54 protein-coding genes and 1 pseudogene (1 of these 55 running past the window's edge) are annotated in these 55,787 nt (G+C 63.1%); 29 read left to right on the top strand and 26 right to left on the bottom strand.

Features of this window, described 5'->3' with window-relative positions:
- From RhoFasB10_RS20120 to RhoFasB10_RS20110, 3 genes are all read right to left on the bottom strand, one after another.
- Nucleotides 1-816, bottom strand: partial view of an alpha-ketoacid dehydrogenase subunit beta gene (locus RhoFasB10_RS20120; RefSeq protein WP_068423430.1) — the 5' portion only. It extends 189 nt beyond the left edge of the window; the window shows 816 of its 1,005 coding nt (coding positions 1-816); its start codon is at nt 814-816; the stop codon falls past the left edge of the window.
- Nucleotides 813-1,916 carry a pyruvate dehydrogenase (acetyl-transferring) E1 component subunit alpha gene (gene pdhA / locus RhoFasB10_RS20115; RefSeq protein WP_114330352.1) on the bottom strand — a complete coding sequence of 368 codons (1,104 nt, stop codon included), beginning with the start codon at nt 1,914-1,916 and terminating at the stop codon, nt 813-815. The genes RhoFasB10_RS20120 and pdhA overlap by 4 nt, the downstream gene beginning before the upstream one ends.
- A gap of 219 nt (nt 1,917-2,135) precedes the next feature.
- A complete protein-coding gene (locus RhoFasB10_RS20110; protein ID WP_068423426.1) occupies nt 2,136-3,077 on the bottom strand; it encodes an alpha/beta hydrolase family protein in 942 nt (313 codons plus the stop codon).
- 240 nt (nt 3,078-3,317) lie between these two features.
- Here RhoFasB10_RS20110 and RhoFasB10_RS20105 point away from each other — a divergent pair, with 240 nt between their 5' ends.
- The gene (locus RhoFasB10_RS20105; protein ID WP_068423424.1) at nt 3,318-4,190 is read left to right on the top strand and encodes an LLM class F420-dependent oxidoreductase; all 873 of its coding nucleotides are present in this window, start codon (nt 3,318-3,320) and stop codon (nt 4,188-4,190) included.
- 73 nt (nt 4,191-4,263) lie between these two features.
- On the opposite strand, the gene RhoFasB10_RS20100 is transcribed toward RhoFasB10_RS20105, so the two are convergent.
- The 4 genes from RhoFasB10_RS20100 to RhoFasB10_RS20085 form a co-directional block, all read right to left on the bottom strand.
- Nucleotides 4,264-4,995, bottom strand: coding sequence for an SDR family oxidoreductase (locus RhoFasB10_RS20100; protein WP_068423422.1), 732 nt, complete (start codon nt 4,993-4,995; stop codon nt 4,264-4,266).
- Entirely contained in the window at nt 4,992-6,014 is a 1,023-nt protein-coding gene (locus RhoFasB10_RS20095; protein ID WP_068423420.1) for a phosphotransferase family protein, read from the bottom strand. The genes RhoFasB10_RS20100 and RhoFasB10_RS20095 overlap by 4 nt, the downstream gene beginning before the upstream one ends.
- Nucleotides 6,011-7,210, bottom strand: coding sequence for an acyl-CoA dehydrogenase family protein (locus RhoFasB10_RS20090; RefSeq protein WP_114330346.1), 1,200 nt, complete (start codon nt 7,208-7,210; stop codon nt 6,011-6,013). The genes RhoFasB10_RS20095 and RhoFasB10_RS20090 overlap by 4 nt, the downstream gene beginning before the upstream one ends.
- A gap of 130 nt (nt 7,211-7,340) precedes the next feature.
- Nucleotides 7,341-7,802 carry an NUDIX domain-containing protein gene (locus RhoFasB10_RS20085; RefSeq protein ID WP_167678210.1) on the bottom strand — a complete coding sequence of 154 codons (462 nt, stop codon included), beginning with the start codon at nt 7,800-7,802 and terminating at the stop codon, nt 7,341-7,343.
- A 93-nt stretch (nt 7,803-7,895) separates the two neighbouring features.
- Here RhoFasB10_RS20085 and RhoFasB10_RS20080 point away from each other — a divergent pair, with 93 nt between their 5' ends.
- Nucleotides 7,896-9,137 (top strand): carboxylate--amine ligase, encoded by a 1,242-nt coding sequence (locus tag RhoFasB10_RS20080; protein WP_068423415.1) that lies wholly within the window; start codon nt 7,896-7,898, stop codon nt 9,135-9,137.
- Nucleotides 9,138-9,178: 41 nt separating this feature from the next.
- Nucleotides 9,179-11,173, top strand: a complete 1,995-nt coding sequence (locus RhoFasB10_RS20075; RefSeq protein WP_068423413.1) for a hypothetical protein — start codon at nt 9,179-9,181, stop codon at nt 11,171-11,173.
- On the opposite strand, the gene RhoFasB10_RS20070 is transcribed toward RhoFasB10_RS20075, so the two are convergent.
- A complete protein-coding gene (locus RhoFasB10_RS20070; RefSeq protein WP_068423411.1) occupies nt 11,163-12,536 on the bottom strand; it encodes a serine hydrolase domain-containing protein in 1,374 nt (457 codons plus the stop codon). The genes RhoFasB10_RS20075 and RhoFasB10_RS20070 overlap by 11 nt on opposite strands.
- Nucleotides 12,537-12,697: 161 nt before the next feature.
- Between RhoFasB10_RS20070 and RhoFasB10_RS20065 the strand changes: the two genes are divergently transcribed.
- Nucleotides 12,698-13,603: a universal stress protein gene (locus RhoFasB10_RS20065; protein ID WP_167678208.1), complete on the top strand. Its 906-nt coding sequence runs from the start codon at nt 12,698-12,700 to the stop codon at nt 13,601-13,603.
- On the opposite strand, the gene RhoFasB10_RS20060 is transcribed toward RhoFasB10_RS20065, so the two are convergent.
- Nucleotides 13,600-14,604 (bottom strand): hypothetical protein, encoded by a 1,005-nt coding sequence (locus tag RhoFasB10_RS20060; protein ID WP_308115134.1) that lies wholly within the window; start codon nt 14,602-14,604, stop codon nt 13,600-13,602. The two genes, RhoFasB10_RS20065 and RhoFasB10_RS20060, sit on opposite strands and share 4 nt — an antisense overlap.
- A 188-nt stretch (nt 14,605-14,792) precedes the next feature.
- On the opposite strand from RhoFasB10_RS20060, the gene RhoFasB10_RS20055 reads away from it, so the two are divergent.
- The 3 genes from RhoFasB10_RS20055 (at nt 14,793) to RhoFasB10_RS20045 (ending at nt 17,838) form a co-directional block, all read left to right on the top strand.
- Nucleotides 14,793-15,422: a response regulator transcription factor gene (locus RhoFasB10_RS20055; protein ID WP_068423407.1), complete on the top strand. Its 630-nt coding sequence runs from the start codon at nt 14,793-14,795 to the stop codon at nt 15,420-15,422.
- A 126-nt stretch (nt 15,423-15,548) separates the two neighbouring features.
- Nucleotides 15,549-17,225 (top strand): GAF domain-containing sensor histidine kinase, encoded by a 1,677-nt coding sequence (locus RhoFasB10_RS20050; protein ID WP_277345899.1) that lies wholly within the window; start codon nt 15,549-15,551, stop codon nt 17,223-17,225.
- A gap of 121 nt (nt 17,226-17,346) precedes the next feature.
- Nucleotides 17,347-17,838 carry an SPW repeat protein gene (locus tag RhoFasB10_RS20045; protein ID WP_206031140.1) on the top strand — a complete coding sequence of 164 codons (492 nt, stop codon included), beginning with the start codon at nt 17,347-17,349 and terminating at the stop codon, nt 17,836-17,838.
- A 36-nt stretch (nt 17,839-17,874) separates the two neighbouring features.
- Here the strand turns inward: RhoFasB10_RS20045 and RhoFasB10_RS20040 are convergent, their stop codons facing one another.
- Nucleotides 17,875-18,867, bottom strand: a complete 993-nt coding sequence (locus RhoFasB10_RS20040) for an isopenicillin N synthase family oxygenase (protein WP_167678204.1) — start codon at nt 18,865-18,867, stop codon at nt 17,875-17,877.
- Between the two features lie 120 nt (nt 18,868-18,987).
- On the opposite strand from RhoFasB10_RS20040, the gene RhoFasB10_RS20035 reads away from it, so the two are divergent.
- From RhoFasB10_RS20035 to RhoFasB10_RS20020, 4 genes are all read left to right on the top strand, one after another.
- A complete protein-coding gene (locus tag RhoFasB10_RS20035; RefSeq protein WP_068423401.1) occupies nt 18,988-19,647 on the top strand; it encodes a response regulator transcription factor in 660 nt (219 codons plus the stop codon).
- Nucleotide 19,648: 1 nt separating this feature from the next.
- A complete protein-coding gene (locus tag RhoFasB10_RS20030) occupies nt 19,649-21,067 on the top strand; it encodes a HAMP domain-containing sensor histidine kinase (protein ID WP_167678202.1) in 1,419 nt (472 codons plus the stop codon).
- A gap of 127 nt (nt 21,068-21,194) precedes the next feature.
- Nucleotides 21,195-22,565 (top strand): MFS transporter, encoded by a 1,371-nt coding sequence (locus RhoFasB10_RS20025; protein WP_068423398.1) that lies wholly within the window; start codon nt 21,195-21,197, stop codon nt 22,563-22,565.
- Nucleotides 22,566-22,575: 10 nt separating this feature from the next.
- A complete protein-coding gene (locus RhoFasB10_RS20020; RefSeq protein ID WP_167678200.1) occupies nt 22,576-23,514 on the top strand; it encodes a TAXI family TRAP transporter solute-binding subunit in 939 nt (312 codons plus the stop codon).
- Between the two features lie 7 nt (nt 23,515-23,521).
- Here the strand turns inward: RhoFasB10_RS20020 and RhoFasB10_RS20015 are convergent, their stop codons facing one another.
- Nucleotides 23,522-23,986 carry an SRPBCC family protein gene (locus tag RhoFasB10_RS20015; RefSeq protein WP_167678198.1) on the bottom strand — a complete coding sequence of 155 codons (465 nt, stop codon included), beginning with the start codon at nt 23,984-23,986 and terminating at the stop codon, nt 23,522-23,524.
- A gap of 115 nt (nt 23,987-24,101) precedes the next feature.
- Here RhoFasB10_RS20015 and RhoFasB10_RS20010 point away from each other — a divergent pair, with 115 nt between their 5' ends.
- The 4 genes from RhoFasB10_RS20010 to RhoFasB10_RS19995 all read left to right on the top strand — a co-directional run bounded on the left by RhoFasB10_RS20010 (nt 24,102) and on the right by RhoFasB10_RS19995 (nt 28,233).
- Entirely contained in the window at nt 24,102-24,287 is a 186-nt protein-coding gene (locus RhoFasB10_RS20010) for a hypothetical protein (RefSeq protein ID WP_068423393.1), read from the top strand.
- 922 nt (nt 24,288-25,209) lie between these two features.
- The gene (locus RhoFasB10_RS26480; RefSeq protein WP_167678196.1) at nt 25,210-26,358 is read left to right on the top strand and encodes a tyrosine-type recombinase/integrase; all 1,149 of its coding nucleotides are present in this window, start codon (nt 25,210-25,212) and stop codon (nt 26,356-26,358) included.
- Between the two features lie 2 nt (nt 26,359-26,360).
- Entirely contained in the window at nt 26,361-26,711 is a 351-nt protein-coding gene (locus tag RhoFasB10_RS20000) for a helix-turn-helix transcriptional regulator (RefSeq protein ID WP_167678194.1), read from the top strand.
- Nucleotides 26,712-26,745: 34 nt separating this feature from the next.
- A complete protein-coding gene (locus tag RhoFasB10_RS19995; RefSeq protein WP_167678192.1) occupies nt 26,746-28,233 on the top strand; it encodes a hypothetical protein in 1,488 nt (495 codons plus the stop codon).
- A 486-nt stretch (nt 28,234-28,719) separates the two neighbouring features.
- Here RhoFasB10_RS19995 and RhoFasB10_RS19990 read toward each other — a convergent pair whose 3' ends face one another.
- Nucleotides 28,720-29,910, bottom strand: coding sequence for a CaiB/BaiF CoA-transferase family protein (locus tag RhoFasB10_RS19990; protein WP_167678239.1), 1,191 nt, complete (start codon nt 29,908-29,910; stop codon nt 28,720-28,722).
- A gap of 281 nt (nt 29,911-30,191) precedes the next feature.
- Between RhoFasB10_RS19990 and RhoFasB10_RS19985 the strand changes: the two genes are divergently transcribed.
- Nucleotides 30,192-30,512 (top strand): WhiB family transcriptional regulator, encoded by a 321-nt coding sequence (locus RhoFasB10_RS19985; RefSeq protein WP_240931324.1) that lies wholly within the window; start codon nt 30,192-30,194, stop codon nt 30,510-30,512.
- Nucleotides 30,513-30,521: 9 nt separating this feature from the next.
- Here RhoFasB10_RS19985 and RhoFasB10_RS19980 read toward each other — a convergent pair whose 3' ends face one another.
- The 6 genes from RhoFasB10_RS19980 to RhoFasB10_RS19955 form a co-directional block, all read right to left on the bottom strand.
- Nucleotides 30,522-31,259, bottom strand: coding sequence for a GntR family transcriptional regulator (locus RhoFasB10_RS19980; RefSeq protein ID WP_167678191.1), 738 nt, complete (start codon nt 31,257-31,259; stop codon nt 30,522-30,524).
- Nucleotides 31,260-31,288: 29 nt separating this feature from the next.
- The gene (locus RhoFasB10_RS19975; RefSeq protein WP_167678235.1) at nt 31,289-32,443 is read right to left on the bottom strand and encodes an acyl-CoA dehydrogenase family protein; all 1,155 of its coding nucleotides are present in this window, start codon (nt 32,441-32,443) and stop codon (nt 31,289-31,291) included.
- Nucleotides 32,444-32,552: 109 nt separating this feature from the next.
- Nucleotides 32,553-33,494 (bottom strand): TAXI family TRAP transporter solute-binding subunit, encoded by a 942-nt coding sequence (locus tag RhoFasB10_RS19970; RefSeq protein WP_167678233.1) that lies wholly within the window; start codon nt 33,492-33,494, stop codon nt 32,553-32,555.
- Nucleotides 33,494-34,861: a HAMP domain-containing sensor histidine kinase gene (locus tag RhoFasB10_RS26825; protein WP_167678189.1), complete on the bottom strand. Its 1,368-nt coding sequence runs from the start codon at nt 34,859-34,861 to the stop codon at nt 33,494-33,496. The genes RhoFasB10_RS19970 and RhoFasB10_RS26825 overlap by 1 nt, the downstream gene beginning before the upstream one ends.
- A 143-nt stretch (nt 34,862-35,004) precedes the next feature.
- Nucleotides 35,005-35,676, bottom strand: a complete 672-nt coding sequence (locus tag RhoFasB10_RS19960; protein ID WP_167678187.1) for a response regulator transcription factor — start codon at nt 35,674-35,676, stop codon at nt 35,005-35,007.
- Nucleotides 35,677-35,799: 123 nt separating this feature from the next.
- Nucleotides 35,800-37,209: an MFS transporter gene (locus tag RhoFasB10_RS19955; RefSeq protein ID WP_167678185.1), complete on the bottom strand. Its 1,410-nt coding sequence runs from the start codon at nt 37,207-37,209 to the stop codon at nt 35,800-35,802.
- Between the two features lie 160 nt (nt 37,210-37,369).
- Between RhoFasB10_RS19955 and RhoFasB10_RS19950 the strand changes: the two genes are divergently transcribed.
- Nucleotides 37,370-38,062 carry a GntR family transcriptional regulator gene (locus RhoFasB10_RS19950; protein WP_167678183.1) on the top strand — a complete coding sequence of 231 codons (693 nt, stop codon included), beginning with the start codon at nt 37,370-37,372 and terminating at the stop codon, nt 38,060-38,062.
- Between the two features lie 3 nt (nt 38,063-38,065).
- Here the strand turns inward: RhoFasB10_RS19950 and RhoFasB10_RS19945 are convergent, their stop codons facing one another.
- Genes RhoFasB10_RS19945 through RhoFasB10_RS19930 form a run of 4 tightly spaced genes read right to left on the bottom strand, consistent with a single transcriptional unit; the run spans nt 38,066 to nt 41,587 of the window.
- The gene (locus RhoFasB10_RS19945; protein WP_167678181.1) at nt 38,066-38,878 is read right to left on the bottom strand and encodes an alpha/beta fold hydrolase; all 813 of its coding nucleotides are present in this window, start codon (nt 38,876-38,878) and stop codon (nt 38,066-38,068) included.
- A gap of 3 nt (nt 38,879-38,881) precedes the next feature.
- Complete coding sequence (locus RhoFasB10_RS19940) at nt 38,882-39,694, bottom strand: CoA ester lyase (RefSeq protein WP_167678179.1); 813 nt, start codon at nt 39,692-39,694, stop codon at nt 38,882-38,884.
- Entirely contained in the window at nt 39,691-40,575 is an 885-nt protein-coding gene (locus RhoFasB10_RS19935; RefSeq protein WP_167678177.1) for a MaoC/PaaZ C-terminal domain-containing protein, read from the bottom strand. The genes RhoFasB10_RS19940 and RhoFasB10_RS19935 overlap by 4 nt, the downstream gene beginning before the upstream one ends.
- A 58-nt stretch (nt 40,576-40,633) precedes the next feature.
- Complete coding sequence (locus RhoFasB10_RS19930) at nt 40,634-41,587, bottom strand: LysR family transcriptional regulator (RefSeq protein WP_167678175.1); 954 nt, start codon at nt 41,585-41,587, stop codon at nt 40,634-40,636.
- 118 nt (nt 41,588-41,705) lie between these two features.
- Between RhoFasB10_RS19930 and RhoFasB10_RS19925 the strand changes: the two genes are divergently transcribed.
- The 4 genes from RhoFasB10_RS19925 to RhoFasB10_RS19910 all read left to right on the top strand — a co-directional run bounded on the left by RhoFasB10_RS19925 (nt 41,706) and on the right by RhoFasB10_RS19910 (nt 45,399).
- On the top strand, nt 41,706-42,239 hold the full coding sequence (locus tag RhoFasB10_RS19925; protein WP_167678173.1) for a thiamine pyrophosphate-binding protein: 534 nt from the start codon (nt 41,706-41,708) through the stop codon (nt 42,237-42,239).
- Entirely contained in the window at nt 42,236-42,832 is a 597-nt protein-coding gene (locus RhoFasB10_RS19920; RefSeq protein ID WP_167678171.1) for a thiamine pyrophosphate-dependent enzyme, read from the top strand. Before RhoFasB10_RS19925 ends, RhoFasB10_RS19920 begins: the two co-directional genes overlap by 4 nt.
- 33 nt (nt 42,833-42,865) lie before the next feature.
- Nucleotides 42,866-44,344 (top strand): aldehyde dehydrogenase, encoded by a 1,479-nt coding sequence (locus RhoFasB10_RS19915; protein WP_167678169.1) that lies wholly within the window; start codon nt 42,866-42,868, stop codon nt 44,342-44,344.
- A 233-nt stretch (nt 44,345-44,577) separates the two neighbouring features.
- Nucleotides 44,578-45,399 carry an alpha/beta hydrolase gene (locus RhoFasB10_RS19910; protein ID WP_167678167.1) on the top strand — a complete coding sequence of 274 codons (822 nt, stop codon included), beginning with the start codon at nt 44,578-44,580 and terminating at the stop codon, nt 45,397-45,399.
- A gap of 16 nt (nt 45,400-45,415) precedes the next feature.
- Here RhoFasB10_RS19910 and RhoFasB10_RS19905 read toward each other — a convergent pair whose 3' ends face one another.
- From RhoFasB10_RS19905 to RhoFasB10_RS19890, 4 genes are read right to left on the bottom strand one after another with little or no spacing between them, the layout of a single operon-like run.
- On the bottom strand, nt 45,416-46,585 hold the full coding sequence (locus RhoFasB10_RS19905) for an aminotransferase class I/II-fold pyridoxal phosphate-dependent enzyme (protein WP_167678165.1): 1,170 nt from the start codon (nt 46,583-46,585) through the stop codon (nt 45,416-45,418).
- Entirely contained in the window at nt 46,582-47,187 is a 606-nt protein-coding gene (locus tag RhoFasB10_RS19900) for an RraA family protein (RefSeq protein ID WP_167678163.1), read from the bottom strand. Before RhoFasB10_RS19900 ends, RhoFasB10_RS19905 begins: the two co-directional genes overlap by 4 nt.
- A complete protein-coding gene (locus tag RhoFasB10_RS19895) occupies nt 47,184-47,843 on the bottom strand; it encodes an RraA family protein (RefSeq protein ID WP_167678161.1) in 660 nt (219 codons plus the stop codon). The genes RhoFasB10_RS19900 and RhoFasB10_RS19895 overlap by 4 nt, the downstream gene beginning before the upstream one ends.
- The gene (locus RhoFasB10_RS19890; protein WP_167678159.1) at nt 47,840-48,499 is read right to left on the bottom strand and encodes an RraA family protein; all 660 of its coding nucleotides are present in this window, start codon (nt 48,497-48,499) and stop codon (nt 47,840-47,842) included. The genes RhoFasB10_RS19895 and RhoFasB10_RS19890 overlap by 4 nt, the downstream gene beginning before the upstream one ends.
- A 74-nt stretch (nt 48,500-48,573) precedes the next feature.
- Here RhoFasB10_RS19890 and RhoFasB10_RS19885 point away from each other — a divergent pair, with 74 nt between their 5' ends.
- From RhoFasB10_RS19885 to RhoFasB10_RS26470, 8 genes and pseudogenes are all read left to right on the top strand, one after another.
- Nucleotides 48,574-49,455 carry a LysR family transcriptional regulator gene (locus RhoFasB10_RS19885; protein ID WP_167678157.1) on the top strand — a complete coding sequence of 294 codons (882 nt, stop codon included), beginning with the start codon at nt 48,574-48,576 and terminating at the stop codon, nt 49,453-49,455.
- A gap of 137 nt (nt 49,456-49,592) precedes the next feature.
- Nucleotides 49,593-50,252 (top strand): GntR family transcriptional regulator, encoded by a 660-nt coding sequence (locus tag RhoFasB10_RS19880; protein ID WP_167678155.1) that lies wholly within the window; start codon nt 49,593-49,595, stop codon nt 50,250-50,252.
- 75 nt (nt 50,253-50,327) lie between these two features.
- Nucleotides 50,328-51,035: a DUF2848 family protein gene (locus RhoFasB10_RS19875; RefSeq protein ID WP_167678152.1), complete on the top strand. Its 708-nt coding sequence runs from the start codon at nt 50,328-50,330 to the stop codon at nt 51,033-51,035.
- A gap of 116 nt (nt 51,036-51,151) precedes the next feature.
- Nucleotides 51,152-52,516, top strand: coding sequence for an MFS transporter (locus RhoFasB10_RS19870; RefSeq protein ID WP_206031138.1), 1,365 nt, complete (start codon nt 51,152-51,154; stop codon nt 52,514-52,516).
- 4 nt (nt 52,517-52,520) lie between these two features.
- Complete coding sequence (locus RhoFasB10_RS19865; RefSeq protein ID WP_167678150.1) at nt 52,521-53,861, top strand: amidase; 1,341 nt, start codon at nt 52,521-52,523, stop codon at nt 53,859-53,861.
- A complete protein-coding gene (locus RhoFasB10_RS19860; protein ID WP_167678148.1) occupies nt 53,858-54,646 on the top strand; it encodes an aldolase/citrate lyase family protein in 789 nt (262 codons plus the stop codon). The genes RhoFasB10_RS19865 and RhoFasB10_RS19860 overlap by 4 nt, the downstream gene beginning before the upstream one ends.
- 57 nt (nt 54,647-54,703) lie before the next feature.
- Nucleotides 54,704-55,510, top strand: coding sequence for a carbon-nitrogen hydrolase family protein (locus RhoFasB10_RS19855; RefSeq protein ID WP_346764437.1), 807 nt, complete (start codon nt 54,704-54,706; stop codon nt 55,508-55,510).
- A 150-nt stretch (nt 55,511-55,660) separates the two neighbouring features.
- Nucleotides 55,661-55,787: pseudogene (locus tag RhoFasB10_RS26470) on the top strand (hydroxymethylglutaryl-CoA lyase); the annotation flags it as partial.

Raw genomic sequence — 55,787 nt, 5'->3', positions numbered from 1 at the left:
CGCTTCGTGCGTGACGACGAGTCGCCCGGTCTTGCGTACCGATGCCGCAACCGTGTCCATGTCCAGGGGTGACAGTGACCGAAGGTCGATCACTTCGAGCGAACGCCCCTCCCCTGCTGCAACTTCCGCGGCTTGCACGGCCGTCGCGACCAGAGGCCCGTAGGCGACGATCGTGGCATCGCGACCCTCACGGACAACACGAGCCTTGTGCAGCGGGTATGCCCCGTCGAGGGATGCGGTGACGTCGACCTCGCCCTTCTGCCAGTAGCGGCGCTTCGGCTCGAAGAACAGCACCGGGTCGTCCGACGCGATGGCCTGCCGCAGCATGACATTGGCGTCGGCGGCATTGCTGCAGCTGACGACGCGCAAGCCCGCGGTCTGCGCGAAGTATCCCTCGGGTGACTCCGAATGATGCTCGACGGCACCGATTCCGCCGCCGTAGGGCACCCGGATGGTCAGAGGCATCTTCACGTTGCCACCCGTCCGGTAATGCAGCTTGGCCACCTGGGACACGATCTGGTCGAACGCCGGATAGATGAAACCGTCGAACTGGATCTCGACGACCGGTCGGTAGCCACGGAACGCGAGACCGACTGCAGTGCCCATGATTCCGGACTCGGCGAGTGGTGTGTCGATGACGCGGTTGGGGCCGAAGTCCTTCTGCAGCCCGTCGGTGATCCTGAAGACACCGCCGAGCTTACCGATGTCCTCTCCGAGTAGGACGACCTTGGGGTCGTCCTCGAGGGCACGGCGCAAGGCCGCGTTGAGCGCTTTACCGAGCGGCAGCGCCGTGGGAGGAGCGAGCGTTGCGGTCATGACTGAACTCCTTCGAATCCGGCGAGGTACGCGGCGTATCGTTCGCGCTCCTCGTCGATCAGCGGGTGGGGGCCGGCATAGACGTTGTCGAACAACGCCATCGGGCCCGGCTCGACGGTCCCGAGGCATCCGCGTCGTAGTTCGGCGGCGGTGGCGTCGGCGCGCTCCTTCACCCGAGCACGGAAGGCGTCGTTCATGGCACCCTCACGCCCCAGCAGCCTCTCGATTCGATCGATCGGGTCCTTCTGCTTCCACTCCTCGTCCAAGGCTGCGGGACGATAGCGCGAAGGGTCGTCGGACGTCGTGTGCGGGCCCATCCGGTACGTCACGGCCTCGATCAACGTCGGACCGCTCCCCTCCCGCGCCCGTGACAACGCCGTTCTCGTCGCCGCGAGTACCGCGAGCACGTCGTTGCCGTCGACGCGGAGCGCGGGAATGCCGAAGCCGCGGCCTCTTTCGGCGATCGACCCGTGCGTCTGCACCGTCACCGGCTCGGAGATCGCCCACTGGTTGTTCTGGCAGAAGAACACGACAGGAGCCGCGAAACTCGCTGCGAATCCAAGGCCTTCGGAAATGTCACCCTGGCTCGTCGCGCCGTCGCCGAAGTAGGTGATGGCAGCGCCTTCGGCCCCGTCGAACTTCATTCCGAGGCCGTACCCCGTCGCGTGCAGCGCTTGCGCTCCGACGATGATCGCAGGCGTTGTCATGTTGTACTCGTACGGGTTCCAGCCGGATTGCGTCGATCCACGCCAGAATCGCAGCATCTCCGTCGGGTCGACGCCCCGGCAGTAGGCGACGCCATGCTCGCGGTAACTGGCGAACACGAAGTCGTCACGGTGCAGCGCACGAGCGGAGCCCACCTGCGCCGCCTCCTGTCCGAGGAGCGGTGCCCACAGGCCCAGCTCGCCCTGGCGCTGGAGCGCGGTTGCCTCGGCGTCGATGCGCCGCACGACGACCAGGTCTTCGTAGAGATCCTGCAGCTTGTCGACCGTGATGTCGGCGACCAGTTCGCTGTACTCCGTCGGCTCGGCGCGCTGACCGTCGGGGGTGATGACCTGGATGAGTTCGTCGTTGTCGTTTCGAGAGAATGCAGTATCCATGTCGGCCTCCGTACAGGTTGCACTGTTACCTGGAACACAATCAGTTTCGAACACGGCGCGCAATAGATGCATCGTCGACTGAGCAGCGTGCACGGTCCAGGGCGTCGATCAGTGTCGATTCTGCGCTCGATGATTCATTTCCGGAGGGCCTCTCCATCGCGACGTGGACGCAATGGAGGTCGCGCATCGCTGCACGCAGTCGTTACGACTACGGGCTCGTCACAACCCCAGTCCGGCGGACAGCGTCGGCCAACTCTTCGGCAGCTGATCGACCCAGTACGCCCACGAGTGTGTGCCGGTGTCCTCGAAGTCGAAGGTCGCCGGGATCGAAAGCTGCCCGAGCCGGCTCTGCAGGTTGCGCGTGCAGTGATTCGCGCCCACCTCGATAGCGCCCCCGACGAGCACGATGTCCCAGTCGGCGGCCGTCTCGAAACGCTCGTGGACACCGGGCGCTCCCGACCCGACGGACACGTAGATCGCTGTGCCGCGCAGATTCTCGGCCCGAGCGAGCACGTCGTGCTGAGCCCAAGCCGGGTCGAGTGGCCCACCGAACATGTTGTCGGCATTGCCTCCGAACGCGGACACGATCGCCCGCATGTGCCCCTGACCGACGATGTCGGCGGACTCGAAACACCCGCTGTAGGCAGCGACAGCGGAGTAGAGCTGGGGGTTTTGCGACGCCAGCATCATCGCCGACTGCGCGCCCATCGACAGACCGGCGATTGCGTTGCGTCCGTTGCCGTCGAACCGGGCGTCTATCACGGGAGGCAACTCCTGCGTCAGGAACGTCTCCCACCTGTTTCGTCCGAGTGTCGGGTCGTCACGCTGCCAGTCGGCGTAGAAACTGCCTGGGCCCGCGAGCGGTAGGACGACGGTGACATTCTTGTCGCGGAAGAACTCCGCGGCACCGCCTTTTCGAAGCCACATACTGTTCGACGGATCCTCCTCACCCACACCGCTCAGCATGTACAACGTGGGCCGAGGGCCTCGGTCGACGGCAGGCGTCAATACTTGGACGGCGATGTCCCGGCCCATGCTGGGCGAATACACCGACAGCGTCGACACCCTGCTCTCCTGCTGGGCCCCGGAGACACCCACCGACATGGCGGTCACCACGAGTACGGCACCGCACACGGCCACGACGCGTCGCCACCAGAGCATGAATCCCCCACCAGGAAGGGCGGTTCCGTCGACCGCGCTGACGGGAGTGTTACACAGGATGTGCACGCGGGCGCAGTCACGCTGCGACTCGCGCCGAGAAACCGACTCGTTCGTGGGATACGGCGTCGGGAACGGGCTTCTTCGACGGTTTCTCGCGCCCCGAGGATGCACGTCGTCGACGATTCAAGGTAGTACTGCCGATCCCTGAATACGCGGGCGCAGCGCCCTTACCGTGAAGGTATGGAACTTGGACTGCACATCGCCGATTTCACCTTTCCGGGTGGCCCGCCCGCACTTGCCGACGACCTGTCCCGCATCGCCACCACCGCCGAGGACGTGGGGTTCGCAAAGATCAGCGTCATGGACCATCTCTGGCAGATCGAGCCCGTGGGACCGATCGATACCGACATGCTGGAGGCGTACACCACCCTCGGATACCTCGCGGCCGTCACCACGAAGGTCGATCTGCTGGCCTGGGTCACCGCAACCGTCTACCGCGAGCCCGGCCTGCTCGCCAAAGCCGTCACGACTCTCGACGTCCTGTCGAAGGGTCGGGCCTACCTGGGCATAGGCGCGGCGTGGAACGAGGACGAGAGCGTCGGCCTCGGCCTCCACTTCCCGCCGACGGCCGAACGGTTCGAGCGACTCGAGGAGACGCTGCGGATCTGCCTGCAGATGTGGAGCGACGACGACGGCCCGTTCGAAGGCAAGCACTACACACTCGGCCGCACGATGAACGTGCCGCGGCCGCTGCGTCGTCCGCACCCACCGATCCTGATCGGTGGCGGCGGCGAGAAGAAGACACTTCGGCTCGTCGCGCAGTACGCCCAGGCGTGCAACCTGTTCGGCGGTCCCGAGGTCGCGCACAAGCTCGAGGTCCTGAAGGGGCACTGCGACGCCGTCGGCACCGACTACGACGCCATCGAGAAGACCGTCATGTTCCCCCTCGACCCGGGTGCCGACGGCGAGAAGGTCGACGAGCTGCTCGGCCAGCTGGAGGGACTCGCGAAGCTCGGCATCACCCATGTGCACGGGTGGGTGCCGCAGGTTTCGACCATCACGCCGCTCGAGATCCTCGGCAAGCGCGTCGTGCCTGCGATTGCGGAGTGGTAGAGGATTCTCCGGCAGCATCGGTGGTCCTCGGCAGCCGATGGACAGCTGCCACGGGCCATCGATGCCGGAAGTCCTAGGCCCCCAACCCAGCCCCTGCCCTCGTGACGACGATGCGCGGTACCACTGCGCGCGAGGACAGGTTCAGCACACTGGTGGCCAGTTCCACGATGTCGCCGACGCGAATCATGGACTCGGCCGGGATCTTGTCCTTGGTCCAGTCGCTCATGTCGGTGTCGACGTATCCGGGTGCGATGGCAGTTCCAGTGATGCCGTTGCCACTCTCCTCGGCGTTGAGGGTGTCGACGAGCGACAGCATGGCCGCCTTCGTCGCACCGTAGACCGCGAGCCCGGCTTCGGAGTAGACGCCCGCAAGCGACGCCAGCGCAACGACTTTCGCGCCTCGCTCCCGGTCCTCCTGCGCGACTTGCCGTAGAAGCGGCATCGACGTCTGCAGGATCTGGAAGGGGGCGCGGAAGTTGACGTCGAGTGTCTTGTCGAATCGGCGCATCGGGTAGTCGGCGATCGAACCTGCCGTTCCGACGCCCGCGTTCAACACGAGGGCGTTCATCGACCCGAAGCGCGACTTGTGCGCGTCCACGATCGTGTCGGCCGCATCGCGATCGGCGAGATCGACTGCGACGGTGGCGACATCGGGTGCGCCCGCAGCAACGAGGCTTTTCGCCGATGCTTCCAGAGTGCCCTCGTTGCGCGCAGAGATGGTCAGTCCGTACCCGAGTTCGGCGAGACGCGTCGCGATTCCGAGACCGATTCCGCGCGAACCACCCGTCACCAGTGCGGTTTTCATTGCTTACCCTCCATCGCTCGTAGGCCCGCGGCCATGAACTCGTGCGTCGCCTCGGCTGCACGCTCGGCACCCGATCCTGCATCCGACCCCGCCCGCGCGCGGTGCGAGATGCCCTCACCGATGACACCGAGCTTGAAGTTGGCGAGCGCGATGTAGAAGTTCCAGTCGGACAACGCGGCGTCGGCTTCGCGGCTGTACATCTCGGCGAGTGCATCTGCCGACGGGTACCTGTCGCTCGTCCACGCCGCGCCCGAGCCGAGCAACGCGTCGAAGAACGGCTGTCGATACACACACATCAGCGCGACGTCGGTGAGCGGATCACCCAGCGTCGACAGCTCCCAGTCGACAACGGCCGCAACCGAACCCGGATCGCCGGCCTCGAGGATGACGTTGTCGACCCGGTAATCACCGTGCACGATCGACGCGGCTCGACTTTCCGGGACTGCAGCCTGCAGTTTGTCCCGCAGCTTCTCGACGTCGGGAAGGTCCCTGGTCTTGACCTGCTCCCACTGGCGCGCCCAGGTCTTGACCTGTCGGGCCACGAAACCGTCGGGCTTGCCGAAGCTCCCGAGACCGACCGACGCGTAGTCGACGCGATGCAACGAGGCGAGGACACGGACGAGTTCGGATGTGTTGGATGCGATCTCGTCGTCGGACAGGCTTTCGAGGTCCTCCCGCGTTCGGATCACGCGGCCCGGGTCGAATTCGACGACGGTCGTCGGCGCACCGAGTGCCGTGCCTTCGGGGTCGAACGCGACGGTGACAGGAACCGGCACATCGGTCGTCTGCAGGCCACTCATGACGGACCACTCACGGGCCATGTCGTGCGCCGACGGTGTCAGACCACTCGTCGGCGGTCGACGAACGACCCACGCGGATTTCTCGTCGAACGCCTTGAACGTCAGGTTCGATCGGCCACCGCTGATCAACTCGACCTGCAGGTCACCGACGAGCTGAATTCCGTTGTCGATCAGGAACTTCGTCAGGGCCGGAACGTCCATTCCGGGAAGCTCGGTCATCGCGCAGCCTTCTTGGCGGCACCGACGACGCGCTTGGCGATGGCCCAACGATGAACCTCGGACGGGCCGTCGTACACGCGGAACGGACGCACTTCGCGCGACAGACGCGCGAGCGGAAGGTCGTCGGACACGCCGAGTCCACCGCACATCTGAATGCTGCGGTCGACGATGCGGAAGATCGCCTCTGCTGCGAACGTTTTCGCGATGGACGTCTCGTTGCCCGCATGCGAGCCCTGGTCGAGCGCGAAGCACGCCTGGACCAACAGTGCGCGCGTGGCGGCGATGTCGATCTCGTTGTCGGCCACCATCTTCTGGATCATGCCGAGGTCACCGAGCTTGGATCCGAACCCCTCGCGCTGCGCGACGTGCGCGACGGCGATGTCGTGCGCTCGACGCGACGCACCGAGCCACCGCATCACGTGCGTCATGCGCGCCGGGCCGAGACGCACCTGCGCGTAGGCGAACCCCTCGTCGACGGCGCCGAGAACGTTCTCGTCCGGCACGAAGACGTTGTCGAAGTACACCTCGCAATGGCCACCGATCATGGCCTTGTCGAGGGTGCCGATATGGCGGCCGACCTTGATGCCCTCGGTGTCCGCGGGCGCGAGGAACATCGTCGCACCGCCGCGATCACCGGGCTTGCCCGCGGTCCGGGCCATGATGATGAAGAAGCCGGCGCCGTCGGCACCGGTGATGAACCACTTGTGGCCGTCGATCTTCCAGCCGCCGTCGACCTTGACTGCAGCGGTCGTGAGCGCGGACGGGTCCGATCCCGCACCCGGGGCTGGCTCTGTCATGGCGAAGGCCGAGCGCATGTCACCCGCCGCGAGCGGTGCGAGGAACTGCTCCTTCTGTGCGGCCGAGGCGATGTGCGCGAGCATGTGGACGTTGCCCTCGTCCGGGGCGCCGATGTTCAGCGCGACGGGACCGAACAGCGAGTACCCGCCCTCCTCGAAGAGCGGTGCTCGATCGCTCATGTTCAGCCCGGCGCCGCCGTACTCGACGGGCGCGTGCGGGGCGAACACGCCGGCGTCCTTCGCTGCCTGCTGCATCTGGACGCGCAGCTCGTCGCCGCCTGCGTCGGCGATGTTTCCGAAGAACTTGTCCTCGATGGGCAGCACTTCGCCGCGCACGAAGGTTCGTGTCTTGTCGATCAATGTCTGGACTTCGGGCGAGTACGTCAGATCGATGGACACGAATGTGCTCCTCGGGCTCGTTACGCACCGAGCGATCGCTCGGTCGGACTGTGCGCTCAGGTTCGCACGGTCGAGCGCGCCTCGTCAAGGCGCTCCGCACCCGTGCGCGGATAGTTTGAGCCGGTTGCAACTATCCGCGCACGGGTGGGAAGCGCACGTCGAGCAGGACAGTCTGCGCGGCGAGCAGCTTGACTCGTGCGTCCGCGAGCGCGAACCACTCGATGCGGTCGATCTCGGGAAACGACTGCATCTTCCCCGACTTCGGTGGCCACTCCATCTCGAAGGTGTTGCTCGCCGCATCGGTGACGTCGATGTCCGCTTCGATCGCGAAGACCGTCACCACCTTTCCGCCCCGCTGCCGCACCTCGGGCAACAACACGAACTCGCCGACGGGCACCGCGAGACCGGTTTCCTCGACGAACTCCCGCTTCGCTGCGACCAGCGGTTCCTCGTCCGTGTACTCACCTTTGACGACCGACCACGCCCCGGCGTCCTTGCGTGCCCAGAACGGCCCACCGGGATGCGCTATCAGGACCTCGACGACGTCGCCACGCCGCCGGAACGGCAACAGTCCCGCGCTCGTTCTCGGCATCGACACAGCATAGGGCTCTCGGCACGACGCGCACCGCTATGTACGGTGGGTCGGACTGACCTGACTCGATTTCGCCGATGGAAAGGACCTCGTATGCCGCAGCCCACCCGCCTGGAGAAGAATCCGGAGAAGGGCTACGTCGCACTACTGGGCTGGAGTCTTGCTGCGGTCGAGGCGCTCGATGCCTTCGACCGGCGATACGTCGTCGTCGCCCCAGAATGGGCCGAGGAATACTGCACCGAACACGACATCCCGTACATTCCGTGGAACTTCGAGCGGCTCAACGACCGTTCTCTGGAGATCGCCGAGACGCTGCAGGACAAGGGAGTCGACGTCGCGATCCCGCTGTACGAGGAGACCGTCGAATGGGCCGGTGCGATCAACTCCGTGCTCCTCGGCAATCCCCGATTGTTCGGCCAGGCCATGTTGTTGCGCGACAAGTCGCTGATGAAGCGCCGCGCTCAGCTGGGCGGCATTCGCGTCGGCATCTTCGAGGAAGCGCACGACCGCGAGGACGTCATTCGATTCCTCCGACGGGTCAACCAGACACTGCTCAAACTCGACGGCGACCCCAACGACCCCATTCACTTGAAGGCATTCGACAAGGCAGGGTGCCTCGGGCACCGCGTCGTCAGGACGCCCGACGACGTCGACGCGATCCCGGACGAGGAGTTTCCGGTGCTGATGGAATCCCACCTCGACGGGTGGGAGTTCGCGGTGGAAGCGTGGATCCACGACGGAAAGATCAAGTTCCTCAACATCTCCGAGTACGTGACGCTCGGTTACTCGGTGTTCGTACCTGCGACACCGGAGCTCGAGCAGTACCGGCCGCAGATCACCGCTCAGATCGAAAAGCTCATCAAGACATTCGACATCGAGTTCGGATTCATCCATCCCGAGTACTTCGTCACGAGCGACGGCGAGATGTACTTCGGTGAAGTTGCCTATCGACCACCGGGTTTCAAGGTTTTCGAACTCCTCGAGCGGGCGTACGGATTCAACGCCTACCAGGGCCTCGCGCTGGCGTTCGACCCGAAGACCACCGAGGAGGAGATCGACGCCTTCTTCCCGAAAGAGGTCGTCGACGCGACGGGTCATGCCGGATGTTTCGGTGTCTATCCGCGTAGACGCGTCGTCAGTCAGCTGGAAATCCCCACGGAGACAGCCGAACACGACTACTACGAGACGAACGATCTGTCGGCGCCGGTCGAGGAGACCGTCACCAAGCGGACGGCCTTCGGCACGCACTGGGGTCTGCTGTACTTCTTCGGCGACGACCCGTACCGGATGCGTGACCTACTGAAACATCAGGAAGAACTGGACTTCTACGTGTGAGGCAGGATTTCGGGAACGCCGAGCAAGGTCCATCGCAGACGATGGATCCCCCCGTCGACCAGGCATTGCTGTCGCGCGTCGCTCAACTCGATCACGCGACCGAGGCGATGGCAGCCGCGCCCGATTTCTCCAAGGCCACGAAGGTGCGCCGGGTCCTCGACGCACTGCACCGGGTCCTGACGCAGCCGGGTGGGTGCGCCGCGGTGCGCGAGCGTGCCGCCGGACTCGAGGACGCCGGGCTGTTCCTCGGAACGGACTGGGCGCAGCCCGACATCCTGGTTCCCGCATACGTCGGACCGAGTCTGCGCAGTGGCGTCGTCGACACGGTGGTCCTGGAAGCGGCCAGCGAACTTCGCTTGGTCGCCATCGCCGCCGGCGACTACGAGCATCCTGCGATCACGGCCGAGGACGCGAAACGCTTTCTGTCGCAGATACTTGCGATGAATCTCGATGTGCTGTTCTCGCCGCCGTCCGAGGCAGAGCGAGTCCGGCTCGGACGCGTCGCACATCTGATTCGCGACCTGTTCGGGTACGTGGCAGACCAGATCGGCTACGAGAGTGTGCTGGGTGAGCTCACCGAGGAGATCTGGCGCATGTTGCGTCAGAGGCCTATTCAGGTCGATCACGTCAAGGCGATGGTCACTCGGATCGCGGTGTACCGCGAGGATCCCGACGTCGAACTGAACGCAGCGGGCCAGGGACTAGACCGATTGATCTCGGCTCTGTTCGGCCCGACCGAGGCGTGCCGCGAGGATCCGGGCGTCGACGTCTACCGCTCCCGTCTGGGCGCGATGGACACCGAAGGCCTCGAATTCGAGGCGCGCGGATTCGCACGAGCAATGCACGACACGGGTCTCGTGTCGCCATACCACGCGACGCTGACGCGCTTTCTGATCGAACACAATCCGTATCTTCTCGCCGAGGCCCTCGGCGTCTCGGAGACCGGTCGAACCTGCCTGCAGCGATATCAGGACCTGATCCACGCACTCGTCGGCGAGGCCGTCCACCCCGAGACTGCGCAATGCCTCTACGGAATCGCACTGATGCTCGACCGCGGCATCCTCCACGCGCCGCCGGTCGTCCCGTCGCTGTGGCGTCAGCTGGCATTGAAACTCGCGCCCGACGTTCGACAGCGTCTCGTCGACGTCTTCGGCCCGACGCCGGAGCCGGAGTCACGGCTGCTGGGCGGGTTGCTGTCGATGCTGGGCCAGCCGCTCGGCATCGGTCAGGGTGACAATCCGACGTGCCAGTCGGCACGCGCCCTGTCGATGTGGGCGTACAACGACCCCGACTACCTGCTGCAGATGGTCGTCTGGGCTGCACGCGACGACGAGATCGTCATGCATTTCGAGGGCCGACCGCTCTCGTCCAAGGACAGTGAAAGCGGAGTCGCGACGACGTCACCGGTCGACCTCGACCCCGTGTCCCAACTGTTGGTGCCTCACCTGGACCGGATCTATGCGGAGATGGGCCGACGGTGCGCGGACCGACCGGGCGACCCTCATCGTTGGATCAATCCCGAGTTCCACGGGTGGTGGTCGGCGCGCGGTTTCCACATCGACGTGGACGTGGCGACCGGCAATCTGATCGACGTCGAGGATTTCCTGCGCCGGTTCTACGCGTCGTACCACCTGGACTACAACGGCGGGCAGCGCCTGATCCACCCACAGCCGGCCGGTGTCGCAGTCACCGACACCGCGGGGCGCTACGTCGGCTGGCATGCCATCACGATCCTGCGCGTCGCACTCGATCCCGACGCCGTCATGCGTGTCTACTTCTTCAATCCCAACAACGACAGCGGCCAGGATTGGGGCGACGGCGTCGTGGTCGGAACGGCCGGGAACGGCGAGCGACCCGGCGAAGGCTCACTTCCGTTCGAACAGTTCGCCTCTCGGCTCTACATCTTCCACACCGATCCGCTCGAGAACGGCGAGCCCGACAGTGTTCCCGCAGCCGACATCGAGTCCGTCGTCGGCTACATCGAACGCAGCTGGGGCGTGGGCCGCATGCCGATCGGCGACGAGGTCACGGAGTAGGCGTCGGCGCTGCCGGGGTCGACGGTGACGTGCTCGGCGCTTCGGTGCTGGACGAGGGCGTCTGCTCGTCCGTGCGCTCGGGAACGCTCGCCGGGTTGCCGCCGGTGCCTGCTCCCGCACCGTAGAACGTCGGGATGATCGCTTTCAGCAACACGAGAGCCGACCCCTCCCCCGTCGGGACGGTGGCGAGGTTGGTTGCGATGACGATGGTCAGATCCGAGTTCGGGTCGTTGACGGCGACCGTCATGAAACCTGGAATCTGTCCGTCGTGGCCGAGCAGCGCAGGGCCGAATCTCGCGATGCCCAATCCGTATCCGGCGGTTTCCGGGGCTTGCGGCTCGATGGGCTGAATGCTGTCCAGCCTCGTCTTCTGCATGTCGTCGTTCAGCAGACCGCCGTCGACGAGAGCCTTGGTGTACGTGACCATGTCGCCGACCGTGGAGATCGCGCCGCCCGCCGTCCAGGTCCACGACGGGTTCATGTCCGTCTCGTCGTTCGGTTTCAGTGTTCCCTCCAGAGCTTCCGTTCGCTGTGGTTCGGGCAGCTCGAACGTGTCGATCGTGGACACGTTGGTGCCGAACGAATAGCCCTGCGGGTGCGGATCGGGTATCGACGAATCCGTGGCGACGGGAAGAGACGTGTGACTCATGCCGAGTGGTTCGAAGACCCTCTGCTGCAACGCTTCTGCAGCCGTCATGTCGGTCAGCTTCTCGATGACGAGACCGAGAAGGACGATATTGGTGTTGCTGTATTCGAACTCGGCACCCGGTTCGAAGTTCACCGGATGCGAGTACGCGATCGCGAGCAGCTCTTCCGGCGTCCACGCTTTCTGCGGATCGTTGTCGAGCGTCGCGTTGAACGCGGGATCGAAACTGTAGCTGTACAGTCCGCTACGCATCTCGGACAACTGCGCGATGGTGATGCGGTCACCGTTCGGGACGTTCTCCACGTACTTGGCAATGGGGTCGTCGAGTGCGAGTTTTCCCTCCTGCGCGAGTTGAAGAATGACCGTCGACGTCATGGTCTTGGTGTTGCTTCCGAACCGGAAGTACTCGTCGGCCGTCATCGGGCGATCTTCACCGATGACCTGTGTTCCGAAGGTGCCCGTCCAATTTCCTTGCGTCGGCGACTCGATGGTCACGACGGCGCCGGGGATGACGTTGTCGGTCATTGCCTTGTCGATAGTCGCCTGGACTTGTGCGACGTAGGACGGCTCGGCTTCCGCCGTCGAGGACTCGGTGGTCGAGGATTCGGACGTCGAATTGCCGCCGCTGTCACCGGATTCCGACGACGAGCTGCACCCCGTCGCGGCGACAAGGACGAGCGACACTGCCGACACGATCCATTTCGAACGACCCCGCATGGCTTCCCCTTACCGAATCTCACGCCGGTACCGAGCGGCTCGATCATAATGAAATTTCGGGCGGAAATGGTCGGTTCGGAAAAGCTCGATGGGCGGAACGTCCCGAACGGTGGGTCGGAAGTCCCTATCGCGCCGGGCGAGCGTGGCCTCAGGATGAATCCATGACACACGGGAGCGCCGCGGAAGAGAACGCGACTGTTGTCGGTGTCGACGATTCTCCGGCGAGTCTCGGTGCAGTGCGGTGGGCTGCAGCGGACTCGGCGTCGCGTGCAGGCACGCTGGTGTTGGTACACGCCGACCCGGGAATCGAAGTTTCGTTCTCCGATGCGATCAACTTGCGCGGCGGCCGTGTGGCGAGCGCACGATCCCGCGCACGTTCCACTCTGGAACGAAGTCGTATCGCCGCGGAGAGCGTTGCAGGCGAGTCGCTTTCGATCGAGAAAGTCCTCGCCGCAGGACGTCCTGCGGACGTTCTGACCGACTACGCGCGCGACGCGTGGATGGTCGTCGTCGGGTCGAAGGCGGCCAGCTCGAGGGGTGCCGGCAGCCTCGCCCGCGGCGTACTCGGTTCCGTGTGCGATCACGTTGCCGCACATGCACACTGCCCTGTCGTTCGCGTTCCGGAGGGGTATCGGCAGACGAAACCCGACTCGGCGAACCTCCCCGTGGTGGTGGGCCTGGACATCTCGGTGAACAACGACGCGATCCTGGCGGTCGCGTTCGATCAGGCGTCGCGCGGCGGCGTCGGCCTGAGGGTCGTCCATGCGCGTGCCGACACCGAATATCGCCTGGATCCCGGTCCGCCGGTGGAGTCGTGGCTCACCGAGGTCACGGCGCCGTGGTCGGAACGCTACCCGTCGGTCCCGGTATCGCCCGCCGTCGTCACGGACAAGGCGCCGCATGCCATCATCGAGGAATCGGGGCACGCGCAATCGATCGTCGTCGGCTCACCGAGCCGGGGCGCCATGGCCTCCGTCTTCACCGGATCCACGAGTCGCGCTGTGTTGCATCATTCTTCGGCGCCCACGATCGTCGTCCCTGTCGCCTCCCTGCACCACGCCCACTAACGGTGAGTCGTACGGGACACCCGCTGACGGGGCCCCTCGATCGACAGAACCGACGACACCTTCTGTCGCGGCGTACGAATTGCAGGTGTTCCCGCCGTAGGAGTGCCGATGCGAACGAGGACCTGCGGAATTCCGCCGTGCGGCGCGAGCGACGCAACGATCGCTCTACTGCTGGATTGTTCCGTCAGATGCGTGAGGGAGCACGTCGCGAATCCACGCACGGTCGCCTCGAGAAGCACCGCGGACAGAGCTCGTCCGCACCGCAGCCAATCGAGGGGTTCGTCGCCCCTGGTCGCCATCAACAAGACGGTCGACGCGTCCTCGGGCGGGACCTGGTCACCGCCGTCGCGAACCGGGAAGTCGCGGCCCATCCGCACGGCGGTCGCCGTCGCACGGTCCGAAAGCGCATGGGGCGGAACACCGTCCACATCGAACGAGTGACCGGACCACCACTTCAGTTCGGCCTGATACGTCGCGTCGTACTTCCTCGTGTTCGCGCTGGTCTTGGACGCCCCTTCGAGAACCTGCCTCGCACCGTCGGTCAACGCGGTCAGAATCGTCTGGTTGACGTCGGCTGCGCGACGCATCTCCGCGCCGACGACCAGATCCCGACGCACCGCGCCGAACGGTCGACGGTCCGTGTAGCGCCGGTTGATCGCCGTCAAGAGGTCGAACTCGTGCGAACGAGGTCGAGCGCCCGGCACGAAGCGAATCCGCGCGAGATGACGCGAACCACCGGGCGTCGGGAACGTCTCGATCTCCGTCGTCCACCTCGATGCTTCGGCGGCCTTCTGCAGATGATCCAGCGCCGCACCGCAACTGATCAGCATCTGCCGACCCATGGGATCGATCACGTCCAACAATCTGGTTCGGTCGGAGTAGAGATCGAGGCACCCGTTCGAGTACTTCCACGTCCATGGCTGACTGTTGTGTACCGAGGGTGCGCGGCACGCGAGTTCGACGAGCATCGCGACCACGGCCGCATCGGGTCCGACGTTCACTGGCGGCCTCCCTGAATCGACACGAACAGCCGAGTCGGCGCGACGAGGCGCCGCCGACTTCTCCACTGTCGACGCGGCCCGCACACCTCGACAGGGGCCATCGTCATCGATTTCGGGGACTTGTTCCAGCGTGCACCGCCGAGTACGTCAGTATGCTTTCCTCCACAGGTGAATCTTCAGGAGCAGCCGTGATCACTGTATTCCTCGTCGACGATCATGAGATCGTTCGTCGTGGCCTCATCGACCTCATCGATTCGGACCCGGAGCTGACCGTCACCGGTGAGGCCGGTTCGATGAGTAACGCCCTCGCCCGCATCCCTGCGTTACGCCCCGATGTCGCCGTACTCGACGTTCAATTGCCCGACGGCAACGGCGTCGAGCTGTGCCGCGAGCTGATGTCGACGATGCCGGATCTGAACTGTCTGATGTTGACGTCGTTCACCGAGGACCAGGCGATGCTCGACGCGATACTCGCCGGCGCCAAGGGATACATCGTCAAGGACATCAAAGGGATGGACCTGACGTCGGCGATCAAGGACGTCGGAATGGGCAAGTCGCTACTCGACAACAGAGCCGCCGCAGTCTTGATGGAAAAGCTGCGTTCGAACGACGAGCAGCAGGGGCCGCTGGCAGACCTGACCGACCGCGAACGGACTCTGCTGGGACTGCTCGGTGAAGGCTTGACCAATCGTCAAATTGCCGAGCGTATGTTCCTGGCGGAGAAAACTGTCAAGAATTATGTTTCACGACTCCTTGCCAAACTCGGAATGGAGAGAAGGACGCAGGCAGCAGTCTACGCGTCGAAAATGTACGACTGACCTTTCAGAATTGTTTCCGACCCCGTTCCGCCCGTCATTCTTCACGCGCATACTGAAGAAATGGCGGGTACAGGGGGTGCCGACAGGCGGGCGGTTGCACAAGATCTGCAAGACACGCTCTCGCAGATGCGTCTACATGAACTTCTGGGCGAACTCGGTGACCACATCGGCAAGATCACGCAGGCGCGCGAGCAGTTCGACGGTATGCTTCGGTCCATGCTGGCCATTTCCTCGAGCCTCGATCTCGATGCAACGTTGCGTGCGATCGTGAAGTCGGCAATCGAATTGGTCGACGCGAAATATGGCGCACTCGGAGTTCGCGGTGAGAATCACGATCTTCGTTCCTTCATCTTCGACGGCATCGACGAAAAAACGGCGGCCGAGATCGGACCTCTACCCACCGGCGGTGGCGTACTCGGGCTGCTGATCGACGATCCGAAGCCGCTTCGTCTGCGCGATCTGTCGGCACATTCGTCTTCCATCGGGTTCCCAGCTCACCATCCGCCCATGAGAACCTTCCTCGGCGTTCCCATTCGAACTCGGGACGAAATCTTCGGCAATTTGTATCTGACGGAGAAGCACGACGGACAGGAATTCACCGATGACGACGAGTCCGTGCTACTGGCACTGGCGTCCGCAGCCGGAACCGCAATCGAGAATGCGCGGCTGTACGAGGAAGCACGCACGCGGCAATCCTGGATCGAGGCGACGCGTGACATAGCCACCGAATTGCTCGAGGGCACCGACCCGGACATCGTACTGCAGTCCGTGGCGAACAAGGCGTGTGATCTGACATCGGGAGATGTGGCATTCATTGCCGTGCCGGCGAATTCGGATGCCGCCCCGGAAGACACGACAGAGCTGATCGTGCGTGTCGCGTCGGGGCGATCACCGACGTTCGACGAAGACGTGTTGGGTACCGTTATTCCCGTTCACGGCTCGTCGTCCGGGGCGTCCTTCAGTTCGGGACGGCCCGTTCGCACCGAGCAGCTCGAGTATGATGTGACCGCGGGCGTTCCGGAGAAGTACGGTCCCGCCCTCATATCTCCCCTTCGGGCACGTGATCGCGTGACAGGCGTTCTGGTGGTGTTACGCAGGCAGGACGCGGAGCCCTTCACCGATATGCAACTGGAGTTGATCACCGCATTCGGTGATCAAGCCGCGTTGACAGTCCAGGCCGCGGACTCGGCACGGCGCCTGCGAGAATTCGACGTCCTCTCGGACCGCGAACGAATTGCGAGAGAACTGCACGATCACGTCATCCAACGCATTTTCGCCGCCGGCCTTTCGTTGCAGAGCACGGCGCAGCGTGCATCCTCGCCGGAAATCAAGAGCCGCCTCGCCACCACGATCGACGATCTGCAGGACACGGTGCAGGACATCAGGTCTGCGATTTTCGATCTTCAATCGGTCGATCACGGCGCCGACGTACTTCGACGCCAGATCAACGAGGTAATCGACGAGATGGTCGACGACTCCGGCTTACGAACCACGGTACGGGTCAGCGGCCCGTTGTCGGTCGTGGGCGCGTCTCTCGCCGCCAATGCACTGGCTGTCCTCCGTGAGGCGATCAGCAACTGCGTCCGACACGCGAACGCCAAGACGATCGTCGTCACCATCACGGTCGGCGACGATTTGACTATCGACGTGACCGACGACGGGCGCGGCATTCCCGACAGCGTGTCCGCGAGCGGACTGAGGAATTTACGACGCCGCGCCGAGGAATGCGGCGGTGACATGACGATCGGTCCGGCGAGCGAGTCGGGCGGAACGACGTTGCGATGGTGGGCGCCCCTCCCCTGACCGGCGGGACCTTCGACCCTAGCCCGAATCTCGTTGTGGGAGTTGGCTTGAACGGTACGTGATACACGTGTGGGCCGACCCACGTCGATCGACCCTCCACCCCCTCGAGGAGATGAGATCCATGTCGACATCGGCGAATCTATCCATGCACAACCATCCCGATATCGCGGCGCTGCGCGATCACTACGACGAAGCATTCGGACGGCCGACAGGACAGGTGACCGACGGCCTGTTGATGCTGTCCGGGTTGTACGCGGCAGCCTCGCCCTGGATCGTCGGATTCGGTGGATTCAACAATGCAGGTGCGCTGATTCCTTCCGTAGCCGGCGCCAACAACCTCACGCTGTCGAACCTGATGTGCGGGCTGACGGTTGCCGTCCTGGCCTTGGCTTTCGGCGCTGCTTACGGACGCACACACGGAATGTCGTTCGTCGTGCCGATACTCGGGATCTGGCTCATCGTCTCCCCCTGGGTCATCTCGGACGTGTCGACGACACCCGGAATGATCTGGTCCAACGTCGTCGCCGGTGCCCTCGTCCTCGTGCTCGGTGCGATCACGACGGCGATGGGGATGACCCGCTTGTTCGAGTCACGGCGTCGTCACGAACCGTGAGGTGAGTCGCTTCCCGTCGGCCACGGTGGCGCGCGTTCAGTACGACGACGGTGCACCTGCGGGTTCGATCCCGTGGTGCAGCCTCGCGACATCGGGGTGCGCCCTGGTTCGCGATTTCCACGCGTTCTCGCCGTACGTGTCGTAGATCGGATTGTCCGGGTCGGCCTCGACGCCGCGCGAGTGCGCTGCCAGGTCCGACGGGAGCTCGATGATCTCGATCTTCGCGTCGAGCGTCGGGTTCAGGAAGTACGGGATCGACAGACGGTCCGTACCCGGACGGGGCGCGCGAACGCGGTGCTGCGTAGCGCGGAGGTAGCCGTTGGTCGCCACCTCGAGCAGTTCGCCGATGTTGACGATGAACGCGCCGTCGACCGGCGGCACGTCGACCCATTCGCCCGGTGCGAGCTCGACCTGCAGACCCTCGGATCGGGGCTCGACCAGCAACAGCGTCAGCACGCCCGAATCCTTGTGTGCGCCGACGCCCTGGGACGTGTCCGAAGCGCCTTCGTAGCGAACGACTTTCAGCAATGTCGCCGGTAGATCGGCGAAAGCGTCGTCGAAATGCCCTTCCTCGGCACCGAGTGACACCGCCCAGTGACGCAGGAGCCTGAGCCCGACGTCGGACAGCGTGTCGTTCCACGCGTCGAACGCCGCCTGGAATCGCGGAAGCGCCGACGGCCACAGGTTCGGGCCCTGCAGATTCCAGTAGCCCTTCGCGTCGACGACGACGTCTCGTTCGGGTCCGATGTCGATCTGTTCACGCCAGTCGACGCGGCCGTTGGTCAACTCACCGCCCAACCTCGAGTACCCCCTGAACTGAGGGCTTTTCAGCTGACTTATCTCGTCTTTCGCTTCCTGCGGCAGTGCGAAGAACTCACGTGCCAGTCCGAGCACCTCCTGAATGCGGTCGGTGCCTACGCCATGGCCGATGAGATAGAAGAATCCCGACTCATGCGCTGCCTCGCGGAGCGAGACACGAAACGCATCGGGGTCGGTATCGGCGGTCGACAGATCGAGAACAGGGAGCATGTCGTCACTGTCCTCTCGGTGACGTTTCACGGCAACCGGTCGCCGTCCATTCACGTCGCAGTCGAGTTGCGCGTTTACGTCTGCATCGGTGCGGGTCCGGCGTGAGCTAGTTTGAAACCGATGCGAATCGCGGTGGTGGAAGACGACGACGGCGTAGGTGACGCGCTGGTCGATGCCCTGCGAGAAGTCGGCCACACACCGACCCGGATGCGGCGCGGCGCGGACCTGCTCCTCGGATACCGCACCGTCGATCTCGTACTGCTCGACCTCGGACTCCCGGACATGGACGGGCTGGAGACCTTGCGCAAGCTCCGCACGCTGAGCGCTGTGCCCGTCGTCGTGTTGACCGCGCGCGACGACGAGCGCTCGGTGGTCCGCGCGCTGCGAGGCGGGGCCGACGACTACGTCGTCAAGCCTGCTCGACTGGGCGAGCTCCATGCTCGACTCGAAGTCGCAGCGCGCAAGCATGCCGCGTCGACGGAACCCGATGCCGACGCGCTGGTTCTCGGTGACATCGTCGTCGATCTCGCGGGACGTGGCGTCGAAGTCGGCGGCCGGCCGGTGTCGCTGACGAACAAGGAATTCGAACTCCTGGCGCACCTCGTCACGCGGCGCGGTGAAGCCGTCAGCCGGGAACAACTGATGGACTCCATCTGGGGCGACGCGTACGTGGCCATCTCACGCACGCTCGACGTTCACATGACGGCGTTGCGTTCCAAGCTCGGACGCCCTGGCGCTATCGTGACGATCCGCGGGTTCGGCTACCGCTGGGACACCTGACGTGCGCCTGCGTGTTCTTGCGGTACTCGTGATCTTCTCGACGGTCGTCGTCCTCGGACTTGCCGCGCCTCTCGCAGTGCTGGTCGGGCAGGAACGCGCACAGAGGTTCGGCGAGAGCCGCGACGCGGCGGCGACCTTCTTCGCCAATCTCAGTTCACGCGAGGGTGATTCAGGGCTTCCACGACTGCGAGAAGCAGTGGAGCGTTACCACGATCTGTACGACGAAGGAGCGGCCGTCGTCGACCGCACCGGGGCAGTTCGTGCGTCGTCCGGACTCGACGTGAGCAGCCCCGAGATACAGGAGGCCATCACCGGGGCACTGCGCAATCAACGAGGAGACGTCCCGTCGAGTCTGACCCCGTGGTCTCGATCCTCGGTGTTGATCGCGGCCCCGGTCGGGGTGGGTGCACAGGTCGACGGCGCCGTCGTCATCGATGCGTCCACCGACGCCGCACGCAGGGACGTCGCCCGCGCCTGGCTGGTCATCGCGCTGGGAGCAGTGCTGGTACTCGTCGCCGTCACCGCCATCGCTGCGGCGTTGTCGCGCTGGGTGATTCGGCCGTTGACCCAGCTGTCCACTCGGGTCCATTCGTTCGGCGACAAGTTCGTCGAACAGTTTCCACCGCAGCTCGACCTACCTCGTGACCGCACCGAATCTCGTGCCGGGAACTACCTCGGACCGCCGGAGGTCCGCGAACTGACCGAGGCCTTCGACGCCATGGCCGACGACGTCGAGGCAGCAACCGCGGCCCAGCGTCGACTCGTCGCGGACACAGCGCACGCACTTCGAAACCCGTTGGCAGCGGTGCGAATGCGGCTCGACCTGTTGGGCATGAAGATTCCGGAATCCGCGGCCGACGTCCATCGCAAGACGACGCTCGAAGTGGACCGTCTCGATTCCATCGTCGCGGACCTTCTCGCACTCGCCGCGGCGGAAGCGCCGGCACACCGCGACGATTCCCCCGCAGAATGCGACGCGGCAGCGGTGATCAGAGATCGCGCCGAATTCTGTTCGAGCACAATGACTTCTGCGGGCATGGACCTACACGTCGTCGTCGACGAGGCAGGCCAGGCCGCGCTCCGCGAGGACGACCTGGTCCGTATCCTCGACGCGCTGCTGAACAACGCGGCGAAGTACGCCGGCGCCGGCGCGCGCGTCGAGATCGGCTGCCGTTCCACCACCTCTCGCACCTCGATCTGGGTGGCCGATACCGGACCGGGAGTGCCGGAGACACAACTGCCCATGCTGTTTCGCCGCTTCTACCGGTCGTCCGACGCGCACGGCTCGGGAACAGGTCTCGGGCTTGCCATCGTGCATGCACTCGTCGAGCGGGCAGGCGGAACGTCGACGGTCAGCGTGAACGAGCCGTCGGGACTGCGAATCCATCTCGAGATTCCGGTCGGCGACGTACTTTCCTAAGGGACTGTTAGGAAAGCCGGAATGATTTCCTTCGAGGCTGTGGCTTCGTTCACAGTGGTGACACCTGAGTTAGCGGCCTCGTCCGGAAACTCACCCTCTCACCCGCATCACGTGGAAGGAACGCCTCATGGCCAACCAGGCCACCCCGACCGCAGGTTCACCGTCGAACCCGCCGGTCTCGTCCCCAGCCGCCACCCGGCGGGCAGTGTTCAACACACTGCGCGGGTCGTCGGGCAACCTCGTCGAGTGGTACGACGTCTACGTCTACACCGTCTTCGCGAGCTACTTCGAAAGCCAGTTCTTCGACTCGGAGGACAAGAACTCGACCGTGTACGTGTACGCGATCTTCGCGGTCACGTTCCTGATGCGCCCCGTCGGATCGTGGTTCTTCGGACGCTACGCCGACCGCAACGGTCGACGCGCCGCCCTCACGTTCAGCGTCTCACTGATGGCGGCATGCTCGCTGGTCATCGCTCTGACGCCGGGACGTGAGAGTATCGGCGTCTGGGCCGCGGTGATCCTCGTCCTGTGCAGGCTCGTCCAGGGCTTCGCCACCGGCGGCGAATACGGTGCGTCGGCGACGTACATGTCCGAGGCGGCGACGCGTGAGCGCCGCGGATTCTTCTCGTCGTTCCAGTACGTCACCCTGATCGGTGGGCACGTCCTCGCCCAGGTGACGCTGCTGCTGATGCAGGTCTTCCTCGATCGCGACCAGATCGAGGAGTTCGGTTGGCGAATCGCGTTCCTCATCGGTGGTGTCGCAGCGGTCGTGGTGTTCTGGCTGCGTCGCAGCATGGACGAGTCGCTCACGAAGGATCAGCTCGACGCCGTCAAGGCCGGGCAGGACACGTCGTCCGGCTCGATGAAGGAACTGCTCGTCCGGTACTGGCGTCCGCTTCTGGTCTGCTTCGGCGTGACGATCGGTGGCACCATCGCGTTCTACACCTACAGCGTCAACGCGCCTGCCATGGTCAAGACCGCGTACGAGGACCGGGGCATGACCGGCACGTGGATCAACCTGTTCGGTCTCGTCTTCCTGATGCTGCTGCAGCCCATCGGCGGACTCATCAGCGACAAGGTGGGACGCAAGCCGCTGCTCGTGTTCTTCGGAATCGGTGGCGTCGTCTACACTTACGTGCTGATCACCTACCTGCCGACCGCCACGTCGGTCGTCGAATCGCTCGCACTCGTCTGCGTCGGCTACGTCATCCTGACCGGTTACACGTCGATCAACGCGATCGTGAAAGCCGAGCTGTTCCCGTCACACATTCGAGCCCTGGGTGTCGGACTCGGATACGCCCTCGCGAACTCCGCGTTCGGTGGCACGGCTCCGTTGATCTACCAGGCCGCCAAGAACAGCGGGCACGTTCCGTGGTTCATCGTCTACGTGACGGTCGTCATCGCCGTGTCGCTTCTCGTGTACATCTTCGTGCTGCGCAACAAGTCGGAGACCGTGCTGGACCGAGAGCAAGGTCGGGCGTACGCGAGCCAGTCCTAGAGTAGAGACCATGTCCCGACCCGCAGAGCTGTTCGATCGCCGAACAGCTCTGCGGGCGGCGGCGCTTCTGGCGGCGACTGCAGCCGCCGCAGCATGCTCATCGGGGTCGTCTCCCGAGTTACGTCTCGCCGCCGGAGAAGTCGGCGGGTTCTTCTGGGAATTCTCCGGCCTTCTCGCCGACGCTGCCGCCGCAGCGAACGCGGCACGAATCGTTCCGATCATCACGGCGGGTTCCGTCGACAATCTCGACGCACTCCGGTCCGGAAGTGCCGATCTGGCAATGACTCTCGCCGATACCGCCTACGAGAGCACAGGCGACGACCTCACAGCCATCGGCTGCGTCTACGAGAACTACTTCCAGATCGCCGTGCGTCACGACTCACCCGTCTACGCGGCGAGCGATCTCCGCGGCAGAACAGTCAGTGGCGGGGCCGTCGGATCCGGCGCCGCGCTGGTGACGGAGAGAGTGCTCGACGCGGCTGGCCTGTCCGCGCCGGGCACCGTCGAGGTGATTCAGCTGTCGATGCAGGATGCCGCACGAGCCCTGTCCGCCAACGAGATCGACGCGGTCATGTGGGCGGGTGGACTACCCACCCCTGCGTTCGCGGATCCGCCCATCGACATTCGACTGCTCGACCTGAGCACTGTTGTCGCCGATCTGAGGCGCAGGTTCGGTACCGCGTACGAGGCTGTTCCCGTGCCCGTCGACGTCTACGGACGGCACGCGGCCGTGACGACGGTCGGGATACCGAACCTGCTGCTAGCACGTTCCAGCGTTCCCGACCGGACGGCCGCGCGCCTGGTGGATCTGTTGCTCGATCGATCGTCGGCTCTGGTTCCTCGGCAGGCGATCGGGAGCCAGTTTCTCGACGCCCAGTCGTTGATCATGACAGGCGCTGTCCCCCTGCACCCCGGCGCTGAAGCGGAGTACAGAGGGCGGCACGGGTAGGCGCGTATCAGGACGTGGCTTCGGCTGCGAGTCGCCCGAGGGTGTCCGTCAGCTGCTCCTTCGTGACGAGGGGGAACTTCACCTGCTCGAGCAGCTTCTTGTCGGTCACGTTCGACCAGTCGTAGGTGTGGCGCACCAATGTCTCGTTCGGTCCCTGAGACTCCAACTGCCACAACCATTCCCATCCGGGAGGCTCGGTTCCGGCAGGAGCGGTCTTCCACGCCAGCAGCTTGTCCTTCGCGTAACCGGTGACGTGGTTGTCGGTCTGGTATTCGCCGCCCATGTGGTCACCCTGCATGTTCATCGTGAACTTCTCGCCGACGGCCTTGATCCGATCGGCGTGATCGACGCTGCGGACGAAGCCGGAGCCGTCGAGCGCCGGGTGACGCTCCGGATTGGACAGGACGTCGAAAACCGCGTCGACGGGCGCTTCGATGACGCGTTCGACAGTGACTTTGGTGTTGTCGCTCATGACTGGACTGTGCCCGGTTCGGGATTCCGGCAAACGCGCGTGGCCGCTGTGAGACATAAGTACCGCGCCTTCGGGTATCCGCTTCGGACGTACGTGGACTAGAAGGAGGAACACCGTGACGGACAAGATCGAACGAGCACAAGAGGCCATCGACGAAGCCAAGCGCTACACCGACGAGGGGCTGCCCGAGTCGAGCGTGTCCAAGAGCGACCCGGACACACGGGACGACGACGAGTCCGGTCCCGCGGAGGCTGTCTCGAACGTCGCCGACGAGTTCCAGAACAACGATCGGGACGAATAGAACGAAGAAGCCCCCGAGCCGCTGATGGCAGCTCGGGGGCTTCTGTTGTGCGCCCGAAGGGATTCGAACCCCTAACCTCTTGGTAGTAGCTCGAAGGTGTCCGCAGACCGCAGTGGATCCATGCACACCCTCTGATCTGCGGTTTCGTGGAATCGAGAGTCCATCGCAATGTATCTGGAACCACAAGGATGGCCGCCAAAGTGTTGAGTAAGTGTTGAGCCGATTCCGGGGTCGAGCGTCTTCGCAGATTCGACATAGTCCATGCAAGTTCGGGCGGCGAGCAGTCCACCACAACTTGGCGCCAGAGATGACAGCCTTCAAGTAGCCAGATCCATTCAGGAGTCGAGTGTCCACGGCACCCGTAAGCCTCGAGCTACTACAGCGCGGATCCGATGTGACACGTCACAGAGAGGGAACCGCGTCGATTCAGAGAAAGAGTGCCGCCAAAGTTCCGCACCCGAGTCCGAGGCCGGACAGCAGTGGACGCCCGCCGACACCGAACACATCCCATCGATTGCGCAACTCCATCATGACGCTACTTCCGTCGCGCCTCCATCCAGAGGGCGTCGATTCGACGAACGTCGCCAGCCCTGAGCGCATCTGTCGCAAACAGCGGTATGCCCGGCACGTCCTAATCGAACTCACCGATATTTTAGATTATGTCAAGCTATCTGTCGCGAGTCGCAGGAAGTGCGAACTCGAACCCCACCCCGATGGCTGCGTTCCTGAACGCAGTTTCGAAGCAGCTACCTGGAGCGATGCCGATACTAGCTCGGCCAGGGACGGATTGTTTGGTGGCCGCGCAGGGTGCGGCGTTGAATCTGGCCGAGATCGGCAGTAGCTGTGACCTGCTACGACGTGCAGTGATTCGCAGATTGTGCGAGACTTTCGCGCATCATGCGAATGACTGGGGGGTCTGTCGATGAGTCGTGGTGAGCTACCGCCTGGCGCGGCGCAGTTGCAGCTGGCCGACGGGGTCGCTGTACTGCGACCAGCCGAAGCGGTGTTCGAGGCAATGCTGACTGGCTGGACGCGGCAACAGTTGGCACGCAACCTCTCCCCGGGCACCACCGCGAGTCGAATCTCGGTCCTGCGTCGATTTAGAGACTTCTGTGACGTGGACGGGCCGTGGGAGTGGACCGCGACGCAGGCGGACGACTGGGTCGCCGAACTCCGCGGAATCAGCGGTGCCGCGCACAGCACAGTCCTGGGCTACCAGGGCGCGATCCGGCAGTTCATGGCATATCTGACCGATCCCGCCTATGGGTGGATCCCCCAGTGCGAACACCGATTCGGTACATATCCGGTGCAGATCATCTTCGAGTCGAACTCGGCCCGTCACGTTCAAGAAGGCGCACGTGATCCACGCAAACGCGCCTACACAGTCGACGAGCTGCAGGACCTGTGCGACACCGCGGACGACCTCGTCGAACAGCGCCGAGACGCCGGCGTCAAGGGCCCCATGGTCGCTTTCCGGACTGCGACCATGACGAAAGTCGCCTATGCATGGGGCCTGCGCCGCAACGAAACTCGCATGCTCGACCTGTCCGACTTCGGCCCGAACCCACGGGCTCCGCAATTCGGCCAGTTCGGCGTCTGCTACGTCCGATACGGCAAACCCAGCAAGGGATCACCACCCAAACGCCGCGGAGTGCTCACCGTTCCAGAAACAGCGTGGGTCATCGACTGCCTCGAGCAATGGATCGAGCACGCCCGCCCCGCCTTCGGACGCACCAGCGCGGCATTGTTCCCCACCGAACGATCAGATCGGATCAGCGCCGGAGCCATCTCGACCAGTTTCGCCGCACTCTGCGACCAGGCAGGACTCACCGATCCAGGACTGGACTTCCACTCGCTGCGCCGGTCTTACGTGAGCATGCTAGTCGAATCCGGCTACGACACTCGGTTCGTCCAAGAGCAGGTCGGCCACGAACACGCATCCACCACATCGATCTACACCTTCGTCTCCCCCGACTATCGCACACGAATTGTCGCCTCGGCCTTACAGTCCGCCGCAGACCGCCTCACCGCCGCGAAAAATACTACCGCGCAACAACAGAAGGAGTTCTGATCATGCAGTACCGCATCGGATATCAATGGCGCCTGCGGGAAGTCATGGCCGCACGCGGAATGAACAACATCTCGGACCTGATGACCCCACTGCATGAAGTCGGGATCGAACTGTCCGCCTCCCAGCTCTACCGCCTTCTCGGAAACACCCCCGACAGACTGCCGCTGGCGCTGCTTGGCGCACTATGCCATGTCCTCGACTGCACCACCGAAGACTTGTGCGACTTCCGCGTCGACGCCACCCCGTCACGCCGAACAGTCAGCGGCACACGCGGTCCAGCGATCGCCGCAGTTCCCGATCCATCGGTGCGACCCAAACGCGCCCGCATCCACCGTCCCGGATCGCCGCAGTAGAAGTTCGCCGCACCTGTTACGAATGGATCGCGTCATGACAAGCACCAGCAATACCATTGCGTCGCAATATCTATGCGCCCGGTGCGGCGACACCAACCAACGCCGACGAGTGCGTTGGCCGGAAGGCTTCGTCTGTCGCCGCTGCTACCAACGAGCCACCCGGTGCCGCGGCGTCTGCCCCTGTTGCGCCCTACCGAACAGACTCCTGCCCGGCCTCGACACCCGCGGCAAGCCGATCTGCACCGACTGCGCAGGCATCGACGATCCACGCCTGACCTGCACCCGATGCGGGGATCAGGACGAACCGCACCGCCGCGGACTCTGCGCCCGCTGCTGCCTCACCGATGACCTCACCGATCTGTTCACCGCACCCGACGCCGACGAGATCACACCCGAACTACAGCCGTTGCTCGAGGCGCTGACCACCCAGGAAAACCCACGCAGCGCCATGATCTGGCTGCGCAACCCTGACGTGCTCGACCTCCTCACCGGCATCACCACCCGCCGCTACCCCATCACCCATGCCACCTTCGCTGACCACACCTCCCCGCGGATCGGCCGCCACCTGCGAGACCTGTTCGTCCGCTGCGGCATCCTGCCCGCCTACGACCGCAACCTCGACCGATTCACCAGCTGGATCGACACCAAACTCGCCACCACGGATATCCGGCAAGCCCGCGACACCATCGCCGGCTTCGCAAACTGGAATCACCTGCGCAAACTTCGAACCCGCGCCGAACGGGCACCACTTCCCGAAGGAGCGATCCTCAGCGCCAAGCAGGAAATCACCGTCGCAATCGACTTCGTCAACTGGCTCCACAACCGCAGCCTGGAACTCGGATCCGCGACCCAGGCAGACATCGACACGTGGATCGCCACCGGCCCGACCACCCGAAGCTCGGCCATGATGTTCGTCCGGTGGTGCACCCGCCACCAGCACATGACTCCAGACTTGATTTTCCCTCACCGCACGTCCCGTCGCACACCCGTCTCCAGCGACACCGACCGCTACACGCAGCTCGTCGACACACTGCAGCGCCCAGATACCCCGATTTGGGTTCAAGCGGCGGCCGTTCTGCTGCTGGTATGCGCCCAGCCGGTCACACGCATCGCAGCACTCCCCCTCGACGTGATCGCTACCGCCGACGACGGGCAGGTCATGATCAATTTCAACGCCGATCCACTCTCGATCCCCGCATCACTCGCGGCACCGATCACCGCCCTGACCAGACGGCGGCCGCACATGAACACCGCATCCAACCACACATCGCCGTGGCTGTTCCCCGGAAGATCGCCAGGGCAGCACCTGAATCCCCAAACCATGATGAAACAGTTGCGCAACAACGGAATTGACCTCATAGGCGCGCGCAACAGCGCCATGCGCGAACTACTCAGGACCATCCCGCCCGCGATCGTCGCCAACCAATTCGGCTTCAACCCCGGCACGACCGAACGCCACGCCCTCACCATCGGCACCGCCTGGAGCGCCTACCCAACTCTGCACGAGAACTCGGAACCCTAGAACACGCGACTTAAGCAGTCACGGCGCTTTCAGGGAGTGCTGACGGCGGTGCCCCTGCGCCGGCATCCGAGCGCGAAGCAATACGACCAGTTTTGATATGCAGGGTTACCAGTAAAAATGCTGCATGTCGCATCTGATGACTCAATCGGCCACCGCTATCGTTTGTGTCCATCAACCATCAGGACCGCCTCGACTGCTTGCGTCACCCTGTTGGTTGATCTGCACATCCCGTAACACGCCACTACTGTGTTCTGGTCACTGCCCAGATCGCGTCTGCCTTGGTGTTCGTCTAAGGCATGCACCTTCGACTGCCCAGTGCCCACTGCCCACTGCGACCTGCCTGGCCACTGCGCTGCACCGCGCCGACATGCTCGACCGTGTCCGGTCATGGGGGCTCGACTCGGCGATTCAAAAACCTTCAGATGGAGCGTTCGGCGGATCCAACCTGCTCCCCATTGCTCATCACCGGACCAATCGATCGGAAACTCAGATTGCGGAGGCAGAACGTAACCCATCGATATCGAGTTCGCTGAATCCGATTTCGCCGAGTATCGAGTCTGTATGTGCACCCAAGGCCGGAACTGGGTCGAACCGGGGCTGCACACCGCTCAGGTTTGCGGGCGGCAGAAGCGCGCGCACCGCGCCCCCCGGTGTATCCACCTCACCCCAACGACCACGTCCTGTAAGTGATGGATGTTCGAGGAAGTCGGTGATATCCCCAAGTTTGCCGTTGGCAATGCCGACCTTGTCGAGTTTCTCGAGGAGGGATTCGGTCGACAGCAACTCGGTCTTTGCGGAAATGAGCGCATTGCACTCTTCGCGATGGGCCACCCTCGCAGAATTTCGAGCGAAGCGCGGATCGCTCGCCAACGACGCATCGCCGAGCACGTCGGTGCAGAATCCCAACCACTCGCGTTCGTTCTGAATGGACAACAGCACTGTGCCGTCCGAAGCAGGAAATGGACCGTACGGGGTAATCGTGGCGTGTTCGGCACCGACTCGTTTCGGTTGTAAACCACCGTATTCAGTGTAATAGGCAGGCGAACCCATCCACTCGCCGAGCGCTTCGAACAACGCTACTTCCACTGCGCGCGCAACACCTGTGGTCGCGCGTGTGTAGAGCGCTGTGAGGATGCCACTGTAGGCGTACATACCTGCGGAGATGTCAGCGATCGAGATCCCCACCTTCGATGGCACCGGATCGGGCCCGGTCAGCGACATCAAACCGGTCTCACCTTGGATGAGCATGTCGTACGCCTTACGGTCGGCCCACGGGCCGGTGTTCCCGTACCCCGAGACATCGCAGGGGATTATGGAGGGGAAACGTTGTTGGAGCGATTGCGCGTCGAGCTTCATTCTCGCCGCTGCTCCAGGTGCGAGGTTTTGAACGAATACGTCCGCTGTCGCCAGGAGTTTCTCGAGCACGTCGCGTCCGGCGTCGGTCTTGAGATCGAGTGTCAACGATTCTTTGGACCTGTTGAGCCACACGAAGTAGCTGGCTTCACCGTTCACGGACTCGTCGTACCGTCGCGCGAAATCACCGCCTTCGGGCCTCTCCACCTTGATCACCCGCGCCCCCAGATCAGCAAGCTGGCGCGTCGCAAACGGTGCAGCGACCGCCTGCTCGATGCTGACGACTGTGATGCCGTCAAGCGGCAAAGAGGATGGGGCTGTCATGGTGTCCACCTTTCAAATGTACGGCCACATTGTCATAAAGGGCGCACACTAGTCAAGAACAACTAGCCTAAGCGCAACAGTCTGCCGAGGCCCCTGACTTGGTTATCATTCAGTCCTCCTGCTCGGAGCCATCTGTCGGAACTACACAAGACTCGGCCGGTCTCGTACAAAATGTACGGCCAATGGCTTGATTTGGACGCCTTCGAATGCTTTACTACTTTCGCGGGCTGTACGCGTGCTCGCTGTGCGATCACCCGTTTCGCCGTACTTCGGAGGACCCGATGCTGCCGTTCCCCTCTCTTCTGTCGACCTGGCGTGAACGACTCCCCGCCCCCGATCCCGAGATGGCATGGCAACGCTTCGCGCGGTGCAATGGCTACGACACCGATCTCTTCTTCCCACCCGAGAAAGAAGGGGCTGAGTCGCGGGAGCACCGCGAATTCCTCGCGAAACGCGTATGCGGCGACTGCCCGGTGCTGATGCGGTGCCGCGCCGAAGCCGTTCTAACGCAGGAGAGTCACGGCATCTGGGGCGGCCTGTCCGAGAGCGAACGGCGTTATGTCAAGAAGCCGTACCGGTTCGACATTGCCGCGTCGGCTTGACGCGGCGATCTATCTGCGCAAGGTGATGCGGTACGTGTAATGCTCCGGAAGGAAGTAGCTCAGCGCGAGCTCGCAGAGCTCGTCTCTGTCGTTGGAGTACAGACGATCCACCCGCAACATGGCATGCCCGGTATCGCAGTTCACTACTTCTGCAACCTCGGCCGTGGCGGGCGCGACCGTGATCGATTGGTCCGCACGAGCGATCGGCGCATCGAGATGAGGCTCGAGCAACCCGATCAGGGTGGACGTGCTCGACGCTCCCTCCATCAGCTCGGGTGAATCGAGCACGTGCCTGGCAACAGCCTCCGGCAAAAACACCCTAGTGTGCACGAAAGGCACACTGTCGTGCACACGGCGAAACGTCACCCCGTACACCACGTCGGTGTCGAGACGCAGTCTGCTGGCCGCCTCGATATTCACCTGCCGCCGAAGCGGACTCACGATGTCCATCGTCGTATCCGTCGACAGGTTCATCAGGTCCTCGATCGACCCGAGTTGCCGAAGGTAGCGGCTGTTGTGTTCGGTCGCGAAGGTTCCACGGCCGGGTACCCGATGAACGATGCCTTCGGAGACCAGGTCGTGGAATGCTCGGCGAATGGTCTGTCGGCTCGCACCGAATTCCGACGCCAATTCGGATTCGGTGGGAAGCCGAACGCCGTTCTTGTACGTACCCGCAGCTATGTCGCTTCGGAGCTTGTTCGCGACGGTGCGGTAGACGGGCTGAGACGGACGTTCGGCTGCAGTCATGACCAACAGATACTAACGCTGTCCGTTGGTCAGCGCTTTCCGCGTGAAACGAGTTGGCTCGCGATCACGTTGCGCTGAATCTCGTTGGTGCCCTCGCCGACGATCATCAACGGCGCGTCGCGGAAGTAGCGTTCCACGTCGTACTCGGTGGAGTATCCGTAGCCCCCGTGGATGCGGACCGCGTCGAGTGCGACTTCCATGGCGACCTCGGATGCGAACAGCTTGGCCATGCCCGCTTCCATGTCGCAGCGTTCTCCACTGTCGAACTTCTCGGCCGCATGCAGCGTCAGCTGACGTGCGGCGGTGAGCTTGGTTGCCATGTTGGCCAGGTAGTTTCCGACGGATTGGTGCTTCCAGATCGGCTTGCCGAAGCTTTCGCGCTGCTGTGCATAGGCAAGGGAGTCTTCCAGTGCGGCGGCTGCGACGCCAAGTGCACGGCAGGCCACCTGAATACGGCCGGTCTCGAGCCCTTTCATCATCTGTGCGAAGCCTGCACCAGGTGTGCCGCCGAGAATCGCGTCGGCTGAGATGCGGTAGTTGTCGAACGACAATTCGCATGTCTCGACACCTTTGTATCCCAGTTTCGGCAGGTCCCGCGATACGTTCAGGCCTGGTCCGTGCTCGACGAGCACGATGGAGATGCCCTTGTGACGTGGGGTCGCGGACGGATCGGTCTTGCACAGCAGAGCAATCACGCCCGAGCGGCGGGCGTTGGTGATCCAGGTCTTGGCGCCGTTGATGACCAAATCGTCGCCGTCAGTCTTGGCGTTGGTCGACATTGCCTGCAGGTCGGATCCACCGCTGGGCTCGGTGAGGGCCATCGTTGCGCGGATCTCTCCCGTTGCCATCTTCGGCAGGTATTTCTGCTTCTGCGTTTCGGTTCCGTAGAGCGTGATCAGTTTGGCCACAACCGTGTGCCCGCCCATTGCACCTGCCAGACTCATCCAGCCTCGTGCAAGTTCCTCGGTGACATGGACGTAGCAGGGCATCGTCACCGGGGACCCGCCGTATTCCTCCGGAACAGCGAGACCGTAGATGCCGATCTGCTTCATCTGCTCGATCCACTTCTCCGGGTACGCGTTCGCGTGCTCGACCTCCTGCACGGTGGGCTTGACCTCGCGGTCAACGAACTTTCGAACGGTCTCCACCAGAAAAGCTTCTTCGTCGTTCAGCTTGAGGCTCATCATTACTGCTTCCGAGTCGTCAGAGTCGGGTCTGACCCGGCTGCACTTATTTGTACGGCCATTTTGCGCTGAATACATTTAATTGTCAACCGGCCGCCCATCACTGCGGTCACCCGTGGTGTCGTCGGAAGGCGGCCTCGGCGCTCGGATGCATAGGGACCCCGTAGGTCTGGATCAGAGACTGGCTGTCCAAAAACTGAGCACCCGCGGTTCCGGCTGGAATCAACGCGGCCGCGTGCTCGATCAGAATGTCGACAAGCGCCGATGCGACGTTGTCGGCAAGCCTGGACGTCGTCACCAGCAGACTGGGTATCCCGATCGTCGGCGTTTCGGTGTTGTCGGCTCCGTACAAACCGGGCGCCAGCGAGACGGGTTCGTAGAGGGCACCGTACTTCTTACGCAACGGACCCACAGCTGCACCGAGGTCGATCAGACGGATCCCTGAAGGTGGGCCATAACCGGGCCGCGGCACCGCGGCAGGCGTCGGGACACCGCCGGCCCACATAGCGGCAGCGACCGTGCCGTCCGCCAACGAATCGAGAACGGTGGTCAAGGACACCGGCGTCAACAGCACATCCGACGGGGTCAGTCCGAGAGCATCGAGCAATCGCATGCCCGTGGCTTCGGTGCCAGATCCACTCGCGCCCAGGCTTACCGGCTGGCCGATGAGGTCGTCGAACGCTCGAACCGGACTGTCTGCGGCGACCGCGAGTTGAACGTAGTTCGCGTACACCCGTCCGATCGCCCGCAGCTCAGGCGTCCGGCTGGCCGCGTCGGCGGCGGCATCGGCGAGGCTCAATCCCAAGTCGGTTTCGCCGTTCGCCAACATCTGCAGATTACGGACCGAACCGTTGGTGTTCTGATTCACCAAAATCACCCGCGGGTCGTGCTGGGCCGATGCTGTACCGAGCAACTCGGCGAAGGCAGCTTGAAAGCCGCCCGGTTCACCCGACGCAAGGTGCACCGTCGATGATTCACTCGAGCAGGACAGGAGCGGAAACGAGATCCCCGCTCCCGCCGCTCCCAGCAGAAACTGCCGACGGTTCAGCATCACGGCCTGTCCGATGCAGGGTCCGCGACGGTGGCACCTAGGTACTCGGCACTCCGTGCAGGCGCCGAACTCAAGCCCTGTGGTGAGCGTGGAAGAGTTATCTGCACCCGTAGGCCTCCTAGGGGACTTCGGTCGAACCTGATGTCTCCGTTCGCTCGTCGAATCAAGGCAGCAACGATGGACAGGCCGAGTCCAGCGCCGTGTCCCGTCGACACGAACGGGTCTGTGAGGGAACCGAGTGCATCCGCCTCGACACCGACTCCGGTGTCCTCCACTGTCACCAGGATTCGACTCGGCTCGCGATCGTCCAGGCCCCGGCGCGGCGGCAGTATCGCGACTCCGGCCACAATTCGGACACCGTCACCCGCATGTTTGGTTGCGTTGTCGAACAGTACGTCCAAGATCTGAGTGAGGTCCGATTCCCGAATTCGAACCCTCGTTTCGTGGTCGGGCTCGGAACCGATCTCGATCTGTGCACCCCGTTCGCGCACCACCAGAGACCAGAAGTCGACGCGATCGAGCAAAACCGCGTTGACACCGCAATCCTCGGCCACTCCTCCTCCCGGTAGTGCAGGGGTATGCGCAGATGCATAACTCAGCAACTCGTCGAGGATGACGTGTAGGCGCTCTGCTTCGGCGCCGATGATTCTCATGTCATCGCTCAGTCTGTCGGGCACGTCGGCGCTGAGCATGTCGATGCGGAATTGAAGTGCGGTGAGCGGGTTTCGCAGTTGATGGGCGGTCTCGGCGACGAGCCGCTCTTGTGAGTCCACGGCGCCGACGACCGAATCCATCAGGCTTCCGAATGTGCGTGCCAAACTGCGGATCTCGGGCGGGCCACCGCCGTTGTCGATCGATCGAGGGCGACTGCCCGACGCCGATGGCGAATCATCTCCTCGAAACGGCAATTTTGTCTCGAATTCCCGCATCGACGACGCCAGTGAGGACAACGGCGAGAGGACCCATCTCCCGAGGGCGAGCGAGAGAGCCACGAACATGGCCATCGCGAGAACGAATCCGGCGGCGATCACCAGCCACCCTCGAAGTATGTCGCCACGAGCGTCGAGGGTGGACGCCTCGATGACCACTGCCCCGTTCACTTGTGCACCCGTTCCGACAGGTCGTACGAACAGCACGGGGTCGGATCGAAAGGGTGTCAGCCGGTCCAGGTCGGTACTGCGCTCGTTGCGCAGACCTCGCGCGATAGCGTCCGCGACGCGCTCATCGACGTTCATTCCTGCGGAATAGTCCGCGATGCCGCGCGTGGACACAACCAGAACCGGGTCGCCGTAGACGGTTCGGTAGCTGTCGGCCTCCAATTGCAATCCGGTGAGCTCGCCGGTGGTCACGTATTGTTCGGCGATCACTGCAAATCGTTGGACGTCACTGTCCCTGGTCGCTACGAAGGCGCGAGTTCGCGACTCAGAGACCGTCAGAGCCAGGGGTACTGCGAAAGCGGTGAGGGCGATCGTCCCGAGGACGAGCAGCACCAGGACAAGTCGGGTGCGCATCAGTTACCGCTCGGTTCGATCCATCGATAGCCGAAGCCGCGGATTGTCGAAATGGTGCCGGGCCGTTTCAATTTGGCTCGCAACCCCGCCACGTGTACGTCCAAGGACCGACTCACCGTGGCGAAAGCATCTCCCCACACACGGTCGAGGATCTCCTCCCGGCTGACCGCTGCCCCCGGTGATTCCACAAGCATCGCTACGATCGCGAATTCTTTGGTGGTCAATGCAATCGGCTCGCCTGCTACCGACACCGTTCTGCTGGTAAGATCAACGACAATGTCCCCGCTTGTGACAGTCTCGACCGGCGCGGATTCGTCCCGCGCACTTCGACGGTGTATCACGTCGATGCGTGCTACCAGTTCGGCCAGCCGCGCCGGCTTCACGAGATAGTCATCTGCCCCGAGCCGCAGTCCTCGCACCACGCTTCGTTCGTCGCCCCGCGCGGTGAGGACGATGACGGGAATCGAGGTGATGGTGCGCAACTGGCGGAGTATTTCCATTCCGTCCTGATCGGGCAGACCCAAATCGAGGATCACGAAGTCCGCGCTTTTGTGGTCGAGAAGTAGGTCGCCACCGCGTCCGAAAACCGCTACTCGGTGGCCGAATCTGCGAAGCCCTGCGGAGACGGCCGCGGCTACCGAGTCGTCGTCCTCCACCAATGCGATGTTCACTTCGCGCTCCTGCAATCTTTTTGCCGGCCCCGCCGGTTCTCTCGCGCGTACCGACGATGCCGCCGACCGTGACGGACACGGTCGGCGGCAGTGATCCTGATCAGGGGGCCATCGGCAGCTGTTCTAGCTCTTCGGTGACGATACGCTTCCGGCTACAGCGCGACCGTCGTTATCGGCGCCGTCCTGCACCGTTGATGCAGGCGTCTCCGGAACGATACCGTTGGGGTCGAGGGTCGAGCTTCCTCGTGTCTCTTTCATGATCAGTGCCGCGACGAGAGTCAGGGCAGCGCAAGCAGACACGTAGTAGAAATAGGCGCTTTCGAACCCAGCCTGCTTGAGCCCGAGTGCGATCGGTTCCGCAGTACCGCCGAACACCGCTGCCGTCAGTGCGTGGGGCAGGCCGACGCCAAGGGCGCGTACCTTCGTCGGGAACATCTCGGCCTTGACGATGGCGCTGAGCGCGCTGTAGAAGGTCACGATCGTCAGGCCGCACATCATCAGTAAGAACGCGGTGATCGGATTGGTGGTGGCGCCGAGTGCGGTGAGAATCGGGACGGTCAGGAACGCTCCGCCGACACCGAATGCGATCATGACCTTGCGTCGACCGATCTTGTCGGACAACGCACCGACCAGTGGTTGCATGCACATGTAGCAGAACAGTGCGATGAAGTTGATCCACGCGACAGTTTTGGCGTCGATGCCGGAGGTGTTGATCATGTACTTCTGCAGGTATGTGGTGAACGTGTAGAACGCGATGGTGCCGCCGATGGTCAGGCCGAACACGAGTGCGAGTTGCTTGGGGTACTTGAACAAGGTGCGGAGGGAGCCTTCGGGCTTGGTTCCCGACGCTGCCGCTCGTTCCTTCTCTTCGATGTACTGCTCGGACTCTTCCATGCCGCGGCGAATGAACATGACCACGATGGCGGCTATGGCGCCGATAACGAATGGAACGCGCCAGCCCCAATCCATCATCTGCTCACGGGTCAGGACCTGCAGCAGGACGATCTGGATGAAGAGTGCCGTGAGCTGACCCAGGATGATCGAGACGTACTGGAAGCTGGAGAAGAACCCGCGTCGTGCCGGCGTCGCGACCTCGGACAGGTAGGCAGAGCTCGATCCGAACTCGCCGCCGACCGACAATCCCTGTATGAGACGTGCGACGACCAGAATGACAGGCGCGGCGATACCGATCGCTGCGTAACTGGGTGCGACCGCGATGAGCAGTGAACCTGCCGCCATCATGCACACCGATAGTGTCAACGCATTCTTACGGCCGTACTTGTCGGCGTAACGCCCGAGGATGTAGCCGCCGAGTGGGCGCATGAGGAAGCCCACGGCGAACACGACAGCCGTGCTCAGCAGCTGTGCGGTCGGGTCCTCGCTGGGAAAGAACGCCGGCGCGAAGAACACGCTGAATGCTGCGTAGACGAACCAGTCGTACCACTCGACGAGGTTGCCGACGCAACCACGAATAACGTTGCCGACGACCTTGTTCCGTGGATGCGCCGGTTGTTCGGAAGGCTTTGTGGCCATGGTGCGGTGACCTTTCTTGTGACCTGATGCAGTGCTTGTAGTCACTGTGGTTGCGATCACACGAAAGGGGAAGGCTTTCTACCGGAACCTTACGTCGCCTTAAGATTCACTCGTCGATGTCCGCGATAGTCTTTGTCACGAGTGAGTACACTATATATTCATGAGTCCGAGCGATCCGGAGGAGCGCCGCCCGCGGCGACGGTTACGTCTGAGCGATGAGGCTGCAGCGCACGTTCGCGAACGAATTCTCGCAGGTGAGCTGCGTGCAGGCGAGTTCATCCGTTCCGAATCGGTCGCCGACGAACTCGACATCAGCGCCACCCCGGCGCGAGAAGGTCTCCTCGTTCTACAGTCGGAGGGGTTCCTTCGGGTCATGCCTCGCAAGGGCTTCGTCGTCGCCCCTTTGGACCCGAAGGACATCGACGACGTGTTCACTGCGCAGGCATTGCTGGCCGGAGAACTCACTGCGCGCGCGGCTACCCACATAGACGCCTCGGTGGTTGCTGGCCTCGACGTGATTCAGGACAAGCTCGAAAAGGCTGCGAGAGTGAAGAATTACGATGAGGTGGAACGCCTCAATCATGCGTTTCATCGTACTGTCTATGCGCTGGGCGACAGCCCGAAGCTGCAGTGGCTCGTGGGGTCGACTCTGGGGTACGCGCCCCGCACATTCTTCGCTGCGATCACCGGATGGCCGGAAGCCTCCGCCCGAGACCACCGCCGCATCGTCGAATTACTTGCCGCAGGCGATCCGGACGGTGCACGCGCCGCCATGGCGGCACACATCCTCGATGCGGGCCGTCTCCTCACAGCGCACGTGCAGAACATGCACAACCAGCAGTCTAAGAAGTAGAGGTCAGCGGCCCAGGAGCGAGCCGGTGGGCACATTCGTGAAGTGGGCGATAGCGTCGAAGGTCTGCGCTGCGCGCTCTTCGAAGAAGGCGTGCCGGACGCCGGGAAAAGTCAGAATCGCGGCGTCAGGGATCCGAGACGAGAGCAGGTCGCTGTTGATCACCGGTGCGAGCAGGTCCTCGGTTCCGTGCAAAATCAGCGTAGGAGATGCGATCGCGGGCAACATGCCCCAGGCGTCGTGGGCCGCGCTGGCACCCATATGTGCCGCTCGCGCCTCGGGTGTCATGCTCGCATCACCGAGGGTGAAGTAGGGCGGCGGTACATGGGCCAGGAATCGGTCGGAGTACATCAACGAGACCAGGACATCTCGGGTACTGGTCGAATCCGCGATCAGAGACATGCGTACTTCTTCCGATCGTTCGACCGCGTTGGGACCGCCCGGCGTCGTGCATCCCAGCACGAGTCGGTCGACGCGAGTCGGTGCGTCGACGGCGAACCACTGCGCCACTCGTCCTCCCATCGACGTTCCGAAGACGTGGCACCGAGATATCCCCAGCGTGTCGAGGCACCGAACAACATCCTGCGCAAGCATTCTCGTGCTCAGCGGGTCGGTCCCGAGCGTGCTGTGCCCCGTCCCCCGGTAGTCGAAGGTCACGACCGTGTAGACCTCGGAATAGTCCGCGCGCACGCGGTCCCACCAGTGATGGTTGTTCGCCTGGCCCGGGAGCAGGAGCAGCGGAGGACCCGATCCGGTGACCTGAAGTTCGATCCGCGCACCGCCCTCGGCGCGCATGAGCTCTCGGTACTGACCTCGCATTTGCTACCTCGTTGCCGTGGCGAGAATTCTTGCCGCGCGGGCGAGTACTGGTGGATCGACCATGTGTCCGTCCACGTTGGCGACCCCGCTGTCCGCGGGCAGCGACGCCCTGATCTTCTCGGCCCAGGCGACTTCGTCCGGTGTCGGCGTCAATGCCGTCTGGGCAGTCCCGATCTGCGATGGGTGGATACATAGTTTGCCGCTGAAGCCCAACGATTTTCCATACAGGACATCCGCCTCGAGAACCTTCGGGTCAGTCAAATCAGTGGTCACTCCGTCGATCGGCGAGTCGATCCCGGCCGCGGCTGCCGCGAGGACCAGCGACGATCGAGCCGTGAGGAGCGCCTGTCGCTCATCGGGGTCGACCCCCAATTCGGCGGCCAGGTCGATGTGCCCGAGGGCTGTGCGAACAACTCCTGGCACTGACGAGATCGCGGGAGCTGCGAGTACTCCGCGAGCAGTCTCGATCAGGGCGATGACCGGGGCCCGTTCTGCGAGGTCGGCAAGGACTGATGGATCGTCGGCTTTGGGGACCATGACCGCAGCGCCCGTTGCGACTATTGCCGCGATATCTGCTGGCCAGTGCGAAGAGGTCCGCGAGTTGATGCGTACCACCGCCTCCCGGCCGCCGCGTAACCATTCGACAATATTCTCGCGTGCGCTGTCCTTGTCGCCGCCTGCAACAGCGTCCTCCAGGTCGAGAATGACCAGGTCCGCTCCGGACTCGGCGGCCTTGTCGAAACGTTCAGGTCTCGTTCCCGGTACGAACAGGAACGTCCGCGCCACCGCTGCTCGCTGCGCGAGCGTCGTGCTCATCGTCTCACCGCAGTGGCGGATGCTGCCGCGGCGACCGAACCTGTGACCTTCAGTACGGCGGATTGACCGTCCTCGGCCGCGGAGCCTTCGACGACGAAGAGTTCGTTCGCGAACAGCGGGTGGGCGAGTCGGAAGGAGAACTGCGCCACTCGGGAGTCACCCCATGCCCGGCCCACCAGATCAGCCATCAATGTCGCCAGAAGCGGTCCATGCACGACGAGGCCCGGGTATCCCTCGACGCCGGTTGCGTAGGGCGTGTCGTAGTGGATGCGGTGTGCGTTCGCGGTGAGCGCGCTGTAGCGAAAAAGCGTCGGCGGTGGAACGGAACGTGTTGTCGCCCAGTTCGAATCGTTCGATGGCTCGACCTGGGTCGTTGCTTTCTCGAATTTTCGGGTCGGTCCGCCGCTGTCGCTGCGGTACACGATCTGTTGCTGCTCGGTGCGGCACAGCCGGCCGGCCTGCTCGAAGTCGTGCCGGACGACGACGAACAACATTTCGCCGGTCTTGCCGCGCTTGGGTGTCACGGACTCCACCGAGGAGCGGCGCAGTGTAGGGGTGTCGATGCGCAGGTCTTCGTGTGCGGTGATGGTGGAGCCTGCGAACATTCGGCGCCGGTCGGGAATCGGCGGGTAGAAATGTCCTTCGGCCGGATGTCCGTCCAGTCCGAGTTCGGAGGTAGGGGGCCAGTCCTGAAATGCTGTCCAGTGGCCGAGGATCGGGGCTGTCCCGTCGGTGAAACGTGACTCGTCCAGGTCCAGTGTGCGAGCTAGTTGGACAAGCCGTTCGAGGTGCACCACGTCGGTGGTCTCGACGGTGTCGGGCGTCCATCCGTCGGCGTACTTCGCGAGTTCGATCGCCTCGACTGTGTCGTTCTGGGTCATCGCGCGCTCTTCCGTAATGAAAATCTTTTGTAGAAAATATTCTACATGCAGGAGAGGTCTAGTCGGACTTTTCAGTTGTGGAGATCGTCGAGTACGCCGATACCCCGATGGGCGCCCACACATCGCTTGCCACGATGCCGTCGATAGTTCTTCCCAGAAGGATCGCAACGGCATCGGCCGCGACGGACCGGCGGCCACTCGGACGAGCGAGAACCAGCGTGCGTGTGAGAGTCGGTTCGGTGACCACCGTGACAACGGATTCTGAGGCAAACGAACCGTTCACCGCACTCGACGGGAGCAGGGACCATCCGTGAACTTCCGCGACCAGCGAGCGCTGCAGACCGACTTCGTTCGTCTCGAAAGGGACCTCGAGCACCACCCCGAGTTTGGCCGCCGCCGACTCGATCAGGGTGCGTAGACCGTGCGGAGCGCTCGGAAGAATCAACGGACGATTGAGGACTTCGGCGAGCGCCATCGGACCGCCGGAGACGATCACGCCGGGGGGAGCGATTGCCCGTATCTCCTCGACGGCGACCTCGGTGGTGCGGAATCCCTCCGGGAGCGGCTGATCGAAAAGCAACGCCACGTCCACGTCTCCCCCCTCCAACCATTTCGCCAGGTAACCGGCGTACCCCGACGTCAGCCGAAGCCGGATGCCCGGGTGCGCCGCAGCCACCTCCGCTGCAATGCGCGGGCCGATTATGTGCGCAGAACTCGGAAGCAGACCGATCGTCACCAACCCGCGAAGATCGTCGCCACTGGCGCTGGCCTCCTCCCGCGCGCGATCCAACTCGTAGAGTGCTCGACGAGCACGGTCGAGGACTTGCTCCCCCGCTGGCGTCAGCCGCATCCCCGCCCGCGTGCGTTCGAACAGCGCAACGCCGAGTTCACCCTCCAGCGATGCAATTTGGCGCGTCACTGCGGGTTGCACGACATGCAAGACCTTGGCCGCCCGCGTGACACTCCCGGTGTCCGCCACCGCGATCATTGCGCGCAGTTGTCTTATCTCCATTCGGCATTGCTCCCATTCCTGAGGGTCATCAAGCCATTCCAAATTGGCATTACCGCCCTTCAAGTATGTCAGTCCATGATGGGTTGAACAACAGCCGCTTCGGAAGATGGAGTACTACATGAGCTCGACGAACACAGCGCCCGCTTGGCAGAAGGAGGTGTTCGACGTTCTTCGCGCCGGTGACGTGAAACAAATCGCCTACGTTCCGGACGCGGGGCACTCCTATGCAATCCGCGCCGCCATCGACGATCCGACCATCGAGGACGTCGTGCTCACCACCGAAGAAGAAGGCGTCGGCGTCGTCAGTGGTGCATGGCTCGGCGGTCAACGAGCTGTGCTGCTGATGCAGAGCAGCGGAGTCGGCAACTGCGTCAACATGTTCTCCCTGCTCGAGATGTGCCGCTTTCCATTCCTCACCCTCGTGACGATGCGAGGCGAGTATGCCGAGTTCAACCCGTGGCAGATCCCGATGGGTTCGGCGACACAGGAGGCGCTGGAATTGATGGGCATCACGGTGTTTCGAGCAGATCAGCCCGAGGAAGTCGGCGAGGTCGTCTCCGCCGCGTTCGACACCGCATTTCTCGCCGGAGAACGCGTTGCCGTACTCCTCGGACAGACCCTGATCGGACGAAAGAAGTGGGAACGCAAATGAACGAGACGAACAGCATCTACACACTCGACCGCCGCGAGTTCGTCGGCGCCCTTCTCGCCGACACGCCGGATGCCTTGGTCGTCACCGGCCTCGGGTCGCCGTCGTACGACGTCTTCGCACAGGGCGAGCGCGACCGGAACTTCTACCTGTGGGGCGCAATGGGTGCCGCAGTACCGGTCGGACTGGGCCTCGCGCTTGCTCAGCCCGACGAATCGGTCATCGTCATCACGGGGGACGGCGAGCAGTTGATGGGGGTGGGCACGCTCGGATCGGTAGCAGTGAAAGCGCCGCCCAACCTGACCATTGTCGTGCTGGACAACGGCCACTTCGGCGAGACCGGAATGCAGCGCAGCCACTCGAGTCTCGGCACGAGCCTCTCCGCTGTGGCAACCGGATTCGGCATCCCGCATTCGGAGACGATCGATTCGATGGCCGGCGCTAAGACGATCGCCGGGGCAGTGGTAGCCCGCAACCAGACCAGCTTCTTCCAGGTCTTGATCGACACGGGCGAACCCCCGCGCGCGCTACCTCCTCGCGACGGTGTCGCAGTGAAGAACAAGGTCCGCGCAGCACTCGGTTTCACTACCTTCTGATCCCACACAATCCCATCGACGACAGGTTTTCTCATGGAGAAGTATCTCCTGCACATCGACGGCGAACGCCGAGCATCTTCCACTGGTGAGTTCTTCGAGTCCGATAACCCGTTCGAAGGGCGACCGTGGGCACAGATTGCGCGCGGGAACTCCGACGACGTGGATCGAGCCGTCACCGCCGCGCACCGCGCCATGACGAGCGGCCCGTGGGCCGAGATGACGCAAAGTCACCGTGGTCTCGTCCTGACAACAATTGCCGACCACCTGGCGCAGAACGCCGAGTTGTTGGCATGTATCGAAGTACGCGACAACGGCAAGCTGTACAGCGAGATGCTCGGCCAGTGTCAGTACCTCCCCAACTGGTTCCGCTACTACGGCGGATTGGCCGACAAGATCGAAGGAACTGTCGTCCCGATCGACAAGCCGGGCTACTTTGCTTACACGCAGAAGAGCCCGGTCGGCGTAGTCGGAATCATCACGCCGTGGAATTCACCACTTCTGCTTCTCGTTTGGAAGCTCGCGCCCGCGCTGGCAGCAGGATGCTCGGTGGTCATCAAACCGTCGGAGTACACGTCGGCGTCGACGCTCGAGTTCGTCCGGCTGCTCGAAGAAGCAGGTTTGCCTGCCGGAGTCGTGAACGTAGTGACCGGCTTCGGCGTAGAAGTGGGAAGCCCGTTGGTCGACCATCCGCTTGTGCGGAAGATCAGCTTCACCGGTTCCGACGCGACCGGGCGCCGTATCGGCGAACAGGCCTCACGCCAGTTCAAGCACGTTTCACTGGAATTGGGAGGCAAGTCGCCGAATATCGTGTTCGAGGATGCTGATATCGAATCGGCCGTCAACGGCGCGGTGTCCGGCATCTTCGCGGCAACGGGACAGACGTGCATCGCGGGTTCGAGGTTGCTGGTGCAGCGCTCCATTCACGACGAAGTCGTCGAGAAGGTCGTGGCTCTGGCACGCAGCGCACGGATGGGTGATCCGATGGACTCACAGACCCAGGTCGGACCGGTCACCACGCGAGATCAGTTCGACAAGGTGCTGCACTACATCGACGTCGGCCGCGAGGACGGCGCCACCCTCGCGCTCGGAGGAAAGGCGGCGACGGGCGGTGACTGCGGCAACGGTTGGTTCGTCGAGCCCACCATCTACACCGGGGTGAACAACGCGTCGCGACTCGCTCAAGAAGAGGTGTTCGGACCCGTACTCGCCGTCATCGCGTTCGACACCGAAGAGGAAGCAGTCGCGATCGCCAACGACTCGCGATACGGCCTGGGCGCAGGAGTGTGGACCCAGAACATGGGACGCGCCTTCCGTGTCTCTGCAGCGGTTCACTCGGGCACGGTGTGGGTCAACACGTACCGTGCGGTGAGCTACATGATGCCCTTCGGCGGCTTCAAGGACTCCGGCCTCGGTCGAGAGAATGGAATCGGGGCAGTCGACGACTACCTCGAAACCAAAAGCGTCTGGATCAACACCGGCGCACCCGTCGGTAATCCGTTCGTGATGCGCTGAGCTGACGACGCACCCCAATACCGCCCGATGCCACAAGCACTCGGGCGGTATTCGCTGTGCCGAGTCCTTCCGCTTCGTGAGCGCACGGATTCGGTCGGTTCCCGTCTCGATGCCAGACACGATCGAACTTTCTGTTTCTTCGGCCGGGACTGTTGTATGGAATACAGGACACATCCGCTGATGTGTCGCATTGCCCAACGCAGACGAGATACCGGAGACACAGCACCGTGGCCATGAAAAGACTGTCCCACTTCGACCTGTCACTCACTGTCGAGCGTGTCGAGGTGCGTGTGGCGGGCATGTACCGCGGCGGTGTCGGAGCTCCGATCGTGTTTCTGCACGGTTTCGGTTCGACGAAAGAAGACTATGCGGACGTAGTTCAGCAGAGCACCTTGAACGACAGCCCAATAATTGCCTACGATGCGCCTGGTTTCGGTAAATCCTATTGCGCCACACCGCAGCGCCTGTCGATTCCATTCCTGGTCGAGACTGCACTGGCAGTGCTGAAGCTCCGGGGCGTCGACACATTCCACGTAGTCGGTCACTCGATGGGCGGTTTGACCGCGTTGATGCTCGCCTCCGACTATCCGGACCGAGTGCTGTCGTTCATCGACATCGAAGGAAACGTTGCCCCCGAGGATTGCTTTCTGAGCCGTCAGATCGTCGACTCACACCCGGATCCCGAGGCGTTTCTCGTCGAGTTCATCGATCGCGCGTGGAGTTCCCGGTTCTACTCCAGTGCATTGTATTCCTCGAGTCTGGCCCACAAGGTCCGCGCCGGTTCCGTGCGTGGCGTATTCGAGTCCATGGTCGAACTGTCGGACCACGCCGATCTGATGCCGCGTTTTCTGGGCTTACCGATCCCGACGATGTTCATGTACGGAGAGCAGAACCGAACACTGTCCTACCTCGGGCATCTCGCCGCCAACGGTGTCGAACTCGCGGAGATTCCGCTCAGCGGTCATTTCCCGATGTACTCCAACCCACCCGAGATGTGGCGCAGAATAACGGACTTCATCGTAAGGCACTCACCCGAAGCCCTGTCGACTCGATAGGTCTTCGGTGCGCTCCCTACACTGCGGTCAATGCAGTGGTCAGCCTGCCGAGTGCCGCAGTCAGCGCCACATCACCGACAGCGAAACACATGCGCAGCCGTCCGGGCGCGCCGAAGGCTTCCCCCGGTACCACCGCGACGCCGACCTCTTCCAGGAGCCATGACGCGAGCTCCGCGGAAGTGGTTATACCGGATCGATTCTCTGCCAGCAGCTCCCGAACCGAAGGGAACACGTACATTCCACCGTCCGGTAGCGGACAGTCCACCCCGACGATGGCCCGCAGCGCCTCGACAGTGCGATCGCGTCGAGCGCGGTACCGTCGTGCGGTCTGCGCGAGGTCGGACGGATCACTCGAGATGGCTTCGAGTGCAGCGATCTGCGTGATCAAGGGGACGTGGGTGATGGTCCGGGACACGTGACGCGTTGCAGTCGAGACGATGTCGGGTGGGCCGAGAAGCCAGCCGACGCGCCATCCCGTCATCGCGTACGCCTTGGACACACCGTTCACCGAGATCGTTCTCTCGCGCGCCTCGGGTGCCGCCTCGAGCATGCTCGCGTGGGTGCCCTCGTATACGAAGGCGTCGTAGATGTCGTCCACGATCAACCACACATCACGCGTGAGCGCCCACGTCGCGATGGCCGAGAGAGCCTCCCTCGAATACACCGACCCGGTCGGGTTGGCAGGACTGGCCAGTATGACTGCACGCGACCGCGGGGTCCAACTTCTTTCGAGAGAGTCCACTGTAACCAGAAAGTTGTGGTCGGCGTCCACTCCCACGTCGACCGGCGTAGCGCCCGCCGCGATCGCAGCGCCTCGATGCCCAGGCCAGCCGGGGTGTGCTATCAACACCTCTCCCCCGTCGTGGGCTACGGACCCCAACGCCAGATGCAACGCGTGTTTGGTTCCGAGGGTGACCAGCACGTCGGACGCTGACCATGTCGTACCCGTCTTCGCGAAGACGTCGCGCGCCACCACCTGCCGAAGCGCGGTCAGCCCCGAAGCTTCGCCGTAATGGTGCAATTCGGGATCGTCGATCGCGCGCCGCGCCGCATCGACGATGTTGGACGGTGTCGGAGCGTCGGGTTCTCCAGCGGCGAGCACGATGATGTCCCGGCCCTCGGCCCGGAGCTCGTCTGCTCGGGCGCTGATAGCGAAGATCGGGTTGTCCAGCTTGACCGTAGTCATCTGTCGGCACCGAGGCCGTACAGTTCGAGAGTAGTTTTGCCTGCGCGCAGTTCGTCGAAAATGCGTGTCTCGTCGGCAACCCGAGCATCGGACGAGTCGAGAACACGGCCGATCTGCTCCTGTGGGATCGCAACGACCCCGTCCGCGTCGGCGACCACGAGGTCTCCGGTCCGGACCTCGATTCCGCCGATGGTGATGGGTACGCCCATCCCGCCGCTGTAGTCCTTTCGGGTGCCGATGATCGAGATACCTCGTGAGAACACCGAAAAGCCGACTCGAGCCAGTTCGACGGTGTCTCGGACCCCGCCGTCGATCACGAGGCCCAGCAGACCCCGTTGTTGCGCGGCGATGGCGAGTACCTCACCCCAGTGACCGTGCAACGCGCCACCGAGATCGGCGACGAGCACGTGTCCCGGGGGCGCTGATGCCACTGCATTGTGCAGCGCCAGATTGTCGCCGCCGGCGCCTTGTACCGTGAATGCCGGACCGGAGACCCGCGCCCCGACCCACGCCGGTCGAATGCCCGAGTCGAGTGCAATATCGAGTTTCGACGCTTCGTAGATGGTGGCCGTTGCGTGACCACGCGCAAGGTCGGTTGTCATTTCACACTCTGCAAGGTGTGGTAGGAAAAACGCTGACGAGCTTCACGGAGGGTAGTTCCGTCGCGTACGGCATCGACGATTTTGGACTCGGTCCGCTCGATCTTTTCGGCAAGCGTGACAACGTCTTCGGCGCTTCGGAGTGCGACAGCGAGCACCCCGTCGGAGTCTGCGACAATGATGTCCCCTGGGGTGATGGTGACGCCGTCGATCTCGATACTCCCCTGCACCTCCACCAGGCGCACGCGATCCTTTCCGGTCCGCATGAACCGCGCTGCGCTCCACATCGGGTATTCCTGTTCGAGGGTCACAGCTGTGTCCCGGCAGGTGCCGTTGATGACCGTGCCTGCGATTCCCCGGGCCGACGAAGTCTGGGTCATGATGCCGCCCCAGACCGTGCAGTCCGTTCTACCCTGGTTGTCGATGACGATGATCGAACCTGGTTCCACGTCGTCGAGGAAATCTCCGACTGTGCCCGGCTCGTCGGTGATGGGTTCGTATCGAACGGTGTACGCGGGCCCCACCGCACGAATGCGCGATCCGGAGTCGAGGGGGCCGATGCCGTGCAGGGATCCGCGAAGCCCCAATGCATCGAGGGCGTCCGAGATCGATGCTGTGGGAATGGCTCCGAGGCGTTCTGTGAGCGAGCTGTCGGTCATTTTCCTTCACTTCCGGCTAGTCGTGCGTCGTGCATGGTGTCGGGTAGCGCGATTCCGTTGCGCAGATCTTGGGCGATGCTTCGTTCTCGTGCTGTAATGGCCTGCGCTTTCGCCAGAATCTCGGCCGCGTGCTCGCGCGGGACGAAGACGGTTCCGGTCTCGTCGGCAAGGACGATGTCCCCGGGTGCAACCCACACGCCTGCGATCTCGACAGGCATTCCTGTCGACTTCTGCTGCAGTCGCCCGCGCGCGGTAGCGGGGATGCCTCCGCGTGAGAACACGGGATATCCGAGTTCGCGTGCTTCGCCGAGGTCGCGGCAACATCCGTCGGCGATCGTTCCGCGAACACCGCGGAGGCTCGCTCCGAGGCTGAGCAATCCGCCCCAGCACGAGACGTCGGTGCGGCCGTTGTTGGCAACGACGATGACGTCGTTGCCGCCGGCCGATGCGACGGCGGTGCTTCCGATGTGTGGTCCGCTCGGGCCCGGTGTGTACGGCTCGAGTTCCACGGTGACCGCGAACCCCACGATCTTCGATACTCCTGTGACCGGAATGATTCCGCCGATCCCGCTCGGTTTGCCCAGCCCGTCGAGGGCATCGCTCACGGCTGCACTGTCCAGGTCCGCGAACGCGTCGAGGAGAGATGTGTCGTTCATTGCTCTATACGATCCTCATTCCACGATATTGTGAAGGTCCGATCGGGTCTTCCATCGATACGGAGAGCGAATAGATGATCGAGATCCGCCAAGCTCGTTACTTCATAGCCGTTGCCGAAGAACTGCACTTCGGACGTGCCGCGGCGCGGCTCAACATGTCTCAGCCGCCGCTCTCACAGGCGATTCTGCAATTGGAACGAGACACCGCCGTCACACTGCTGAACCGTTCGAGTAGGTCGGTCAATCTGACGCAGGCCGGGGCAGTCTTTCTCGATCACTGTCGGGTCATGGTGCAACAGGCTCAACGAGCCGAGACCGCGGCGCAGCAGGCCCAGAACGGCTACCTCGGAGAGGTTGTGGTCGGCGCAGTGTCGTCGGCGTTCGAGAATCTGCTGCCGAATGCACTGTCCACGTACCGTCGTACCCGGCCGGGTGTTCAACTCTACTTCCGAGAAACCGATACACACGCCGGACCACCCGCGGTACTCAGGAACGAACTCGACATTGCCATCGTCCGACAGACGACGAGCCCGGCCGGGTGTCGCGTGGTACCGCTGCGCCGCGACCATTTCGTGACCGCGGTCCCGTCGACCCACCCAGCAGCTGCGCACAGCGGACCCGTCGACCTCGCCTCGATGGCTGGCGAACCATGGGTCTGGCTTCCGCGAGAGATTTCGCCGAGCTATCACGACGAAATGGCATCCGCCTGCAGGGACGCCGGATTCACGCCGGACGCCCGGCATTACGTCAACTCGATCAACACCCAGATTGCGATGGTCGAGTGCGGCCTCGGAGTGACGATCGTCCCGCATTCGTCCGCCGTGTCCCGATCGGACAAGGCCGTGTTTCTGGAACTCGCCGACCGCGTATCACTGACCGAACTGTCTCTCATCCTTCGTCTGGAACCGGAACCATCGATCGACCACTTCGTGGCCTGCGCGACCGCCGTCTCCTGACCCTGGCCGGCGGACCACGTCATACCAGCGTCGGGCGCCTCACGAACTACGTAACAAACGATTTACACGAAACGACAGTTCGTATTCGAACGATCGTATACCGTGCATGTACAACCGCATCGAAAGGTGGTGACGCAGTGCAATCTTTGTCCGGGCGCGAAATCGCGTACGAGTTCATCCGCACGAACATTCTTCCCGACCCCGCGCTCCAGGGCAGCTTCGTCAGCGAGGAGGAGATCGCGATGCGTGCGGGAGTGTCTCGCACTCCGGTCCGTGAGGCTCTGATCATGCTCGGAACCGAAAACCTGGTACACCTGGTGCCCCGTCGAGGCGTCTTCGTGTCCGCACCGACGTCACGCGAGATACACGAGCTCATCCAGTTCCGCATGCTTCTGGAGAAGTGCGCGATCACCAACGCCATCGAGCGGAAGAATGTCGATACCGCAGCAATGGAAGCACTTTTGGATCAACAGTCCGCCTTGACGACCGGCGCCAGCAATGCCACCGAGTTCATCGCACTGGACTTTCGGTTCCACTTGACGTTCATAGAGGCTGTCGAGAACACTCTGATTCGTCAGTCGTATGCAAGTCTCCAATCACAGCAACTGCGCGTCGGTGCCCTCGCAGTCTTCGGTGACGTCGAACGCCGGGCACACGTACTCGACGAACACCGCCAAATCGTCGACGCCGTGAAAGCCGGCGACCGCGAGACCCTCGATTCCGTGATCGAAAGCCATCTGGCTCACTCACTGGAGAGCATGTTGCTGCTTCATCCCCGCCACGCGGGCATCATCTGACCGTTCGACACCGCACCCACGGGTACCTGTACTCGAAAGATTGTATACCTACTGTGTTCAATCAAGGAGATGACCATGACAACATTGACCTTCGACGTAGCAGATCACGGCACACGCGTCGTCCACGTCACGCGAGTTCTGAACGCAGGGTTCGCCGGAGCCGACCAAAGTTCGGTTCTCGCCCACATCGACGAGTTGGCCGAACTCGGAGTGCCCCGCCCCACCAGCGTTCCCACGCTGTACAACCTCGCACCGATTTCGACGTCCCAAGCAGACGAGGTGTGGGTCCACGGCGACCGAACATCCGGCGAAGCCGAATGGGCTTTGATCGTGGATGATTCGAACGACCTCCTGCTGACGGTCGCCTCCGACCACACCGATCGCCAGCTCGAAACCCATCGCATCGACTGGGGCAAGCAAATCGCCCCCGACGTCCTCGCTCGAGCTGCCTGGCGTCTGTCGGATATCGATCCGGCCAGCAACAGCATTCGTCTCCGCAGCTGGGGAAGCAAAGGTGGCAGCGAGGACGTCCTGCTGCAGGAGGGCACCCTGGACCAGCTACTGCCGCCCGCGTACTGGATCGAAACTCTGACCGATGCGGGACTGCTAGTACCCGGCACCGTCGTCCTTGGAGGGACGCTGCCGATGATCGACCCCGAAGCGCAGTACGCAGATACGTGGACGGTCGAGCTCGAGGACCGGGACAAGGGCCGCGCACTGAGGTTGTCGTACGCCATCCACATTCTGCCCACGCTCGAGCCGTCCACGATGCGCGTCGGCTGACGAAACCGCCGGCACTCGCGTCGACTCATCGAACCAAAACGAGCATGAACCAAAACGAGGTTGCCGCATTGCGGGCGGCAACCTCGAACAGCGAAACTCCAGAGAAGGAATGCACTGTGACCACGAAAATACAGGATGGGACCTCGAGTTCTCGCTCCGGGCCGGTCCGTTCCGGAATGGCAGCGCTCATCGGGACGACGATCGAGTTCTACGAGTTCGGCATCTATGGACTACTGGCACCCACGATCGCACCATTGTTCTTCCCCGACGCGGACCCTACTGCGGCTCTGCTCGCTACCTTTCTTCTGTTCGCCATCGCGTTCGCGATCAGGCCGATCGGCGGGATCGTCCTCGGTCGGATCGGTGATGCCACCGGGCGCAAGAACGTTCTGATGGCAACCATCGTCGGAATGGGGATTGCCACGGCAGCAATCGGATTGCTGCCGACGTACGTGCAGATCGGCGTGTTGGCCCCTGTTCTGCTTCTCGTCTGCCGTCTGGTCCAAGGTTTCTTCACCGGCGGGGAACAGGTCGGCGCTTCGACGTACGTCACCGAATCCGTGCAGGACGGTAAGCGGGGATTCTACGGAGCCTTCATGCCCACCGGAGTTGCGTTGGGTCTCGGTTCGGCGAGCCTCGTCACCGGCATCACCTCGTCGCTGACGACCGATGCCCAGATGTCCGACTGGGGTTGGCGCGTACCGTTTCTCGTCAGCGTTCCGCTGATCGTGGTCGCCATCCTCATCCGTCGACACATCACCGAATCGGAGGAGTACCTCGAACTGGCTGCAAGTGGGCACCGGGAAACATCTCCGGTCCGCGAGACGTTCCGCAGCCACCGTGGCGCTCTGGCCAGGGTCGTCCTGATCGGCTACGGTCAGAACGTCGGATACTGGGTCGGTATCACGTTCATGAGCACGTTCCTCATCAAGTTCCAGGGATATTCTCAATCGTCGGTACTGTGGCTGGTCACATTCACCACGCTCGGTCTCGCAATCTGTATGCCACTGTGGGGACTGCTGTCCGACCGAATCGGTCGCAAACCGATCCTCCTGGGTGGGTTTCTCGGCTATGCCATCCTTTCCTTCCCCATGATGTCGCTCATGACCCGCGAGAACTTCGCACTGGCGGCCACTGCGTTCGTCGTTCTCGCACTGCCCTTTCCAATGGTCCAGTCCATGTGCTACTCGATCTACACCGAACAGTTTCCCGCTCCCGTGCGGTACACCGGAATGGCGATCAGCTACAACTTCGCCACCATAATCGGTGCAGGCCTGAGTCCCTACCTCGCAACACTTCTCATCTCCTCCACCGGCTGGGACCTCGCCCCCTCCATGCTGTTGACTGCGGGAGCAGTTGTCAGTCTGGTCACGCTCGGCGTGTTCACCGCCGTCAGCCCAGGCACGAGGAAGGCCGAGGCATCGAACTCCCTGCCGACAGCACTTCCCGAAAGCGCAGACGCCACAACTCGACAGGACTGAACACATGACACGCAGCAACAGCCGCGCAGAACGATCGGCGCGCACTATCGAACACGTCCGGGACCAGTTCGCTCGTATGGCCGAACGCCAGAGCCTCAACGCGATCAAATCGACTCTTCCTATAGACAGCCTGTCTGCTTCGATCGGGGCAGCACCCTCGACCCCCGGCCCCCTGGACGGAATCACCGTCGGCGTCAAGGACAACATCGACACAGCCGGCTCGTTGACCACCATGGGCTCGACGTTCTTCACCAACAATGTCACCGACACCGACGCACCCGTCGTCCGCCGACTTCGCGCAGCTGGGGCGCTACCCATTGCCAAGACCTCACTGGCGGAATTCGCCATGGGTGCAACGGGTCAGAACCAGCACTACGGAACGGTTGCCAATGCCGTCGACCCCACCCGGATCTCCGGCGGCTCCAGTAGCGGATCGGCTGTCGCGGTAGCGGCCGGGTTGGTGGACGTCGCACTAGGAACCGATACCGGTGGATCCATTCTGGCCCCGTCGGCGCTCAACGGAGTGGTCGGGCTTCGCCCGAGTGTGGGCCGGGTGTCCAACATCGGCGTCATGCCGGTCAGCACATCTCTCGATCGCGTCGGACCGATCGCACCGACAGTCGAAATGGCCAGACGCGTCTTCTCGGCCATGGCCGGAACCGGGAAGGCGGACAAGTACCAGATTCAGGATCTTCGTCCGGTCGTTACACCCCCGCACTCACTGTCCAGCTTGCGTATCGCTCTCCCGAGCAACCATTTTCGCGCCGAGGACAGTCAGATCACCGACGCGATCTCCGAAGCCCGCGCAACATTCGAAGAGCTTGGCGCTGCCGTGACCGTCATTCATTTGGACGGCGCCGACGACGCACAGTCCATGATTGTGAAGATGATGTTTCCCGACTTCGCTGCCGTTCACGAAGCACGGTACAAATCGAACCCGGACGGTTTCGGCGACGACGTGCGCTTCCGGCTCGAAATCGGTCTGGCGGCCTCGGGCGTCGAGTACTCACGGGGATTGTCGTGGGCCTCGGAGTGGAGGCGCACACTCGATACCGTGTTCAGCGAATACGATGTCGTGCTGACTCCGTCGACACCCGTGCTGGCACCACTGATCACCGAATCCACGACAGTGACCACCAGCCCCGTGGTTACGCGCTTCACCCATCCTTGGTGCCTGTCCTTGGGTCCGACACTCACTCTGCCGTGCGCAATCAGATCGGGATTGCCGGTCGGGATGCAGCTCTCCGGTCCACCCAATTCCGAGGAACTCTTGTTCGGCGTCGCTGCGCAATTCGAACAGACGCGCGCCGCGCTACTCACGACAACAGCAGGAGGAGCTCGATGACTGCGAGCAGCGGCATGCAAGCGAAGTTGAAGTCGGGCGAGACCGTCTACGGCACTTTCGTGTCCATCCCGGAACCGGCCATCGTCGAGATTCTCGGCTGGTCCGGGTACGACTTCGCGGTCATCGATTTCGAACACACGTCCATGGACACGCGCACTGTCCTCGACATGGTCCGCGCCGCCGAAGCTTCCGGAGTGACCCCACTCGCCCGCATCGGACTGCGGGACTTGACTACCGCACTACGGCTCGTCGAAATCGGCATCAAGGGCATACTTGCGCCACACGTGACCGACCGCGAATACCTCGAACAGCTCCAAGCGGTCGTCCGGTACCGAGGAGCAGGCGGTGACCGCGGGATCGACCCGTCGACCAGAAGCGTCCGATACGGAATGGACAATGTTGCAGACAAACTCGGTCCCGACACCGAGGTGATGATCTTTGCTCTCGTCGAGGACCGCGAGGGCATCGACAACATAGCGGACATAGCCGAGTTCGACGGGCTCGACGGGGTGATGCTCGGGGCTGCGGATCTTGCACGGTCCTACGGTCAAGGCGCCGATGTCGGCCACCCTCTTGTGAACGAAGCCATCGAGAGCGCGTCGAAGGTGCTGAGGGCAGCAGGCATTCCGAGCTGGCGGGCTGCGTACACCCCGGATCAGGTCCGAGGAATCCGAGAACAGGGCGCACGAATCGTGTCGACCCCGGCTGTTGACGCCCTTCTGATTTCGGCTGCCTTCCGTGACCAACTTCGAGCAGTGAAGGGCGACGACGCCACCGTTCGCTGACCATTCCATCGAGACAGAACAGGCAGAATTTCAATGTCGAATACACGAACACTTTCCGTGGCGATCGCTCAGATTGCAACCGGAGCCGTACCCGAGGACAATCTCGCACGCGTACAGAAAGCAATCGGTGACGCCGCTTCTTCCGGGGCTCGCATCGTAGTCCTGCCCGAGGCATCACTGGTCAGGTTCGGCGTCTCCCCAGCCCCGTTCGCAGAATCCCTGGACGGTCCCTGGGCACGCGCGATCCAGGAGACCGCAGTCCAGCTGGGCGTCGTGGTGCTGGTCGGTACATTCACGCCTGCCGACGACGGCCGAGTTCGTAACACGATTCTGGTCACCGGTGAACACATTCATGAGGGCTACGACAAGATTCATCTGTACGACGCCTACGGCTTCTCGGAATCCGCAGACGTTCAGCCCGGAAACACCCCGTTCGTGTTCGAGGTCGACGGCATCACCATAGGTGTTGCGACCTGTTACGATGTCCGCTTTCCCGAACTGTTCAGAGCGCTCGCGGACCGCGGTGCGGAGGTCATCCTAGTGACCGCTCATTGGGGTGCAGGCGACGGCAAAGTCGATGCGTGGCGCCTGCTCAACCAGGCTCGGGCCGTCGACTCGACCACATGGATCGTCGCTGTCGATCAGGCCGATGCACGCACTGCGGGCGTCGACGAGCCGGACGGCCCACGATTCGGCGTCGGTCACAGCCTCGTCGTGACACCGATGGGGGTCGTCCAGCACGAGTTGGGAGCAGCGGAAGAGCGTCTGACCGTAGAACTGGACATCGGCGCCGTGCAGAAGGCCAGGAAAGTGATCCCCGTCCTCGCCAATCGCCGTCTCGGAACGCTGGCAGGGAAAGCGTAAGGCCTTGCTCTGAAGGTCAGGTCCTGCGTCGCAACCACTATGCGGCGAGGTACCTCTTGCGTTCGAAAGGTGCACGCGCATGAACGGAGTTGTTCAACGCCTCCGCACGGCGCCGTGTCGGTTCGCGAACTTGGGAGCCGGGAACACGAGGAGGTAATCGCCGAGCTCACTGCCGACGAACTCGCGCAGTGCTGGGTATGGGTAGCGACGCCGCGCCACGTGGAAAAGGCCGCTGCAGCAGGCGCACGTAACTTTCAGTACTGCTTCTCGGCCTCCA

The organism is Rhodococcus sp. B10, assembly GCF_011770055.1.
Lineage (GTDB): Bacteria > Actinomycetota > Actinomycetes > Mycobacteriales > Mycobacteriaceae > Rhodococcoides > Rhodococcoides kyotonensis_B.
The sequence above is the reverse complement of the archived record's forward strand: the minus strand, read 5'-3'. Positions and strand labels throughout refer to the sequence as shown.

Excerpts from the sequence above, each read along its gene's own strand:
- pdhA (WP_114330352.1), bottom strand. The coding sequence starts at position 1,916 with ATGGATACTGCATTCTCTCGAAACGACAACGACGAACTCATCCAGGTC.
- RhoFasB10_RS20110 (WP_068423426.1), bottom strand. The coding sequence starts at position 3,077 with ATGCTCTGGTGGCGACGCGTCGTGGCCGTGTGCGGTGCCGTACTCGTG.
- RhoFasB10_RS20105 (WP_068423424.1), top strand. The coding sequence starts at position 3,318 with ATGGAACTTGGACTGCACATCGCCGATTTCACCTTTCCGGGTGGCCCG.
- RhoFasB10_RS20100 (WP_068423422.1), bottom strand. The coding sequence starts at position 4,995 with ATGAAAACCGCACTGGTGACGGGTGGTTCGCGCGGAATCGGTCTCGGA.
- RhoFasB10_RS20095 (WP_068423420.1), bottom strand. The coding sequence starts at position 6,014 with ATGACCGAGCTTCCCGGAATGGACGTTCCGGCCCTGACGAAGTTCCTG.
- RhoFasB10_RS20085 (WP_167678210.1), bottom strand. The coding sequence starts at position 7,802 with ATGCCGAGAACGAGCGCGGGACTGTTGCCGTTCCGGCGGCGTGGCGAC.
- RhoFasB10_RS20080 (WP_068423415.1), top strand. The coding sequence starts at position 7,896 with ATGCCGCAGCCCACCCGCCTGGAGAAGAATCCGGAGAAGGGCTACGTC.
- RhoFasB10_RS20075 (WP_068423413.1), top strand. The coding sequence starts at position 9,179 with ATGGATCCCCCCGTCGACCAGGCATTGCTGTCGCGCGTCGCTCAACTC.
- RhoFasB10_RS20070 (WP_068423411.1), bottom strand. The coding sequence starts at position 12,536 with ATGCGGGGTCGTTCGAAATGGATCGTGTCGGCAGTGTCGCTCGTCCTT.
- RhoFasB10_RS20065 (WP_167678208.1), top strand. The coding sequence starts at position 12,698 with ATGACACACGGGAGCGCCGCGGAAGAGAACGCGACTGTTGTCGGTGTC.
- RhoFasB10_RS20050 (WP_277345899.1), top strand. The coding sequence starts at position 15,549 with ATGCGTCTACATGAACTTCTGGGCGAACTCGGTGACCACATCGGCAAG.
- RhoFasB10_RS20045 (WP_206031140.1), top strand. The coding sequence starts at position 17,347 with ATGTCGACATCGGCGAATCTATCCATGCACAACCATCCCGATATCGCG.
- RhoFasB10_RS20040 (WP_167678204.1), bottom strand. The coding sequence starts at position 18,867 with ATGCTCCCTGTTCTCGATCTGTCGACCGCCGATACCGACCCCGATGCG.
- RhoFasB10_RS20035 (WP_068423401.1), top strand. The coding sequence starts at position 18,988 with ATGCGAATCGCGGTGGTGGAAGACGACGACGGCGTAGGTGACGCGCTG.
- RhoFasB10_RS20025 (WP_068423398.1), top strand. The coding sequence starts at position 21,195 with ATGGCCAACCAGGCCACCCCGACCGCAGGTTCACCGTCGAACCCGCCG.
- RhoFasB10_RS20020 (WP_167678200.1), top strand. The coding sequence starts at position 22,576 with ATGTCCCGACCCGCAGAGCTGTTCGATCGCCGAACAGCTCTGCGGGCG.
- RhoFasB10_RS20015 (WP_167678198.1), bottom strand. The coding sequence starts at position 23,986 with ATGAGCGACAACACCAAAGTCACTGTCGAACGCGTCATCGAAGCGCCC.
- RhoFasB10_RS26480 (WP_167678196.1), top strand. The coding sequence starts at position 25,210 with ATGAGTCGTGGTGAGCTACCGCCTGGCGCGGCGCAGTTGCAGCTGGCC.
- RhoFasB10_RS20000 (WP_167678194.1), top strand. The coding sequence starts at position 26,361 with ATGCAGTACCGCATCGGATATCAATGGCGCCTGCGGGAAGTCATGGCC.
- RhoFasB10_RS19995 (WP_167678192.1), top strand. The coding sequence starts at position 26,746 with ATGACAAGCACCAGCAATACCATTGCGTCGCAATATCTATGCGCCCGG.
- RhoFasB10_RS19990 (WP_167678239.1), bottom strand. The coding sequence starts at position 29,910 with ATGACAGCCCCATCCTCTTTGCCGCTTGACGGCATCACAGTCGTCAGC.
- RhoFasB10_RS19985 (WP_240931324.1), top strand. The coding sequence starts at position 30,192 with ATGCTGCCGTTCCCCTCTCTTCTGTCGACCTGGCGTGAACGACTCCCC.
- RhoFasB10_RS19980 (WP_167678191.1), bottom strand. The coding sequence starts at position 31,259 with ATGACTGCAGCCGAACGTCCGTCTCAGCCCGTCTACCGCACCGTCGCG.
- RhoFasB10_RS19975 (WP_167678235.1), bottom strand. The coding sequence starts at position 32,443 with ATGAGCCTCAAGCTGAACGACGAAGAAGCTTTTCTGGTGGAGACCGTT.
- RhoFasB10_RS19970 (WP_167678233.1), bottom strand. The coding sequence starts at position 33,494 with ATGCTGAACCGTCGGCAGTTTCTGCTGGGAGCGGCGGGAGCGGGGATC.
- RhoFasB10_RS19955 (WP_167678185.1), bottom strand. The coding sequence starts at position 37,209 with ATGGCCACAAAGCCTTCCGAACAACCGGCGCATCCACGGAACAAGGTC.
- RhoFasB10_RS19950 (WP_167678183.1), top strand. The coding sequence starts at position 37,370 with ATGAGTCCGAGCGATCCGGAGGAGCGCCGCCCGCGGCGACGGTTACGT.
- RhoFasB10_RS19945 (WP_167678181.1), bottom strand. The coding sequence starts at position 38,878 with ATGCGAGGTCAGTACCGAGAGCTCATGCGCGCCGAGGGCGGTGCGCGG.
- RhoFasB10_RS19940 (WP_167678179.1), bottom strand. The coding sequence starts at position 39,694 with ATGAGCACGACGCTCGCGCAGCGAGCAGCGGTGGCGCGGACGTTCCTG.
- RhoFasB10_RS19935 (WP_167678177.1), bottom strand. The coding sequence starts at position 40,575 with ATGACCCAGAACGACACAGTCGAGGCGATCGAACTCGCGAAGTACGCC.
- RhoFasB10_RS19930 (WP_167678175.1), bottom strand. The coding sequence starts at position 41,587 with ATGGAGATAAGACAACTGCGCGCAATGATCGCGGTGGCGGACACCGGG.
- RhoFasB10_RS19925 (WP_167678173.1), top strand. The coding sequence starts at position 41,706 with ATGAGCTCGACGAACACAGCGCCCGCTTGGCAGAAGGAGGTGTTCGAC.
- RhoFasB10_RS19920 (WP_167678171.1), top strand. The coding sequence starts at position 42,236 with ATGAACGAGACGAACAGCATCTACACACTCGACCGCCGCGAGTTCGTC.
- RhoFasB10_RS19915 (WP_167678169.1), top strand. The coding sequence starts at position 42,866 with ATGGAGAAGTATCTCCTGCACATCGACGGCGAACGCCGAGCATCTTCC.
- RhoFasB10_RS19910 (WP_167678167.1), top strand. The coding sequence starts at position 44,578 with ATGAAAAGACTGTCCCACTTCGACCTGTCACTCACTGTCGAGCGTGTC.
- RhoFasB10_RS19905 (WP_167678165.1), bottom strand. The coding sequence starts at position 46,585 with ATGACTACGGTCAAGCTGGACAACCCGATCTTCGCTATCAGCGCCCGA.
- RhoFasB10_RS19900 (WP_167678163.1), bottom strand. The coding sequence starts at position 47,187 with ATGACAACCGACCTTGCGCGTGGTCACGCAACGGCCACCATCTACGAA.
- RhoFasB10_RS19895 (WP_167678161.1), bottom strand. The coding sequence starts at position 47,843 with ATGACCGACAGCTCGCTCACAGAACGCCTCGGAGCCATTCCCACAGCA.
- RhoFasB10_RS19890 (WP_167678159.1), bottom strand. The coding sequence starts at position 48,499 with ATGAACGACACATCTCTCCTCGACGCGTTCGCGGACCTGGACAGTGCA.
- RhoFasB10_RS19885 (WP_167678157.1), top strand. The coding sequence starts at position 48,574 with ATGATCGAGATCCGCCAAGCTCGTTACTTCATAGCCGTTGCCGAAGAA.
- RhoFasB10_RS19875 (WP_167678152.1), top strand. The coding sequence starts at position 50,328 with ATGACAACATTGACCTTCGACGTAGCAGATCACGGCACACGCGTCGTC.
- RhoFasB10_RS19865 (WP_167678150.1), top strand. The coding sequence starts at position 52,521 with ATGACACGCAGCAACAGCCGCGCAGAACGATCGGCGCGCACTATCGAA.
- RhoFasB10_RS19860 (WP_167678148.1), top strand. The coding sequence starts at position 53,858 with ATGACTGCGAGCAGCGGCATGCAAGCGAAGTTGAAGTCGGGCGAGACC.